At 67.7% G+C, this 55,617-nt stretch carries 54 protein-coding genes (1 of these 54 cut by a window edge); 23 read left to right on the top strand and 31 right to left on the bottom strand.

The features are described from left to right. Positions 1-1,581: the 5' portion of an ATP-binding protein gene (locus C1924_RS02485; protein WP_254051203.1), read on the bottom strand. The gene continues 405 nt to the left of window position 1, outside the view; the window shows 1,581 of its 1,986 coding nt (coding positions 1-1,581); its start codon is at positions 1,579-1,581; its stop codon lies off the left edge, out of view. 248 nt (positions 1,582-1,829) lie between these two features. Here C1924_RS02485 and C1924_RS02480 point away from each other — a divergent pair, with 248 nt between their 5' ends. Then, entirely contained in the window at positions 1,830-2,396 is a 567-nt protein-coding gene (locus C1924_RS02480; protein ID WP_108763930.1) for a DUF3016 domain-containing protein, read from the top strand. A 156-nt stretch (positions 2,397-2,552) separates the two neighbouring features. Here the strand turns inward: C1924_RS02480 and alr are convergent, their stop codons facing one another. After that, positions 2,553-3,623 (bottom strand): alanine racemase, encoded by a 1,071-nt coding sequence (gene alr, locus C1924_RS02475; protein WP_108763929.1) that lies wholly within the window; start codon positions 3,621-3,623, stop codon positions 2,553-2,555. Further along, positions 3,602-4,906: a D-amino acid dehydrogenase gene (locus C1924_RS02470; protein ID WP_108763928.1), complete on the bottom strand. Its 1,305-nt coding sequence runs from the start codon at positions 4,904-4,906 to the stop codon at positions 3,602-3,604. Before C1924_RS02470 ends, alr begins: the two co-directional genes overlap by 22 nt. A gap of 149 nt (positions 4,907-5,055) precedes the next feature. Between C1924_RS02470 and C1924_RS02465 the strand changes: the two genes are divergently transcribed. After that, the gene (locus C1924_RS02465) at positions 5,056-5,535 is read left to right on the top strand and encodes a winged helix-turn-helix transcriptional regulator (RefSeq protein WP_108766941.1); all 480 of its coding nucleotides are present in this window, start codon (positions 5,056-5,058) and stop codon (positions 5,533-5,535) included. A 142-nt stretch (positions 5,536-5,677) separates the two neighbouring features. On the opposite strand, the gene C1924_RS02460 is transcribed toward C1924_RS02465, so the two are convergent. Both C1924_RS02460 and C1924_RS02455 read right to left on the bottom strand, forming a co-directional pair. Beyond that, positions 5,678-5,869 (bottom strand): lana protein, encoded by a 192-nt coding sequence (locus tag C1924_RS02460; protein WP_108763927.1) that lies wholly within the window; start codon positions 5,867-5,869, stop codon positions 5,678-5,680. Between the two features lie 102 nt (positions 5,870-5,971). Next, a complete protein-coding gene (locus tag C1924_RS02455; protein ID WP_108763926.1) occupies positions 5,972-6,361 on the bottom strand; it encodes a classical arabinogalactan protein 4 in 390 nt (129 codons plus the stop codon). Between the two features lie 138 nt (positions 6,362-6,499). On the opposite strand from C1924_RS02455, the gene msrB reads away from it, so the two are divergent. The 5 genes from msrB to C1924_RS02430 all read left to right on the top strand — a co-directional run bounded on the left by msrB (position 6,500) and on the right by C1924_RS02430 (position 9,743). Beyond that, positions 6,500-6,967, top strand: coding sequence for a peptide-methionine (R)-S-oxide reductase MsrB (gene msrB / locus C1924_RS02450; protein WP_108763925.1), 468 nt, complete (start codon positions 6,500-6,502; stop codon positions 6,965-6,967). An 89-nt stretch (positions 6,968-7,056) separates the two neighbouring features. Further along, on the top strand, positions 7,057-7,911 hold the full coding sequence (motA, locus tag C1924_RS02445; protein WP_079220484.1) for a flagellar motor stator protein MotA: 855 nt from the start codon (positions 7,057-7,059) through the stop codon (positions 7,909-7,911). 3 nt (positions 7,912-7,914) lie between these two features. Then, entirely contained in the window at positions 7,915-8,889 is a 975-nt protein-coding gene (motB, locus tag C1924_RS02440; protein ID WP_108763924.1) for a flagellar motor protein MotB, read from the top strand. A gap of 67 nt (positions 8,890-8,956) precedes the next feature. Next, positions 8,957-9,457 (top strand): hypothetical protein, encoded by a 501-nt coding sequence (locus C1924_RS02435; protein WP_108763923.1) that lies wholly within the window; start codon positions 8,957-8,959, stop codon positions 9,455-9,457. 13 nt (positions 9,458-9,470) lie between these two features. Beyond that, positions 9,471-9,743, top strand: coding sequence for a DUF4031 domain-containing protein (locus C1924_RS02430; protein WP_108763922.1), 273 nt, complete (start codon positions 9,471-9,473; stop codon positions 9,741-9,743). A 42-nt stretch (positions 9,744-9,785) separates the two neighbouring features. Here C1924_RS02430 and C1924_RS02425 read toward each other — a convergent pair whose 3' ends face one another. Next, positions 9,786-10,328, bottom strand: a complete 543-nt coding sequence (locus tag C1924_RS02425) for a hypothetical protein (protein WP_108763921.1) — start codon at positions 10,326-10,328, stop codon at positions 9,786-9,788. Positions 10,329-10,417: 89 nt separating this feature from the next. On the opposite strand from C1924_RS02425, the gene C1924_RS02420 reads away from it, so the two are divergent. Next, positions 10,418-10,666: a DUF3297 family protein gene (locus C1924_RS02420; protein WP_108763920.1), complete on the top strand. Its 249-nt coding sequence runs from the start codon at positions 10,418-10,420 to the stop codon at positions 10,664-10,666. A gap of 75 nt (positions 10,667-10,741) precedes the next feature. Here C1924_RS02420 and C1924_RS02415 read toward each other — a convergent pair whose 3' ends face one another. From C1924_RS02415 to C1924_RS02400, 4 genes are all read right to left on the bottom strand, one after another. After that, a complete protein-coding gene (locus C1924_RS02415) occupies positions 10,742-12,391 on the bottom strand; it encodes a Na+/H+ antiporter (RefSeq protein WP_108763919.1) in 1,650 nt (549 codons plus the stop codon). A gap of 109 nt (positions 12,392-12,500) precedes the next feature. After that, positions 12,501-13,154 (bottom strand): phospholipase, encoded by a 654-nt coding sequence (locus C1924_RS02410; RefSeq protein WP_108763918.1) that lies wholly within the window; start codon positions 13,152-13,154, stop codon positions 12,501-12,503. Continuing rightward, entirely contained in the window at positions 13,151-13,957 is an 807-nt protein-coding gene (locus C1924_RS02405; RefSeq protein WP_108763917.1) for a class III extradiol ring-cleavage dioxygenase, read from the bottom strand. The genes C1924_RS02410 and C1924_RS02405 overlap by 4 nt, the downstream gene beginning before the upstream one ends. Before the next feature lie 30 nt (positions 13,958-13,987). Further along, positions 13,988-14,398 (bottom strand): DoxX family protein, encoded by a 411-nt coding sequence (locus tag C1924_RS02400; protein WP_108763916.1) that lies wholly within the window; start codon positions 14,396-14,398, stop codon positions 13,988-13,990. Positions 14,399-14,493: 95 nt separating this feature from the next. On the opposite strand from C1924_RS02400, the gene C1924_RS02395 reads away from it, so the two are divergent. Further along, a complete protein-coding gene (locus C1924_RS02395) occupies positions 14,494-15,375 on the top strand; it encodes a LysR family transcriptional regulator (protein ID WP_108763915.1) in 882 nt (293 codons plus the stop codon). Positions 15,376-15,505: 130 nt separating this feature from the next. On the opposite strand, the gene C1924_RS02390 is transcribed toward C1924_RS02395, so the two are convergent. Then, positions 15,506-18,457 (bottom strand): EAL domain-containing protein, encoded by a 2,952-nt coding sequence (locus C1924_RS02390; protein WP_254051202.1) that lies wholly within the window; start codon positions 18,455-18,457, stop codon positions 15,506-15,508. Positions 18,458-18,745: 288 nt separating this feature from the next. Between C1924_RS02390 and C1924_RS02385 the strand changes: the two genes are divergently transcribed. After that, the gene (locus tag C1924_RS02385) at positions 18,746-20,857 is read left to right on the top strand and encodes a M13 family metallopeptidase (RefSeq protein ID WP_108763913.1); all 2,112 of its coding nucleotides are present in this window, start codon (positions 18,746-18,748) and stop codon (positions 20,855-20,857) included. Between the two features lie 128 nt (positions 20,858-20,985). On the opposite strand, the gene C1924_RS02380 is transcribed toward C1924_RS02385, so the two are convergent. Continuing rightward, positions 20,986-21,915 carry an oxygenase MpaB family protein gene (locus C1924_RS02380; RefSeq protein ID WP_108763912.1) on the bottom strand — a complete coding sequence of 310 codons (930 nt, stop codon included), beginning with the start codon at positions 21,913-21,915 and terminating at the stop codon, positions 20,986-20,988. Between the two features lie 309 nt (positions 21,916-22,224). On the opposite strand from C1924_RS02380, the gene C1924_RS02375 reads away from it, so the two are divergent. Beyond that, positions 22,225-22,839, top strand: coding sequence for a hypothetical protein (locus C1924_RS02375; RefSeq protein WP_108763911.1), 615 nt, complete (start codon positions 22,225-22,227; stop codon positions 22,837-22,839). 74 nt (positions 22,840-22,913) lie between these two features. On the opposite strand, the gene C1924_RS02370 is transcribed toward C1924_RS02375, so the two are convergent. The 7 genes from C1924_RS02370 to C1924_RS02340 all read right to left on the bottom strand — a co-directional run bounded on the left by C1924_RS02370 (position 22,914) and on the right by C1924_RS02340 (position 29,524). Further along, a complete protein-coding gene (locus C1924_RS02370; RefSeq protein WP_108763910.1) occupies positions 22,914-23,684 on the bottom strand; it encodes a LytTR family DNA-binding domain-containing protein in 771 nt (256 codons plus the stop codon). Further along, the gene (locus C1924_RS02365; protein WP_108763909.1) at positions 23,674-24,933 is read right to left on the bottom strand and encodes a histidine kinase; all 1,260 of its coding nucleotides are present in this window, start codon (positions 24,931-24,933) and stop codon (positions 23,674-23,676) included. Before C1924_RS02365 ends, C1924_RS02370 begins: the two co-directional genes overlap by 11 nt. 161 nt (positions 24,934-25,094) lie before the next feature. Then, positions 25,095-26,744, bottom strand: coding sequence for a M28 family metallopeptidase (locus C1924_RS02360; protein ID WP_108763908.1), 1,650 nt, complete (start codon positions 26,742-26,744; stop codon positions 25,095-25,097). 75 nt (positions 26,745-26,819) lie between these two features. Further along, positions 26,820-28,106 carry a sigma-70 family RNA polymerase sigma factor gene (locus C1924_RS02355; protein ID WP_108763907.1) on the bottom strand — a complete coding sequence of 429 codons (1,287 nt, stop codon included), beginning with the start codon at positions 28,104-28,106 and terminating at the stop codon, positions 26,820-26,822. Between the two features lie 58 nt (positions 28,107-28,164). Continuing rightward, positions 28,165-28,575, bottom strand: coding sequence for a VOC family protein (locus C1924_RS02350; RefSeq protein WP_108763906.1), 411 nt, complete (start codon positions 28,573-28,575; stop codon positions 28,165-28,167). A 40-nt stretch (positions 28,576-28,615) separates the two neighbouring features. Beyond that, a complete protein-coding gene (locus tag C1924_RS02345; protein ID WP_108763905.1) occupies positions 28,616-29,038 on the bottom strand; it encodes a VOC family protein in 423 nt (140 codons plus the stop codon). 72 nt (positions 29,039-29,110) lie between these two features. Further along, positions 29,111-29,524, bottom strand: a complete 414-nt coding sequence (locus C1924_RS02340) for a YciI family protein (RefSeq protein WP_108763904.1) — start codon at positions 29,522-29,524, stop codon at positions 29,111-29,113. Between the two features lie 690 nt (positions 29,525-30,214). On the opposite strand from C1924_RS02340, the gene C1924_RS02335 reads away from it, so the two are divergent. Beyond that, positions 30,215-30,622, top strand: coding sequence for a YciI family protein (locus C1924_RS02335; protein WP_108763903.1), 408 nt, complete (start codon positions 30,215-30,217; stop codon positions 30,620-30,622). Here C1924_RS02335 and C1924_RS02330 read toward each other — a convergent pair. Then, positions 30,600-32,684, bottom strand: a complete 2,085-nt coding sequence (locus C1924_RS02330) for an NHL repeat-containing protein (RefSeq protein WP_108763902.1) — start codon at positions 32,682-32,684, stop codon at positions 30,600-30,602. The genes C1924_RS02335 and C1924_RS02330 overlap by 23 nt on opposite strands. A gap of 153 nt (positions 32,685-32,837) precedes the next feature. Between C1924_RS02330 and C1924_RS02325 the strand changes: the two genes are divergently transcribed. Further along, a complete protein-coding gene (locus C1924_RS02325; RefSeq protein WP_159094746.1) occupies positions 32,838-34,322 on the top strand; it encodes a hypothetical protein in 1,485 nt (494 codons plus the stop codon). 20 nt (positions 34,323-34,342) lie between these two features. After that, positions 34,343-35,854 carry a hypothetical protein gene (locus C1924_RS02320; protein ID WP_159094745.1) on the top strand — a complete coding sequence of 504 codons (1,512 nt, stop codon included), beginning with the start codon at positions 34,343-34,345 and terminating at the stop codon, positions 35,852-35,854. Positions 35,855-35,857: 3 nt separating this feature from the next. Here the strand turns inward: C1924_RS02320 and C1924_RS02315 are convergent, their stop codons facing one another. Then, positions 35,858-36,622, bottom strand: a complete 765-nt coding sequence (locus C1924_RS02315) for a lytic transglycosylase domain-containing protein (RefSeq protein WP_108763899.1) — start codon at positions 36,620-36,622, stop codon at positions 35,858-35,860. 228 nt (positions 36,623-36,850) lie between these two features. Then, complete coding sequence (gene cycA, locus C1924_RS02310) at positions 36,851-38,221, bottom strand: D-serine/D-alanine/glycine transporter (protein WP_108763898.1); 1,371 nt, start codon at positions 38,219-38,221, stop codon at positions 36,851-36,853. Positions 38,222-38,448: 227 nt separating this feature from the next. Between cycA and C1924_RS02305 the strand changes: the two genes are divergently transcribed. Further along, positions 38,449-40,068 (top strand): EAL domain-containing protein, encoded by a 1,620-nt coding sequence (locus C1924_RS02305; RefSeq protein WP_108763897.1) that lies wholly within the window; start codon positions 38,449-38,451, stop codon positions 40,066-40,068. A gap of 90 nt (positions 40,069-40,158) precedes the next feature. Here the strand turns inward: C1924_RS02305 and C1924_RS02300 are convergent, their stop codons facing one another. Next, a complete protein-coding gene (locus tag C1924_RS02300) occupies positions 40,159-41,343 on the bottom strand; it encodes an MFS transporter (RefSeq protein WP_108763896.1) in 1,185 nt (394 codons plus the stop codon). Then, positions 41,340-42,518 carry a serine hydrolase domain-containing protein gene (locus C1924_RS02295; RefSeq protein WP_108763895.1) on the bottom strand — a complete coding sequence of 393 codons (1,179 nt, stop codon included), beginning with the start codon at positions 42,516-42,518 and terminating at the stop codon, positions 41,340-41,342. Before C1924_RS02295 ends, C1924_RS02300 begins: the two co-directional genes overlap by 4 nt. A 223-nt stretch (positions 42,519-42,741) precedes the next feature. Here C1924_RS02295 and C1924_RS02290 point away from each other — a divergent pair, with 223 nt between their 5' ends. After that, the gene (locus tag C1924_RS02290; protein ID WP_108763894.1) at positions 42,742-43,641 is read left to right on the top strand and encodes a LysR family transcriptional regulator; all 900 of its coding nucleotides are present in this window, start codon (positions 42,742-42,744) and stop codon (positions 43,639-43,641) included. A 195-nt stretch (positions 43,642-43,836) separates the two neighbouring features. Continuing rightward, a complete protein-coding gene (locus C1924_RS02285) occupies positions 43,837-45,480 on the top strand; it encodes an ATP-binding cassette domain-containing protein (protein ID WP_108763893.1) in 1,644 nt (547 codons plus the stop codon). 489 nt (positions 45,481-45,969) lie between these two features. Here the strand turns inward: C1924_RS02285 and C1924_RS02280 are convergent, their stop codons facing one another. Together C1924_RS02280 and C1924_RS02275 are read right to left on the bottom strand one after the other, a co-directional pair. Beyond that, a complete protein-coding gene (locus tag C1924_RS02280; protein ID WP_108763892.1) occupies positions 45,970-47,295 on the bottom strand; it encodes a GTP-binding protein in 1,326 nt (441 codons plus the stop codon). A gap of 96 nt (positions 47,296-47,391) precedes the next feature. Further along, the gene (locus tag C1924_RS02275; RefSeq protein WP_108763891.1) at positions 47,392-47,676 is read right to left on the bottom strand and encodes a metal-sensing transcriptional repressor; all 285 of its coding nucleotides are present in this window, start codon (positions 47,674-47,676) and stop codon (positions 47,392-47,394) included. A 50-nt stretch (positions 47,677-47,726) separates the two neighbouring features. Between C1924_RS02275 and dmeF the strand changes: the two genes are divergently transcribed. After that, positions 47,727-48,692 carry a CDF family Co(II)/Ni(II) efflux transporter DmeF gene (dmeF, locus tag C1924_RS02270; protein ID WP_108763890.1) on the top strand — a complete coding sequence of 322 codons (966 nt, stop codon included), beginning with the start codon at positions 47,727-47,729 and terminating at the stop codon, positions 48,690-48,692. Between the two features lie 92 nt (positions 48,693-48,784). On the opposite strand, the gene C1924_RS02265 is transcribed toward dmeF, so the two are convergent. After that, on the bottom strand, positions 48,785-49,060 hold the full coding sequence (locus C1924_RS02265; protein ID WP_108763889.1) for a hypothetical protein: 276 nt from the start codon (positions 49,058-49,060) through the stop codon (positions 48,785-48,787). 88 nt (positions 49,061-49,148) lie between these two features. On the opposite strand from C1924_RS02265, the gene C1924_RS02260 reads away from it, so the two are divergent. From C1924_RS02260 to C1924_RS02250, 3 genes are all read left to right on the top strand, one after another. Further along, the gene (locus tag C1924_RS02260) at positions 49,149-49,562 is read left to right on the top strand and encodes a hypothetical protein (protein ID WP_108763888.1); all 414 of its coding nucleotides are present in this window, start codon (positions 49,149-49,151) and stop codon (positions 49,560-49,562) included. Between the two features lie 66 nt (positions 49,563-49,628). After that, on the top strand, positions 49,629-49,952 hold the full coding sequence (locus tag C1924_RS02255) for a hypothetical protein (protein ID WP_108763887.1): 324 nt from the start codon (positions 49,629-49,631) through the stop codon (positions 49,950-49,952). 43 nt (positions 49,953-49,995) lie between these two features. After that, positions 49,996-50,871, top strand: a complete 876-nt coding sequence (locus C1924_RS02250) for an MnmC family methyltransferase (RefSeq protein WP_174208930.1) — start codon at positions 49,996-49,998, stop codon at positions 50,869-50,871. A gap of 16 nt (positions 50,872-50,887) precedes the next feature. On the opposite strand, the gene C1924_RS02245 is transcribed toward C1924_RS02250, so the two are convergent. Then, positions 50,888-51,856 carry a polysaccharide deacetylase family protein gene (locus C1924_RS02245; protein ID WP_108763885.1) on the bottom strand — a complete coding sequence of 323 codons (969 nt, stop codon included), beginning with the start codon at positions 51,854-51,856 and terminating at the stop codon, positions 50,888-50,890. A gap of 95 nt (positions 51,857-51,951) precedes the next feature. Continuing rightward, positions 51,952-52,560, bottom strand: coding sequence for a hypothetical protein (locus tag C1924_RS02240; RefSeq protein WP_159094744.1), 609 nt, complete (start codon positions 52,558-52,560; stop codon positions 51,952-51,954). A 169-nt stretch (positions 52,561-52,729) separates the two neighbouring features. On the opposite strand from C1924_RS02240, the gene C1924_RS02235 reads away from it, so the two are divergent. Next, the gene (locus tag C1924_RS02235; protein ID WP_159094743.1) at positions 52,730-53,449 is read left to right on the top strand and encodes a hypothetical protein; all 720 of its coding nucleotides are present in this window, start codon (positions 52,730-52,732) and stop codon (positions 53,447-53,449) included. Here C1924_RS02235 and C1924_RS20410 read toward each other — a convergent pair. Both C1924_RS20410 and C1924_RS02230 read right to left on the bottom strand, forming a co-directional pair. Further along, positions 53,446-53,616 carry a hypothetical protein gene (locus tag C1924_RS20410; protein WP_174208929.1) on the bottom strand — a complete coding sequence of 57 codons (171 nt, stop codon included), beginning with the start codon at positions 53,614-53,616 and terminating at the stop codon, positions 53,446-53,448. The two genes, C1924_RS02235 and C1924_RS20410, sit on opposite strands and share 4 nt — an antisense overlap. Before the next feature lie 23 nt (positions 53,617-53,639). Continuing rightward, a complete protein-coding gene (locus C1924_RS02230) occupies positions 53,640-54,452 on the bottom strand; it encodes an alpha/beta hydrolase (protein WP_108763882.1) in 813 nt (270 codons plus the stop codon). A 282-nt stretch (positions 54,453-54,734) separates the two neighbouring features. On the opposite strand from C1924_RS02230, the gene C1924_RS20505 reads away from it, so the two are divergent. Then, the coding region (locus tag C1924_RS20505) for a type VI secretion system Vgr family protein (protein WP_254051201.1) at positions 54,735-55,617 on the top strand (883 nt) is incomplete at its 3' end.

Here is a 55,617-nt window from a genome sequence, read left to right as displayed (position 1 = left end):
CAGCGGATAGGGTTCGACCACCATCGGTTCCAGGATCGGTCCACTGAACACTTCGCGCAGCGGGCGGCGGTCGGCGTCGGGCAGGTACTGCGGCAGGCGCACGGTGAACGTCGAGCCATGGCCATGGCCTTCGCTGGCCGCGCTGACCGTGCCGCCATGCAGCTCGACCAGCTGCTGCACGATGGCCAGGCCCAGGCCCAACCCCCCATGGCGACGCGTGGTGGTGCCATCGGCCTGGCGGAAGCGGCTGAACAGGTGGTGCAGGAATTCGGGCGCGATGCCATCGCCGGTATCGTGCAGGGTGATGGCCCAGTAGGCGCCATCTGCGCGCAGCTCCGCCTCGATGCGGCCTTCGGCCGGGGTGAACTTGATGGCGTTGGACAGCAGGTTCCACAGCACCTGCTGCAGGCGGGTGGCATCGCCCAGCACCAGGCAGGGCTGTTCGGGCAGCTGCAGGCTGACGTCCAGCGCCTTGCCCTCGGCCACCGGTTCCTGTGCGCCGAGGGCTTCGCCCAGCTGCAGGCGCAGGTCCAGCACTTCCACTTCCAGCTGCACCTTGCCCAGCAGCATGCTGCTCAGGTCCAGCATGTCCGAGATCAGCCGCTTCTGCGCCGTCGCACTGCTGGCAATCACGTTCAGGCCCTTGAACAGCGGGCTAGTGTTGTCCACGCGCTGCAGCAGCAGTTCGCTCCAGCCCAGGATGGTGGTCAGCGGAGTCCGCAGTTCATGCGACAGCGTGGCCAGAAACTCATCCTTCAGCCGCGCCATGTTTTCCGCAGCACTGCGCGCCGCCCGCTCGGACTGCAGCAGTTCTTCGCGGGCCAGTTCGATTTCGCGGCGCTCGGTCACGTCCGGGCTGCTGCCGGCCAGGCCGATGAAGCGGCCCATGCGCGAGAAACGCGGCCGCGCGTTCATTTCCAGCCAGCGCCATTGCCCGTCGGCCCGCCGTGCACGCACCAGCGCATGCATCGAACGTTGCGCCTTCAAGGCTTCCTGCAGTTCGTACTCGAACACCGACGCATCGTCCGGATGCACCAGGCCGCGCCACACGTCTTCCGGCACGCGGGTTTCGTCGCCGCCGAAGAATTCGCTGAAGGCGCTGTTGACGAAACGGGCGTGGCCGCGCTCGTCCAGCACCCAGACCGGCATCGGCAGGCCGTCGGCCAGCGCACTGAAGCGCGCCTCGCTTTCGCCCAGTTCCACTTCGATCTGCTTGCGTGCGGTCACATCGAAGAACAGGATGCCCACCATGTTCTCGCCCGGCTCACCCACGCGCACGGCATCCACCGCGAACGAGCGCCCCAGTGCACGCGCATCCATCTCGAACTGCGCCGGCTGGCCGGTGCGCGCCACGTCACCGTAGATGCGGAACCACTCGCTTTCGTGCTGCGGTTCCAGCGCGGTCATGCGCTTGCCCTGCGCCCCCTTCAACCCGGTGTGGCGCTCGAAGGCCTCGTTGACCTCCAGGAAACGGTAGTCCACCGCCTGATCGCCGTCGAACAGCACCTGGATCACGCAGAAGCCAGCATTGATGCGCTCAAGCACGCCGTGGTGCAGGTCGGGTTCGGGCGCCGCCGCCATCAAGGGCGGGCGCTCCGCGAGGGGCGGCAGTGTGGACAAGGGCGTGGGGGAACCGACCGGGTGGAGGTACAGCATCTTCCAGAGCGCGTATTCACAGCGTCAAGCGTCGTCAGTCACACTTGACGACGATGAATTGGCGACAACTGGTGTCGCATATGACGCAATTGGCCATTGCTGGCGCCCGGCAGCAGGATCACACTCGCCCTGTACCCCTCAACCGTCCCGCCCCTGGGACGCAGGAGACCGTCATGAACCGTTCGCTCTGCGCCGCCCTGCTCATGGCCGGCGCCCTGGCTGTGGGCAGCGCCGCCGCCGCGCCGCGCACCGTTACCGATCCGCAGGCACCGCGGGCACTGCAGGCCGATGGCCCGGTGAGCGTGAAGTGGGACGATCCGGCCAACTTCACCGAAATCCGCCAGAGCACCAACCGCTTCGAGGCGCAGCGTGGCGACTGGGTGAAGCAGCTGGCGCGCCACGTGCAGACGGCGGCGGCCAAGCCGTTGCAGCCCGGGCAGACTCTGGACGTGACCCTGGTGGACATCAAGCGTGCCGGCGATTACGAGCCGTGGCACGGCCCGCGTGCCGACAACATCCGGATCATGCGCGACATCTACCCGCCGCGAATCACCCTGCAGTACACGCTGAAGGACGCCAGCGGCCGCATCGTCGACGAAGGCGAGGCCAAGCTGAGCGACAGCGGCTACCTGCACAACATCGGGCTGCGCAGCGACAGCGACCCGCTGCGCTTCGAGAAGCGCCTGATCGATGACTGGGTGAAGCGCCAGCTGACCACGCAGGCGACTGCCGCACGCTGATCGTTGGCCGGCATCGTCTCGATGCCGATGGACCAAGTCCAGGCGCGGCCTGCCGTGGTAGCTGCCAACCTTGGTTGGTGCCTTTCCGGCACCGCGCGAAAAACCTGCCGATACCAGAGCGCTGCACGGTAGTGCCGGCCGCTGGCCGGCATCACCTCACCCCTGGTAGACCCGGGCCACGCGCTTGACCGCGCACGGCAGCTGGTACGCACTGACGCCGCAGCGCGGGGCCAGTTCGGCCAGGGTCGGTGCGCTGCCCCACAGTTCCACCACGCTGCCGATGCCGGCCTGCGCATGGGGGGGCAGGTCCACGGTCAGCATGTCCATCGACACCCGGCCGATCAGCCCACCGGGCTGCCCATCGATCAGCACCGGGGTGCCGTTCGGCGCGAACTGCGGGTAACCGTCCGCATACCCCAGCGCGACCACGCCCACGCGGGTACGCGCCTTGGCCACGAAGCGGGCGCCATATCCCACCGGCTCGCCGGCTTCGATCCAGCGTTCGGCGATCACCTTCGACTGCATGGTCATCACCGGGCGCAGGCGCGCGGTCAGCGTGGTGTCGTCCGGCAGCGGGTTGGCCCCGTACAGCATCAGGCCCGGCCGCACCCAGTCGCTGCGCACGTCCGGCCAGCCCAGCAGGGCCGGCGAGTTGCACACGCTGGTCTCGCCCTGCAGGCCGTCGATGGCCGCCTTGAAGGTGGCGGCCTGTTCGTGGGTGCGCTCGCTGTCCAGCTCATCGGCACGCGCCAGGTGGGTCATCATCACGATGCGCTCCACCTGCGGCAGCGCCGACAGGCGCGCGTGCGCGGCGCGGAAGCCGGCCACGTCCAGGCCCAGCCGGTGCATGCCGCTGTCCAGCTTCAGCCACACCGTCAGCGGGCGCGGGCTGTCGAAGGCGGCCAGCGCCTCCAGCTGCCACGCCGAGCCCACCGAGAACCACAGGTCATGCTCGGCCACCTGGGGCAGCTCGCTGGCCTCGAAGATGCCTTCCAGCAGCAGGATCGGCGCGCGGATGCCGGCCTGGCGCAGTTCCAGCGCTTCTTCAATCGTGGCCACCGCAAAGCCATCGGCCTCACCTTCCAGCGCCTGGGCACAGCGCACCGCGCCGTGGCCATAGGCATCGGCCTTGACCACCGCCAGCGCCTTGCCGCCGCCCAGTTCGCGGGCCAGCCGGTAGTTGCTGCGCAGCGCGCCCAGGTCGATCAGCGCGCGGGCAGGACGCATGCGCGGCTCTCCTGCTGCGGCGCGTGGCCGTACTGGCCATAGCGGAAGATATCCAGGCCCTCGGTGCTGATCTGCGGCTGGCGCGCGCTCATCAGGTCGGCCAGGTAGCGGCCCGAGCCGCAGGCCATGGTCCAGCCCAGAGTGCCGTGGCCGGTGTTGAGGTACAGATTGCGGAACGGGGTGGCGCCGATGACCGGCGTGCCGTCCGGGGTGGCCGGGCGCAGGCCGGTCCAGAAATCGGCCTTGGCCAGGTCGCCGCCCTTCGGGTACAGGTCACGCACCACCAGTTCCAGGGTTTCGCGGCGGCGCTGCGACAGCGACAGATCGAAACCGGCCACCTCGGCCATGCCGCCCACGCGGATGCGGTTGTCGAAGCGGGTGACGGCCACCTTGTAGCTTTCGTCCAGGATGGTCGAGGTGGGGGCCATCGCCGGATCGGTGATCGGCAGGGTCAGCGAATAGCCCTTCAGGGGGTAGACCGGCAGGCGCATGCCCAGCGGCGCCACCATCTGCGGCGAATAGCTGCCCAGCGCCACCACCACCCGGTCGGCGGTTTCCACGCGGTTGCCGATGCGCACGCCGCTCACCTGATCGCCCTCGACTTGCAGGCCGGTGATGTCCTGGTCATAGCGGAATTCCACGCCGGCATCGGCCGCCATCTGCGCCAGGCGGCGGGTGAACAGCTGGCAGTCACCGGTCTGGTCACGCGGCAGGCGCAGCGCACCCACCAGGCCGTCCACATGGGCCAGGGCCGGTTCGGCCTGGATGATGCCGGCACGGTCCAGCACTTCATAGGGCACGCCGTACTGGGCCAGGATCTCGATGTCCTGCGCCGAAGCGTCCAGCTGCTGCTGGGTGCGGAACAGCTGGGTGGTACCCAGGTCGCGGCCTTCGAACTCGATGCCGATCTGCGCGCGCAGCTCGTTCAGGCAGTCGCGGCTGTATTCGGACATGCGCACCATGCGCGCCTTGTTGATGGCATAGCGTTCGTGCGTGCAGTTGCGCAGCATCTGCCACAGCCAGCGGTACTGGGCCAGGTCCATGCCCGGCTTGATGGCCAGCGGCGCATGCTTCTCGAACAGCCAGCCGATGGCCTTCTTCGGCACGCCGGGGGCGGCCCACGGCGAGGTGTAGCCAAAGGACAGCTGGCCCGCATTGGCGAAGCTGGTTTCCAGCGCAGGGCCGGGCTGGCGGTCGATGACCGTGACTTCAAAGCCGGCCTGCCGCAGGTACCAGGCACTGGTGGTGCCGATCACGCCGCTGCCGAGAACGAGGACTCGCATGGGAACTCTCCAACCCGATGATTCCCTGCGTTTGAGCACGCCGGGAGCATAATCGGGGAAGTATATTCCTCCGTTACTGGTTGATTTGCCTGATTTGCAGGCAACAGGCAGGATGTTTCCCTTCGATTCATCCCCAGAGGTTGACGGCCATGGCCACACGTCCCCGCGAGCTGGACAAGATCGACCGCAAGATCCTGCGCATCCTGCAGGCCGAGGGCCGCATCTCCTTCACCGAACTGGGTGAACGGGTCGGCCTGTCGACCACCCCCTGTACCGAGCGCGTGCGCCGGCTGGAACGCGAAGGGGTGATCACCGGTTACCACGCCCACCTGGATCCGGCCGCGCTGAAGGCCAGCCTGCTGGTGTTCGTGGAGATCAGCCTGGCGTACAAATCCGGGGACATCTTCGAGGAGTTCCGCCGCGCGGCGCTGAAGCTGCCCAACGTGCTGGAATGCCACCTGGTCTCGGGCGACTTCGATTACCTGCTGAAGGCACGCATCAGCGAAATGGCCAGCTACCGCAAGCTGCTGGGCAGCACCCTGCTGACCCTTCCGCATGTGCGGGAATCCAAGAGCTACATCGTGATGGAAGAAGTGAAGGAAACCTGGGCCCTGCCGATCGCCGATTGAGCGCCTGGGCCGCTGTGGGGTCAGAGCCCGCCATGCGGGATCCGACCCCGGGAAGGTGGTGGGTCAGAGCCCGCCATGCGGGATCCGACCCCGGTCTTGTGGAGGTCAGATCCCGTGCAACGGGCTCTGACCCCAGCGGCAGTCAGCGCTGCTGCGGGTGCTTCTGCGACCCCTGCTGACGCTGCTCCTGCGCCTTGCCGCCCTTCCGCGGCGGCTGCGCATCCATCTGTTGCTGCTGCTGTTGCTGCGGGCTGCGGCTCTGGCCCTGCTGCTCCTTGCCGGGATGACGGTTCTGCTGGTTTTTCATGATCGCGATCCAGTGGACGAAGGACATGCATCGGCGGCTGCCGGTGCAGGGCCAAGGTGGTCCCGGCGCGGTTAATCGCAGGCGAAAAAACGGTGATCGGCCCAGCATTGTTTTCGTGGGTTCAGGCGATCACGGCTTGATCTGCTGGCCGTCACCGGCCGGCACGCTGTCGTAGTAGCGGCCGGTGCGCGAATCGAACACGCGGTTGGGACCGACCGGCTTCACTCCGGGCACGATGCGGCCGTTGCGGTCATACACCTTGTCCGGCGCGCGTGTGGCCGGCGTCGATACGGGTGCCGCCTGTGCCGGGCCGGTCGAACGGATCGGCTGCGCCTGCTGCCGCGGCACCTGCACCGGTAGCGCCGGGTTCGCCGGTTGCGGCGGCGGCTGCGGCGCGACCGGGGGCGGGTTCACGCTGTTCGTGCTGCGGGTCGCGGTGGGGCTGGAGGACGTCGGCATCTGCGCCTGGGCAACCAGCGGCAGCAGCGCGGACAGCAGAAGGACGAGACGCGGTTTCATGGCACGCTCCATCGTGTGAGACCCCCACCATGCACCGCGCGCCGTGTGCCGGCCATGAATGGCCGTCACACTTGCAACGGCCTGCCCCTACCCCCACGTTTGCCTGCATCCCAGGCCACAACCCCACGGAGAGCCGGCATGAGCGCTTTCGATCTGACGCCCCCCACCGCCACCCAGACCGATGCCCTGGTCGCCGGCCTGAGCGCCGAGGAGCGCCGCGTGCTGCTGCAGCACGGTACCGAAGCACCGTTCTGCGGCATGTTCCTGGACAACAAGCGCGAGGGCGTCTACTGCTGCCGCCTGTGTGGCCTGCCGCTGTTCCGTTCCAGCACCAAGTTCGATTCGGGCACCGGCTGGCCCAGCTTCTTTGCGCCCTACGACCCGGCGCACGTGGCCGAGATCCGCGATACCAGCCACGGCATGGTCCGCACCGAGATCACCTGCGCCCGCTGCGGCAGCCACCTCGGGCACGTGTTCCCGGACGGTCCGCCGCCCACCTTCGAGCGCCACTGCCTGAACTCGGTCTCACTTTCCTTCACCGGCAATGGCGAGCCGTGGCCCAATCCGCTGCAGCGCGAAGGCGCCGAGGCCGGAACGGCGGGCTGACACCCCGCTGACAGACTTCACAGAATTCCCTCTTCAGAAACACCGGTGTCAGGCCGACAAGGAGATATCCCCCCTCCTTGCGTCGCGCCATGCTCATCATCGTTGGATTCCTGGTCGTCATCATCAGCGTGCTGGGCGGCTATCTGGGCGCCCACGGCCGCCTGGGTGCCCTCTGGCAGCCTTACGAACTGGTCATCATCGGCGGCGCCGCGCTCGGCGCCTTCCTGGTGGGCACCCCGGCCAAGACCGTCAAGCAGACCCTGCAGGCCATGGTGGGTGTGTTCAAGGGCCCGCGCTACAAGCAGCAGGATTACATCGACGTCCTCAGCCTGCTGTATGAACTGCTGAACAAGGCCCGCCGCGAAGGCTTCATGGCGCTGGAAGACCACGTCGAACGCCCGGCCGAGAGCGCGCTGTTCGCCAACTACCCCAAGGTGCAGGCCGACCACCACCTGATCGACTTCATCACCGACTGCCTGCGCCTGATGATCGGCAGCAACATCGAGCCGCATGAGCTGGAACCGCTGCTGGAGCTGGAGCTGGAAAAGCACCACGCCGAAGCCATGGCGCCCTCGCAGGTGATGAACAAGGTGGCCGACGGCCTGCCCGGTTTCGGCATCGTGGCGGCCGTGCTGGGCATCGTCATCACCATGGGCTCGATCGGCGGCGACATCGTCGAAGTCGGTGGCCACGTGGCCGGTGCGCTGGTCGGCACCTTCCTCGGCATCCTGATGGGCTACGGCTTCGTCGGCCCGATGGCCTCGGCGATGGAAGCCCGTGCCGAGCAGGACAGCCGCATCTACGAATCGGTCAAGACCGCCCTGCTGGCCTGCCTGCGCGGCTACAACCCGAAGATCGCCCTGGAATTCGCCCGCAAGACCCTGCCGTCGAACGTGCGCCCGGCGTTCTCCGATTTCGAGCAGCACCTGAAAACGGTCAAGTAAGCCATGGCCGAGAACAAGCCCACCGTCATCGTACGCCGGGTGAAAAAAGGTGGTCACGCCGCCCATCACGGCGGCTCGTGGAAAGTGGCCTACGCCGACTTCGTGACCGCGATGATGGCCTTCTTCCTGGTGCTGTGGCTGATGGCCAGCACCAGCAAGCCCGAGCGCGCGGCGATTTCCGAGTACTTCCGCAACCCCAGCCCGCTGGCCGGGCAGAGCCCCACGCCCGCACCCGGCATGGCCGGCCCCGGCGGCGCCAGCACCTCGATGATCAAGCTGGGCGGCGCCACCGACGTGTCCCGCGGCAACAGCAATGATCCCTTCCAGAACCAGAAGGAAGCCGTGCCGCAGCCGGTGGACCAGCAGCAGCGTGACAAGCAGCAGCTGGAAGCACTGATGAAGGAGCTGCAGGAAGCGATCAGCAAGAGCCAGGCGCTGGAGCCGTTCAAGGACCAGCTGCTGCTGGACCTGACCCCGGAAGGCCTGCGCATCCAGATCGTGGACAAGCAGAACCGGCCGATGTTCGACCTCGGCAGCGCCACGCTGAAGCCCTACACCCAGCAGATCCTGCACGAGCTGGCCGAGTACCTGAACCACGTGCCGAACCGGATCAGCCTGACCGGCCATACCGACATCACCGCCTATTCGGCCGCACGCGGCTATGGCAACTGGGAACTGAGCGCCGACCGCGCCAATGCCGCACGCCGCGCGCTGGTGGATGGCGGCATGGACGACAGCAAGATCACCCGCGTGGTCGGGCTGTCTTCGTCGGTGCTGTTCGACAAGGCCGACCCGCAGAACCCGATCAACCGCCGCATCAGCATCGTGGTGATGACCAAGGCCGCTGAAGAAGCCGCCCTGGCCGGTGCCGGCCCGCAGGTGGGGCTGTCGGCACCCGTGGCCGACCCGGACGTGCAGGCCGCGCAGGGTGAGGCGGTCCCCGGGGTCGGATCCCTTTCCCCCGGGAAAGGGCTCTGACCCCTGACCCACCGCCGGCCATGCCCCTTACAATGGCGGTCTTTCCCTTTCCAGGTGACCCCACCTCATGTCCCAGAACTCCAAGGCCAAGCGCGACAAGCGCAAGAAGCAGCAGGGCAAGCGTCCGTTCCTGCGCCTGAACGCCCAGCAGCAGGTGCAGAACCACGCCGTGCTGACCAACGAAGACGGCCAGGCCGTCGCGGCCATCGGCCTGCAGGGCCGTGAGTGGCTGCTGGCCATCGGTGGCCAGACCATGGGCAACGCCGACAATCCGGTGCCGATGCTGGCCATGCTCAAGCACCTGTCCAACGTGCAGAAAGCCGATGGCCGCACGGTCAACCTGGAGTATTCCGAGCTGATGCAGAAGCTGCTGGACACCCTGGCCGCCGAAGCCGGGCAGACCGCAGACGAGTACCTGGACAAGCTGGTGGCCGAATTTGCCAGCGAGCAGGCTGAAGAAGGCGAAGAAGCGGCTGAAACCGCTGAAGGCGACGTGGTTGAAGCCGCTGCCGACGCCGAGGCCGCCCCGGCCGACGCCGCCGACACCGACGGCAAGCCGCAGGCCTGAACCGGCCGCGACGGTGGCGGTCTACGTCGATGACGCGGTGCATCCCTGGCGCGGACAGCGCTGGGCGCACCTGATGGCCGACACCCTGGCCGAGCTGCACGCGATGGCGGCGCAGCTCGGCATTCCACCGCGGGCCTTCCAGAACAAGGCCAGCGGTGCGCATTACGATGTCACGGCGGAGCTGCGCGCGCAGGCGATCGCCCTCGGCGCACGCGCCATTTCCCGGCATACCGACCGCGCCCTGGTCAAAGCGGTGATCGCCAACGCACGGGCGCAGTACCGGTAGAGTCGACCGTTGGTCGACTGCCGGGCCGGGCCCGGCCATCGCTCAGAACGGATCGCTGCCCAGCCGCACTTCCACGTTCAGCAGCGAACACAGTGCCAGCAGTGCATCGTCGTCGCGGGTCAGGGCCATCCAGCCGGTGAACCCATCACTGCCCGCATCCACGCTCCATAGCGTGTAATTGTGCTCGCGCAGGCGGTCGAAGGCGGTGGACATCAGCTGCACGCCGTCCAGGTCCGCAGCGAAATCCTCGTCATCCAGATCGCCGCCCCAGTCCAGCTGAAGGTTGAAGCGGGCCGACAGCTCGTTCACCGCCGACTGCAGCGATTCCAGGTCATCACGCTCGACCTCGAAGCCGGATTGCCAGGCGATGGCGGTGAACAGCGCGGGTACCCAGTCGCTGTCCGCTTCCAGCGGTTGCCCATCCTCGGCCAGATGCTCGCGCCAGCGGTTGAACTGCTGCAGTGCCAGTTCCTCGTCACCGGGGTTGATGAGCACCAGCAGGTTCCAGACCCGCGCCTCGAAGTCGTCCTCGTCGAAATCGTGGGCGTCTTCTTCAAAGTCGAAATAATCGCTGTTGTCAGGCATGGCGGGCACTCCTTGGGGCAGGCCGGCATTCTACGGTTTATCCTGTGCCGCTGAAGCCGGCCTTGGTGGCCGTCACTGTGAATGAAGCGATGAGCGATACCCCTCCCGACCACCTGGCGATCAACCCGGCCAGCCCCTTCCATGATGCCCAGGCGCTGGAGCGCGGCGTGGGCGTGCGTTTCAACGACATCGAGCGCGACAACGTCGAGGAATACTCGATCAGCGAAGGCTGGATCCGCGTGCAGGCCGGCAAGGCCCGCGACCGCCGCGGCAACCCGATGACCATGAAGGTCAAGGGCAAGGTCGAGGCCTATTTCCTGGACCAGAAGCCGGAATAACCGGCACACGGGTCCTGGGGTCAGATCCATTTCCGCAGGAAAGGGATCTGACCCCGATCCGTCCACCGCCCGGTATCAATCGCGCTTGCGCGACTCCAGCAGGTCCAGATTGCGGATCAGGCGCCGCGAGATCTCATCGGAGATCACCCCGCGCCGGGTCAGGCGGAACAGCTCCTCGCGCTCGGCGTTCAGGCCGGCGCTGCGCAGCTGGCGGTACCCCTGCTCCATCCGGTTCACCTTCTCCGGGTCGACGTCGGGGCCGTCGCTGTCCTTTTCCAGATGGCGCTGGTACAGCAGGCTGACCCGCGAGGCGGCATCGTTGTACAGCTGCACGTTCTCGGTATTCTGGTTCATCACCAGCTGCTGGCGCATGCGCTCCACCCCGGCCAGCGCGGCCTTGGAGGACAGCTTGCGGGCCAGGTCCTCTTCCTTGCGTTCGCCCGAATCCGCCGGCAGCTGCAGGCCCTTCAGCAGCTGCGGCAGCGCCACGCTGGCACCGACCAGAGAGAACAGGATGACCGCCGCTGCCAGGAAGATGACCAGGTCACGGGCCGGGAAGGCGCTGCCATCCGGCAGGAACAGCGGCAGGGTCAACACACCGGCCAGGGTGATGGCACCGCGTACGCCCGCCACGGACGTGGCCACCACGATGCGCCAGTTCGGTGCTTCGCCCCGCTCCAGGCCACGACGGCGCGCGCGCAGCAGGTTCCAGCGCAGCGACAGCCACACCCACAGCAGGCGCAGCGCGATCAGCGTGGCGTTGATGACCAGCACGTACACCAGCAACCACCAGGCACTCTGGTGGCCGGTCTCGTTCATGGTGGTAGTGGCGCGCTCGACGATGCCCGGCAGCTGCTCGCCCAGCAGCACGAACATGATGCCGTTGAAACTGAACTGCAGCATGTTCCAGACGCCCGCGCGCTGCACGCGCATGCTGCCCGACACGCGACCGGTCAGCTCGACATAGCTCATCGCGATGCCGGCGGCGACCGCAGCCAGGATGCCCGACGCATGGATCTCTTCAGCCAGCAGGTACGCCGCGAACGGGATGAGCAGGTTGACCAGCATCGCCGCGCCCGGCTCTTCGCCGAAGCGGCGCCACAGCCAGCGCTGGAACGTGGACACGCCCAGCGTGACCGCCACGCCCACCGCCAGGCCGGCCACGGCCACCCACAGGAAGGTCAGCGAGGCGGTGGCCAGCGAGAAGCTGCCGGTCATCACCGCCGCCACGGCAAAGCGGAAGCACACCAGGCCCGATGCATCGTTGAGCAGCGATTCGCCTTCCAGGATGTGCATCAGGCGCTTGGGAATGGGCGCCTTGGCCGCGATCGCACCCACCGCCACCGGGTCGGTCGGCGAAACAATGGCCGCCAGCGCGAAACACACCGCCAGCGGCATCACCGGAATCATCCAGTGGATGAGGAAACCGGCACCGATGACCGTGAACACCACCAGGCCGAACGCCAGTTCGAGAATCGCGCCCTTATCGCGGAACAGACCCTGCTTGGGAATGCGCCAGCCATCGAGGAACAGCAGCGGCGGCAGGAACAGCAGGAAGAACACTTCCGGCTCCAGCGCGTGGCCACGGTTGAACACACCGGCAATGACCGCGCCCAGCGCGATCTGCACCAGCGGCAAAGGCAAGGAGAATGGCAGGACGCGAACCAGGTAACCGCTGGCGACAACGGCTACCAGCATCGCCAGAACGACTTCGATGGTATGCATGCTTCTTCCAGGAAGCGGCGCGGGGGGCCGGGAAAACCGGTGTGCGCCGGAGACTGGAAAAAAACTTAACACAGCAGCCCCCCGCTGCGGCCTGCTGTGTGAATGCGCGTCAGTGCGGCGACAGCAAACGCTGTTCCATCCAGCCGTTGATGTCCCGCTGCATGTCCGCCGACAGCGTGTGGCCCACCGGGTAGCCACGCAGCTGGTGGGCCACGCCGAGCGCCTGCAGGCGCTGCGCAGCCGCTTCGGCCAGCGCATAGGGAAGCTTGTCATCGGCATGGCCGTGCACCAGCAGACCGTCCAGCCCGGCATCGGCGATATCGGCCGGCACCTGCGGGGCGATCTCCGGCAGGATGCGCCCGCACAGCACACCGAAGGACTTCACCCGCTGTGGTTGAGTGAGGGCAACGCTGGCACTCATGATGCCGCCCTGGCTGAAGCCGGCCAGTACGGTCTGCCGTGCTTCCACGCCCAACCGCTGCTGCTGCCCCGCCAGCCACTCCCCCAGCAGCAGGCGCGACTGTTCGGCCTGGGCCGGGTCGATCACCGGCCCCTGCGCGCCGAAGCGCACAGTGAACCAGCCAAACGCCTGCGGGCCGAACACCAGCGGTGCGCGCGGCAGCAGCACGTGCAGGCGCGGGTCCAGCGCCTGCGCCAGGCCGGCCAGCGACTGCTCGTTGCTGCCCACGCCATGCAGCAGCGCGACCAGTCCCTGGGCCCGGCCCTGCGCAGGCCGTTCCAGCATCGGCAGCACCGCGCTCATGCGGCCACCGCCGCAGCGCTGCCATCGAAGCGGTAGATATCCATCGCCAGCATGCCGGCGTCGATGCCCGCATCGATGCGCTGCGCACCGAACCCGCCCTCGCCGGCTGCGCCCATCGCGAAGTACAGCGGCAGCAGGTGCTCATCGGTGGGATGCGCGCGCTCGGCGAATGGCGCCTGGCGGCGGTAGTCGAACAACGCATCGCGGTCGTCGGCAGACAGGCGCTGTTCCACCCATTCAATGAAGGGGCGCACGTACGGCGCTTCCTTGCCATCCTGGTAATCGCGCCAGTCGTGCAGGTTGTGGGTGATGCTGCCCGAACCGATCAGCAGCACGCCCTGTTCGCGCAGCGGCGCCAGCGCACGGCCCAGCGCGTACTGGTGCTGTGGGCCCAGCATCGGCTGGATGGAGACCGGCACCACCGGGATGTCGGCCTGCGGGCGCAGCAGGCGCAGCGGCACCCACGCGCCGTGGTCGAGGCCACGCTGCGTATCGATGGCCACCGGCAGCCCGGCAGCGGCGATGCGGCCGGCCACGTCTTCGGCCAGCGCCGGGTCGCCCGGGGCCGGGTACTGCAGCTCGAACAGTTCGCGCGGGAAACCGCCGAAATCGTGGATGGTGGGCGGCTGCGGATGGCCGCCAACCAGCGGCTGGCGCGCCAGCCAATGCGCCGAAGCGATGACGATCGCCCGCGGCGTCGGCAGGTCGCGGGCCAGCTCGGCCAGGCGCACGCCGACCTGGCCCGGATGCAGGGCCGTCATCGGCGAACCGTGGGAGATGTACAGCGAAGGCAGGCGGGACATGGAACCTCCAGGAATTCTTTCGGGGGACGATCAGCGCGAACGCAGGCTCCAGCGGCCATCGCCCAGCAGGAACAGCACCACCAGGGCCAGCGCCCAGAAAGCCGGGTATTCCCAGCCGCCGCCGGTATTGGCGAAGCTGAAACCATTGGCGCCGTGCACGGTGACGATGGTGCCCAGCAGCAGCGGCACGCCCAGCAGCCCGATCCAGCGCGCGTACACGCCCAGCAGCAGGGCGGTGGCGATGCCAAGCTCGGCCACGAGGGTGAAGTAGCCCAACGCACCGGGCAGACCCAGCGACCGGAAATACGCCGCAGTGCCGGCCGGGGTGAACACCAGCAGCTTGGTCAGGCCGTGGGCCAGGAACAGGCCGCCCAGTGCCAGCCGCAACAGCGTGGCGGCATAGGGAGCGAGCGGTGACAGCGAGCGGGAGGGGGTGGACATGGCAGGCACCTCGGAAGGAGTGGGCACAGCTTATTGCGCTCGTCGGGGCCGATAAATACGATGATCTGACCGTATTTGTTGCAGAAGGCGAAACAATGGACACCCTGGATGCAATGCGCGTGTTCGTCACGGTGGTCGAACGCAATGGCTTCAGTGCCGCCGCCCAGGTACTGGACATGTCCACGGCCGGGGTGACCCGGCAGGTGGCCGCACTGGAAAAGCGCCTCTCCACCCGCCTGCTCCACCGCACCACACGGCGTGTCAGCCCGACCAGTGCGGGCGCGGCCTACTACGCACAGTGCGTGCGCCTGCTGGCTGAGTTCGACGCGCTGGAAGCGAGCATCGGCGCACAAGCGCTGGAACCATCGGGCACGCTGCGCATCAATGCACCGGTCAGCTGGGGCATCGCCCGCCTGGGCCCGCTGCTGGCCGGCTATCGCCAGCGCTACCCGCAGGTGGAACTGGACATTGCGCTGTCCGACCGTCTGGTGGACATGGTGGAGGAAGGCTACGACGTGGCCATCCGCATCACCCGCGAGCCGAGCCCGGCGCTGATCGCGCGGCGGCTGGGCCAGGCCCGCATCAGCCTGTGCGCCGCACCGTCGTACCTGGCCGCGCGCGGTACACCGCACACCCCGCAGGAACTGGAACAGCACGACTGCCTGGGCTACAGCTACTGGGCCTCGGGCAACCAGTGGCCGCTGCAGGGGCCCGGTGGCGAAACGCGGGTGACGGTGAACAGCATCCTGCAGGCCAACAACGGCGATGTGCTGCGCGAAGCGGCCATCGCGGGCATGGGGGTGGTCCTGCAGCCGGATTTCCTGCTGGAAGATGCCCTCGCCGATGGCCGCCTGGTGCGCGTACTGCCGGAATGGGACGTGCCCATGATCGGCATCTTCGCTGTCTACACCAGCCGCAGCCACCTCGCCCCGAAGGTGCGCAGCTTCATCGATTACCTGATGGATGCGGGGGTGTGACGCCCCGCAGGGGCTGTCACGGTAGAGTCGACTGTCAGTCGACTTCCGCGCGCAGCGCGGATGTTGTGGATTCATGCGAAGAGCAGTCGACTGGCAGTCGACTCTACCGCCTTCATCTGAACGCGTCTTTCTAGGCCACCACCTCATCCAACGAATCGATGATCTGCTCCAGCGGCGCCGGGCGCCCCAGCAGATAGCCCTGCACCTGGTCGCACCCATGCGCGGCCAGCCAGTTCAGCTGGCCCGGGGTTTCCACGCCCTCGGCGATGATCGTCAGCCCCATGCTGTGGCCCAGCGACAGCAGCGCGCGGCAGATCGAGGCATTGCGGGGGTTGGTTTCCACATCGGCCACGAAGCTGCGGTCGATCTTCAGGATGTCCAGCGGCAGGTGCTGCAGGTAGGACATGCTGGAATAGCCGGTACCGAAATCATCCAGCGACACGCTGATGCCCTGCTCGTGCAGGCGCTGCATGGTCTGCATCGCCTGCGCCGGCTTGCGCATCAGGCTGCTTTCGGTCAGTTCCACGTGCAGTGCGCCCCGGGCCAGGCCGAACTCTTTCTGCGCGCGGGTGAATTCGGCCACCAGATCGCTGTTGAAGAACTGCACCGCCGACACGTTCACCGCAATCGACAGTTCGCCCCAGCCCGCGTCCACCAGGCGCCGTTGCGCCTGCGCCGCCGCGCGGATCACCCAGCGCCCCAGCGCCAGGATCAGCCCGGTGTCCTCGCACAGCTGGATGAACTCACTGGGCGGGATGAAGCTGCCATCGGCCTGCGGCCAGCGCAGCAGCGCCTCCAGCGCCGCCGGGCTGCCATCGCTGGCATGGCGGATCGGCTGGAAATACAGCTGGAACTCGTTGTCGATGGCAGCGTGGATGCGCGCGGCCAGGCGCAGGCGATCGGCCAGGCGGGTGGTCACGGCGGTATCGAACCAGGCAATCACGTTGCCTTCGGCGCGCGCGGCATGCGCGGCCTGCGCCGCCATGCCGATCACCTGTTCGGCAGTGTGGCCATCGCCCACCGCATGCACCGCCACGCCGATACGCGGCTCGAACTGGTGCAGCGAATCCTTGCCGCGCATCGGTGCCGACACGATCTGCAGCAGGTCGTCCAAGGCCCGCTGTGCGGTGTGTTCGCCACCAATGGCCAGCACGAAATCTTCCGCCGGCTGGAAGGCCAGCGTGCCGAAGCGCGCTCCCAGCCCGCCCAGGCGCAGCGCCATCGACTGCAGCACGGCATCGCCGATCTCGCGGCCCAGCGTATCGGCCACCAGCTGCAGGCCGCGCAACTGCACGTAGGCGATGGTGTACGCGCTCTCCTGCGCGTCCAGCTGCTCGGTCAGCGCGCGCACGGTCAGCAGGCCGGTATCCGGGTTGTGCCGCGCCCGGTAGGCCAGGTCGCGTTCATAGGCCAGCCGCTCACTGACATCCTCGGCCAGCACCAGGCACGCCGGCTGGCCATCGAAGTCCAACCGGGACAGGTGCGTACGCACTTCAAACACGCTGCCATCCCGGCGCCGGTGCATGCGCACCGTGGCGTCCTGCATCTCGCCCACGCGGGCCCGTGCGATCGCCCCCTTCACCTCGTCCCAGCCTTCGCGCGGGCGGATGTCGAGGATGCTCATCGCCAGGAATTCCTCGCGGCTGTAGCCGTACTGCACCACTGCCGCGTGGTTGACCTCGAGGAAACGCAGGGTGTCCGGGTCGAATACCCAGAACGGTGCCGGGTTGCGGTCGAACAGCAGGCGGAAGCGGCGCTCTGCCTGGCTCATCTGTTCGCGCGCCCGGTAGCGCTCGGTCTGGTCGGTCAACGCGCCGATCATGCGGCGCTGGCGGTCGGCCACTTCCACCCGCTGACCGCGCGCGGCCACCCAGCGCACCTGGCCACCGGGCAGCACCAGGCGGAATTCCTCGTCCAGCACTTCATCACCGGCAAACGCCTGGTTGAACGCACGTTGCAGGCGCTCGCTGTCCTCGTGGTGCACGCGGTGGAAGAACTCGGCCACCGGCATGGCATCGGTCTGCAGGCCGAAGATCTCGCGGGCCAGGGGCGACCAGTGCAGCAGTGCCGCATCCTCGTCCACGTGCCAGGTGCAGACCCGGCCGGCCTGGTGGGCCAGGCCCAGTTCCGCGTGGCCGGTGCGCAGCTCTTCGGCCATCGACTGCTGGCTGCGGGTACTGCGGCGCACCGCGTACAGCAGCACCAGCAGCACGCCGGTGTAGGCCAGCATGATGGCCACCGCCGCGTGCAGGTAAGGCCACCACGGCGCCAGCACGTCCTGGTCGGCCAATCCCACCTGCACCGCCAACGGGCTGCGCTGCAGCGTGCTGATGGTGGAAATGCGCGGCACGCCATCCACCGCACCGGGGATGCTGCCCAGCTCGACCACAGCCGCGCGGCCCAGCAGATCGCGCCCCGGCAGCGTGTAGCGGCGGCCAACCGTGCCCTGCGGGTCGGGGACGCGGGCCAGCATGGCGCCATCCCGGTCGCTGATCGACACCAGCCCATGGCTGCCGACGTCCAGCCCACCCACGATGCGCTGCAGTTCATCGCAGCGCAGCCGCGCCAGCAACCAGCGGTCGCCTTCCATCGGCAGCGCCAGCGGCATCACCCAGCGGCCGTCGATGGCCTGCTGCGGTGGGCCCAGGTACAGCGCACTGCCCTGCCCTCGCCGCTGCGGGTCGCTCCACAGCGGCAACTGCAGATCGCCCTTGCCAGCGGTGAGCGCACGACCATAGGCATCCAGCACGACGATGCTTTCCAGTTCCGCGTGGCGGCCCAGAACGCCGCTGATCGCAGCATCCAGCAGCGCCGGCGCCTGTGCCGGCACGCGCCGGAACAGCTCAGCGGCATCGGCGGCAATGCCACCCATCGCCCGCTCCAGGTTGCGCAGTTCCATTGCCAGCAGCCGCTCGGTGCCCACAGCCATGGCACGGCTCTGCCGCTGCGCAGCTTCCAGCCGCCGCTGGTAGTCGTTGGTCAGCATCACCGCCAGCACCACCGCCAGCAGCACACCCACGGCAACGCCGCCCCAGGTGATGGCGCGCAAGGGCCGGGCCAGAGCGTGCTTCAACGCTGGCATCGGTCGGTGTTCCCTGTGCAGACGACTGGCTTCATGCGCGAACGATTCCTCCACATCCCCGACCAGAGCGGCCGCAGATCGGCATTCTTGACGCCTGGGTCTGTGCGGTGCGCCATCTTCCCCATGGCCGCACCGCTCTCTGGGATGCAGCATGCACCACGTCGGTGACGGCGTGAAGATCGCCGGCCCGTGTTCAGCCAGATCGCGCACAGCGCGGCCCCCTTGGCGGCGCGGTCAGCACACGCGCAGGGGATTAGACTTGGGGTTTTCCCGCCGCAAGAGAAGTTCATGTCCAAGCTGCGTCGTCCCACCCTGGCGCTGGCCATCGTCGCCAGCCTGTCCCTGGCCGCCTGCGATCGCCCCGCCGAACCGGCCGCCGGCACCGCCGCACCGGCCGATGCCACCCCTGCCCCGGCCAAGCCGATGCTGGGCAGCTTCGGCTTCGATGCCAGCGGCATGGACCGCAGCATCGCCGCCGGCGACGACTTCTTCGGCTTCGCCAACGGCACCTGGGTGAAGAACACCGAGATTCCGGCCGACCGCTCGCGCTTTGGCAGCTTCAATGTCATCGCCGAAAAGACCCAGGCCGACACCCGCGCGATCCTGGAAGGCGCGGCCGGCAATGCGCAGGCCAGCGGCGATGACAAGCTCATCGGCGATTACTACGCCGCGTTCATGGACGAGGCCGGCATCGAGAAGCGCGGCCTGGCGCCCGTGCAGCCGCAGCTGGCTGCCATCGGCGGCATCGCCGACAAGGCCGGCCTGGCACGTGCGCTGGGCGGCGACATGCGCGCCGACGTCGATCTGCTCAACGCCACCAATTTCTACACCGACCACCTGTTCGGCCTGTGGGTGTCGGTGGACATGCTGCAGCCGGACCGTACCGCGCCGTACCTGGTGCAGGGCGGGCTGGGCATGCCCGACCGCGATTTCTACCTCGGCGATGGCCGCATGGCCGAACTGCGCAAGCAGTACCAGGCGTACATCGCGCAGGTGCTGCAGCTGGCCGGCGTGGCCGATCCGGCCGGCAAGGCGCAGCGCATCCTCGCGCTGGAAACGAAGATCGCCCAGGCCCACGCCAGCCAGGAAGAAACCAACAACGTGACCCTGGGCGCCAACCCGTGGACGCAGGCGGACTTCAACGCGAAGGCACCGGGCATGGACTGGGCCGCGTTCCTGGACGCAGCCAAGCTGGGCCAGCAGCAGGACTTCATCGTGTGGCAGCCCAAGGCCGTGGCCGGGCTGTCCAGGCTGGTGGCCACCGAACCGCTGGACGTGTGGAAGGATTACCTGGCCTTCCACGCACTCGACCGCGCCGCCGCCTACCTGCCGAAGAAGTTCGCCGACGCCCGCTTCGCCTTCCACGGCACCGCGCTGAGCGGCACCCCGCAGCAGAGCGAGCGCTGGAAGCGTGCGGTGGACGATGCCAACCACGCCGTCGGTGAAGCCATCGGCAAGCGCTATGTGGAAAAGCACTTCGACGCGAAAACCAAGGAACGTGCTGACGAAATGGCGAAGAACATCATCGCCGCCTTCGCCAAGCGCATCGACGCCCTGGCCTGGATGTCGCCGCAGACCAAGGCACACGCCAAGGCCAAGGTGGCCGGCCTGACCGTGGGCATGGGCTACCCGGAAAAGTGGCGCGACTACACCGGCCTGGAGATCCGCCGTGATGATCCGCTGGGCAACGCGCAGCGCGCCGAACGGTTCGAGTACGAGCGCAACATCGCCAAGCTGGGCAAGCCGGTGGACCACAGCGAGTGGGCCATGCTGCCGCAGACCATCAACGCGATGAACGTGCCGCTGGAGAACCGCCTGGTGTTCCCCGCCGCGATCCTGCAGCCGCCGTTCTTCGACGGCGCCGCCGACGACGCGGTGAACTACGGTGCCATCGGTGCGGTGATCGGCCACGAGATCAGCCACGGCTTCGACAATGCCGGCGCGCTGTTCGATGAAACCGGCAAGCTGCACAACTGGTGGACGGCTGAAGACCTCAAGCAGTTCAACGCTGCCGGCGACGCACTGGCCGCGCAGTTCAGCAGCTACGAGCCGTTCCCCGGCGTGCACGTCAACGGCAAGCTGACCCTGGGCGAGAACATCGCCGACGTGGCCGGCCTGGGCACCGCCTACGATGCCTACCAGCTGTCGCTGCAGGGCAAGCCGGGCCAGACCCTGGAAGGCTTCACCCCCGACCAGCGTTTCTTCCTCGGCTTCGCACAGGCGTGGCGCAGCAAGAGCCGCGAGCAGGCACTGCGCAATGGCCTGCTGACCGACGTGCATGCACCGGGCCAGTACCGTGCACTGACCGTGCGCAACATCGATGCCTGGTACCCGGCGTTTGAAGTGAAGGAAGGCCAGAAGCTGTACCTGGCCCCGGACAAGCGGGTCAAGGTGTGGTGATGTGATGGAAACGGGCGCCGCGAGGCGCCCGTTTTGGTGGATGCCACGGCGTAGCCTGCTCCGGTAGAGGCCAACCTTGGTTGGCGCTTTTACGGCACCGTGAAATGCGTGCCAACCAAGGTTGGCACCTACCGGAGCATTTCGGGCCACTCGCGCAACACGTCCACCGGAACCCCCACGCGTGCGCAGGCGCGCGTGGCCAGGCCATCGGGCAGCGCGCGGCGGAACAACGGTGCCATGCCCTGCATCAACCGCGCCGACGCTGCCGCCTGCGTGCGCTGGCCCGCGGTACGTTCCAGCATCGCCTCGGCCCAGTCGGGCAGCAGTGCGGCACCCGCGCCCAGGAACACCGCGCGCGACAGCCCAGGAATGGGCACCGGCAGGTTGACCGCCGAAAGCACCTCCAGCACTTCGCGCGACCGCGCATCGGCCAGCAGCTCCGGTTGCCGTGCGCAGAAGTAGGCGGCCACCTCCGCCTCGCTGCGCGGCACATCCACCGCGCCCAGAGCCTCGGCCACGCAGCGGTACTCGTCGTAGTAGCGGTCGGCAATCGCTTCCGGCACCTCGCGGCCATAGCGGCGGTACCCCTGCAGGAAACCGAAGGCCTCGGTCACATGCACCCACGTCAGCAGCTGGGGATCATCAGCGGCATAGGCTTCGCCTTGCGCGGTACGACCGCGGATCTGCGCATGGATGCGGCGCACCTTGCTCACCAGTTTTTCCACTTCCGCAGCGGGCGCATAGCTGGTGCCGGCCACGAACGCGGTGGTCCGGCGCAGGCGCCCGACCAGGTCCTGGCGGAAGTTGGAGTGGTCGTACACCCCGGCCAGCGCGCGCGGGTGCAGGGTCTGCAGCATCAGCGCGCACAGGCCTCCAGCCAGCATCGAGGGAAGCTCGGCGTGCATGCGCCAGGTCACGCTGTCCGGTCCGAACCAGCCTGGGTCGCCCAGCGGATGGTCATAATCGATGCCGCTCTGGCCGCGCGGGAAGGCGTCGAGCACCCAGCGCCGGATGGGCGCGGTGACGGGGCGGGAAAGACGGTGCAGCAGCAGCGACATCTCAGGTCCAATCGGTGGCGGAAACGGCCGCGATCTGCGCGGTCCACCTCGATTCTGGGCGATCCCGCCCGGCACGGCGAGCCTGGAGGCTCAGCCAGGGTTTCATGTGCAGCCGCAGCACATTTCACCCTGCGACATCTTGTCGCAGGCCTTGGGCGCGATGCTGCAACGCACCAAACTTCACCTGTTCATACAAAACCCTTGCCGCCGTAGGCATTGCGCCCATTGCACCGCCCGCTGGAAGTGCTAGAACTGAACCCGCCACACCGTCCAATGCTGATCGACGCACGTTCCACAAGGGAGCCAGCCATGATTGCTTTGTTCAAGGGTTTGGGACTACTGCTTCGCGACAACGAGCTCTACCACAGCCCGTTCGACAAACAGGTCGCGCACTGGCGCAACCTCAGCGAGCAGCAGATCCGCGATGAAGTGGCGGTGCTGGCCCAAGCCAAGTGCCAATGGCTGATCGCCTCGATCATCGGCTGGCAGGCAGCCTCACTGCTCATTCTTGGCCTGATCGCCAACTACCTCTGGCGCGACGATTACCACATCACCTTCACCCGCGTGGTCGTGGTGTTCGGCTCGTGGGTGTCGATCCTCTTCGTAATCTGGTTCATGGCCAACATGTTCGACCAGCAGGCCGGTTTCGAGCGCTGGATGAAAGCGTTCAACAGCCGCGCCCGCATCACCTCCAAGGCCGACAGCGTTGAATGCGTGGCCGAGGCGCTGGATCTGGCCGAGCACTACCCGGAGGTGCTGGACTACAAGCAGGCCGTTACCTCCAAGCGCGAACTGCGCCACGAGGACATCCGCATCATGACCGAGATCGGCCGCATGCGGCAGCACTCGGAACTGGTCGGGCGCCTCAACCATGTCGGCGAAACCGAACACCACCACGATCTGACCTTGCAGCCCGCCTACTGATGCGGGCCCGCTGATCCAGGGAAGTGGGGGGATCCACAATGCCACCGTGCACGGTCACGGTGGCATTGTTCTTTCTACATGCCGCGGAACAGGCTCATGAAGGGCTGGCTGACCACCAGTGTCTCCGGCCGCTGGCGCAGGCGCAGCACGCCGCGGCCGGTGTCGTCACGGCTGACCGCCGCCACCGCCTTCATGTTGACGATGGTCGAACGATGCACCTGGCGGAAGTGCTGCGGGTCGAGCACTTCCAGCAGCTCGCGCAGCGGCGTGCGCAGCAGGCTCTCGCCCGCACCGGTGACCACGGTGGTGTACTTGTTGTCGGCGCGGAAGTAGACCACGTCCTCAAGCATGATCAACTGCGTATCGCGACCATTGCTGGCGGTGATCCAGGCCAGCGGCGGGCGCTCGGCGGCGCCCGATGAGGGCCCCAGGCGCTGCAGCAGGCGTTCCAGCACCGCATCATCCTGGCGCGCAGTGGGCAGCCGCGAAAGAAGGCGCTCGCGCGTGGCCAGCAGGCGCTCATCGCTGACCGGCTTCAACAGGTAATCCATCGCCCCCTGCTCGAACGCATCGATGGCGTACTGGTCATAGGCGGTGACGAACACCACCTGCGTGCGAGGGCTCAGCTCGGACAGCGCGCGCGCCACCTCGATACCGCTGATGCCGGGCATGCGGATATCCAGGAAGGCGATGTCCGGCTGCTTCTCGGCCAGCTGTTCCAGTGCGCTGGCACCATCCTCGCACTCGGCCACCAGCTTCAGTTCCGGCCACAACCGGCCCAGCTGTTCCACCAGCGACTGCCGCAGCAGTTCCTCGTCTTCGGCAATCAGGGCTTCAAGCGGCATGGCTGCGCTCCTTGGCGGGCTGCGGCAGGGTCATGGTGGCGGCCACGCCGCTGGGGAAATTGGCGACGATGGCCACGCCGGCCTGCTCGCCGCAGGTCAGGCGCAGACGCTCGCGCAGGTTCTTCAGGCCGATGCCGGTACCGCTGGTGCCCTGGCCGAAGCCCAGGCCGTCGTCGGCCACGGTCACCGTCACGTGGTCATCGAAACCACGCGCTAGGATCCAGATCGTGCCGCCGCCGGGCTTGGGTTCCAGGCCGTGCTTGATCGCGTTTTCAACCAGCGTCTGCAATGCCATCGCCGGCAGGTGCACGCCGTGCAGTTCGTTGGGCACCTGCACCTCCACCGCCAGCCGCGCGCCCATGCGGATACGCAGGATTTCCAGGTAGGCGCGGGTGCGCTCCAGTTCCACGCCCAGCGTGGATACCGATTCATCCACCTGCGGCAGCGAACTGCGCAGGTACTGGATCAGGTGGCCGAGCATCTGTTCGGCACGGCCCGGATCGGTGCGGGTAAGCACCTGCGCGTTGGCCAAGGTGTTGTAGAGGAAGTGCGGTTCCACCTGCGCATGCAGCAGGTTGAGGCGGGCCACCGACAGTTCCTTTTCCACCTGGGTCTGTTCGGCGGCGGCCTGCTCGTCGCGGCGCTGGTCGGCCACGCGCCGGGTGATCGCGCGGGTGACCGCCTCGGCATTCTCGAAGTTGCTGCCCTCGTCCAGCGCCAGCAGATCGGCCCACCAGCCGGCGTCAGGCTCGAACAACAGGGTGACGGTACTGGTGCCCTGTCCCGGGGTGACCGTGGCCTGCACGCTGTTGCGCTTGATGGCCAGCCGTGCCGGCAGGTTCCAGCGCGACGGCTGGCGGCCATTCCAGGGGTCGACGCGGCGCACATAGGCGCGCACCTGCAGGCTGCCAGCGGCGCTCTCCACGTCTTCCACGCGCGGCAGTTCGGCCACGGCGGCCTCTACCAGCGCGAAGGCCGGGCCGGCATCCAGCGGCACCTCGATCTGGCGCCGCTGGTGCCCGGACAGGGTACTGCCGTCCAGGCGTCCGGCAATCAGCCACACCCGGCGCACGTGGGTGATGGCACTGCCCAGCGCGCTGATCATCAGGAACATCGCCAGCAGGCCGAAGATCCAGCCGGGGCCGTCATTCATGCCGCTGAAGATGCCGCTCCAGACCATGCCGGCCACCAGCAGTGCCACGGCCCAGGCCAACAGGTGACGGAAGATGAGAGTGAGACTGGCGATCACGACGGCGCCTTGGAGGAAGGGGGTGAGCCGAGCATAGGCCGGCCCACCAGGCTGACAAGCGCCCTGCGACGAAGCGCCGGAAAGCGGGGATGGAAGCCGATCTGATCGTATCGGCTGGTCCCGGTAGTGCCGGCCGCTGGCCGGCACCACACCGGTTCCTCTTACCTGCGCTGGTCGGCGCTGCTGTCACGCACGGCGCGGAACGACTCGTCGGTGCTCCAGTTCGGCCAGCGGCGCGAATTGGCCAGCTGGCTGCCCAGCGTGTAGAGCACTTCCAGGTCGCGGGCGGCACCGGCAAACACCCAGTCCGGCTGCCATTCGTCACCCTGCTGGTGGTAGCGCTTGGCGGTGTAATCGGCCGAAGCCTTCTTGCCAGCGGCAACCCCACCGTCCACCCAGTCCTCACCGGCCGACCAGGACAGCGCCGGCACGCCGCGCTTGGCGAACGAGAAGTGATCGGAACGGAAGAACAGGCCGGCTTCCGGCTTCGGGTCCGGGGTGTAGCGGATGTCCCAGCCCTTGGCCACGTCCTTCAGCTGGTCCAGCAGCTCGAAGCGCGCCGTGCCGTAGATGCCGAAGTCGCGCGAGGGCCCGAACGGCGCCATGCCGTCCATGTTGATCGCGGCTACCGTGGTTTCCAGCGGGTACAGCGGATGGGTGGCGTAGTACTCCGAACCCAGCAGGCCCTTCTCCTCCGCGGTGACCGCCAGGAACAGCAGCGAGCGCTGCGGGCGCGGCCCCTTGGCAAAGCCGCGCGCCAGTTCGATCAGCGAAGCGGTGCCACTGGCGTTGTCCAGCGCGCCGTTGAAGATGCGGTCACCACGTGCATCCGGCTCGCCCACGCCGATGTGGTCCCAGTGCGCGCTGTAGATGATGGTCTCGTTCGGGTGGCTGCTGCCTTCCAGGCGCGCGGCCACGTTGTGCGAGGTGATCACTTCGGTCTTCACCGCGTACTTCGCATCCAGGCTGGCACCGGTCAGCGGTACCGGGGTGAAGTCGCGCTGCTGCGCCTTCTTCTTCAGCGCCTCGAAGTCCTGCCCGGCCGAGCGGAACAGCTCCACGGCCAGGTCGCGCTGGATCCAGCCTTCCAGCAACGGATGGGTTTCGCCCGGGTTGTCACGCACCACGTCGAACATGGTGTTGGTGTTGGAACCGGCCACGGTGGCCCAGCCGTAGGACGCCGGTGCGGTCTCGTGCACGATCAGCACACCCAGCGCGCCCTGGCGTGCGCCTTCCTCGTACTTGTACGGCCAGCGCCCGTACCAGGTCATGCCCTTGCCATCGAAATCGCCCTTGCCGGTTTCAAAATCGGGGTCGTTGATCAGCACCACCGCGATCTTGCCCTTCAGGTCCACGCCCTTGAAGTCGTCCCAGTTGCGCTCCGGCGCCTTCACGCCGTAGCCGAGGAAGACCAGCGGCGCCTTGCTGATATCGACCTCGGTAGCGCCGTTCATCGCCGCGCGTACGGCGATCTGCTTGCCCTGGTCGAGGGTAAGGGTCTTGCCGCCCTGATGCAGGGCCAGCTGCGGCGTGCCGACGATGTCGCCCTTGCGCAGCGGAACGGCCTGGGTCCACAGGCGCTTGCCGTCCTTCAGGTCACCGCCCGGCTGCAGGCCGGCGGCGGCAAACTGCTTGCTGAGGTAGGCAATGGTCTTTTCTTCACCCGCGGTGGCCGGCGAACGGCCCTCGTAGGCGTCAGAGGCCAGCTCCTTGACGTCGGCGGAGATCCGCGCGCCATCGAATTTCGGCGTGGCCGCCATCAGTGCGCTCGACACCGACAGGGCCAGCATGCCCAGTACCGCTCGTTTCATTGCTCTCTCCAGCAGGAAAATCCTTCCGGAGTGTAATGGGAATCGACAGGCCCGCGCCCTGTCCTGGGACCGGGGTCAGAGCCCTTTCCCGTCGGGAAAGGGCTCTGACCCCGTTCGATGGGCGCGCGACAGCAGCAACGCCCGCTCCCGTGCATTGCCGGTCAATGCCGCCGCCGCGGCAAACGCATCCCGCGCATCACGTTCCCGCCCCAACTGCAGCAGCAGCTCGCCGCGCACCACCTGCAAAGGCGCATAGCCCTGCAGGCGCGCATCCACCAGCAGTGGCTGCAACAACGCCCAGGCGGCGAACGCGCCGTCGCTGCGTGACACCGCGACCACCCGGTTGAGGGCCACCACCGGCGATGGCATCACCTGCAGCAGCCGCGCATAGAGCGCGGCAATGCGTGCCCAGTCAGTGTCTTCCGCGCGGCGCGCCGCCGCATGGCAGGCCGCGATGCGTGCCTGCAGTACATAGGCATCATCACCGCCACCGGCCTGCAGCGCGCGTTCCAGCACTTGCTGGCCACGTTCAATCTGCAACCAGTCCCAGCGCGCACGGTTCTGCACGTCCAGCAGCACCGGCTCGCCCTGAGCATCCACGCGCGCCGCCGCACGCGACGCCTGCAGTTCCATCAACGCCAGCAGGCCCAGCACCGGCGGCGCGGGCAGGCGGTGGGCGAGAATGCGCGCCAGGCGCAGGGCCTCCTCGCACAGTGCCGGCCGCATCCAGTCATCGCCGGCACTGGCCGCATACCCTTCGTTGAACACCAGATAGATCGCTTCCAGCACCGACGCCAGCCGCTCGGGCAGCGCCTCGGTGCGCGGCACTTCGTAGGGAACCTGCTTCTGCACCAGGGTGCGTTTGGCCCGCACGATGCGCTGGGCGATGGTCGGCTCCGGCTGCAGGAAGGCGCGGGCGATCTCGCTGGTGGTCAGCCCGCCCAGCAGGCGCAGGGTCAGCGCCACCCGTGCATCGGCCGGCAGTACCGGGTGGCAGGCCACGAACATCAGCCGCAGCAGGTCATCGCCCAGGTCATCTTCCAGTGCCTGGCTTTCATCCGGCGCAGGCAGTGCCGCCGGGTGCAGCTCCTCACCCCATTGCGCATGCTGCTGCGCCACGCGCTGGTGCTGGCGCAGCACATCAATGGCGCGGTTGCGCGCAGTGGTCATCAGCCAGGCTCCGGGGTTGTCCGGGAAGCCCTGCGCCGGCCAGCGCTCCAGCGCGGCCAGCCAGGTGTCCTGTGCCAGCTCCTCGGCACGGCCGACATCACCGCCGAGCAGCCGCGCCAGGCGCGCGATCAACACCGGCGATTCCATCCGCCAGAGGGTTTCCAGGCGCTGGCTCAGGGCAGGTTCGGTCATGCCCCGATCACAGCACGCAGGCCGTACCCGTACAAGCGCCCCCGCACGGCATCGGCCATCAGCCCGGCTCGCCGTCCATGTGTGCGATTTCCCACAGGTGGCCATCCAGGTCCTGGAAGCTGCGCTGGTACATGAAGCCATAGTCACGCGCAGGCTGCGGTTCACTGCCCCCAGCGGCCACCGCCTTGTCCACCAGCACGTCCACCGCCCTGCGGCTGTCCGCCGACAGGCAGGTGATCACCTCGGTCTGCGCATGCGCATCGGCGATGGCCTTGTTGGTGAACTGCTGGAAGAACGGCTTCACCAGCAACATCACGAAGATGCTTTCGCTGATGATCATGCAGGCGGCATCCTCGTTGGTGTACGCCGGGTTGAAGCTGTAGCCCAGCGCACTGAAGAAGGCCTTGGACTGCTGCAGGTCGAGCACGGGCAGGTTGACGAAGATCATCTGCGGTTGCGGTGCACTCATCGTTGCGTTTCCTCTGCGGGTAACGGGAAAGGGGACGGGATCAGGGCTGCTTCATGCAGTTGACCATCCACGGCTTGCCGTAGCGGTCGATCAGCATGCCCCAGCGATGGGCCCAGAAGGTTTCGGCAATCGGCATCTGCACCTGGCCGCCCTCGGCCAGTGCAGCAAACACGCGCTCGGCCTCTTCGATACTGTCCACATCCACGTTGATGGTGGTCGAACCGCCCTCGCCACCGCCGGGGCCATCGGCTGCCATCAGGATGGCGCCACCGATTTCCAGTTGGCTGTGAGCCACATGATCGAGGGTTTCGGCCGGCATTTCATTGCAGCCCGGCGAGCCATCGGACGGGGGCATGTCGCGGTACTTCATTTCCGAGGTGACCTGGCCACCAAGGGCCTTGGCGTAGAAGGCCATCGCATCATGGGCCTGGCCGCTGAAGCCAAGGAAGGGAATGAGTTTCATGGCGGTACTCCGTTGGGTGGTTGCGCCGGGTCATGCCGGCGGATCATTCGGGGGGTCGCGGTGTGGGTCCGGTCAGTTTTCGAGCTGGTCCCGCAGACGCTGTTCCTGCTGCTGTAATTCGGGAGTGAAGGCCTCGCCGAAATCTTCGGCGGTGATCAGCGGGCGCAGCTCAAGGGTGCCGCCGGCGCCGAACGGGGCGCGGCTGGCCCACTCGATGGCCTCGTCCAGCGAGCGCACGTTCCACAGCCAGAAGCCGGCGATCTGCTGGTCAGGCGGGCCGAACGGACCGGCCTGCACCTGCGGGGCGGCTGCACCAAAATGAATGCGGCGGCCACGTGCGGTGGCGTGCAGGCCTTCACCGGCGAGCATGATTCCGGCGGCGACGAGCTGTTCGTTGTAGGCGCCCATTTCAGCCAGTCCCTGTTCGCTGGGCATGCGGCCGGCTTCGGAATCGGCGTTGGCTTTGACGATCACCATCACTTTCATGTCGGTCTCCGGTGGGCAGCGTTCTGCGTGCCCTTCATCTGGTACGACGAACCGGGAGGGCGGGAATCGACAGGTTCCGTGAGAATTATTTCCTGCGCGGAAAGCGCGCCTGCGGCGGGGGATCGGCGAACGGCGGAGCCCCTCCGTGGTGAGCTGCTGAAATCCTGGGACTGGCGTTTGGCCGGGAGGGTGGGTTGGCTGGGGGACGCCGTGAATACGTCCATGTAGGCTCGGTCGCCGCATCCATGCGGCTCACGCCCCCAGCCAACCCACCCTCCCGGCCACGGACACATTCCCGCGCGCCCACCCCGGAAGATCAAGAGAAAAAACAAAAGCCAAAGCCAAAGCAATGCGCTGGCGGCCTCGGCTTTGCGAGCGAAGCGACCCGCTCTTGCCTTTGTTTTTGATTTCCCGTGGTGGGTCAGCCGCGTGAACCTGTCCGGGGCCGGGCGGGGTGGGGGCGCGGGACCGCAGGCGCCATGGATGGCGCCTACGAGCCCCCATGGATGGGTTAACGGCGTGTCCCGCGCCACCACCCCGACCGGCCCAACCCGGAAGCCCCTGCGAATGAACCACCACGGAGGGGCTCCGCCGTTCGCTGGTCGCCCGCCGCAGGCGGCCTTTCGCGCTGCAGCATGCCCGCAGGCAAACCTGCGCCATCATGGGCACCCGCCCCGCCAGGACCGTGCCATGCAGCAGTACCTGCTCCTCATCTACATCGAACCCGCCCTGCTGCAGGCCCTGCCCAGCGAAGAATTCAATGCACTCATGCGCGACTGCCTCACCCACGCCGACCAGCTGCAGGCCGAAGGCACCCTGATCGCCGCGCAGAAGCTGCAGCCGGTCGACACCGCCCAGACCCTGCGCGTGCGTGATGGCAACAGCCGCGTGCTCGATGGCCCCTTCGCCGAAACCCGCGAACTCCTCGCCGGATTCAACCTCATCCGCGCACGCAATCGCGACGACGCCATGCGCATCGCCCGCCAGTTCCCCTGGGCACGCTTTGGCAGCATCGAAGTGCGGCCGCTGGAAGACATGGACGCCGAACGCGAACGCTGCGGTGCGCCGCCCGCCGCTATGGCAGCAGCCGCACCCTGACATCGCGCTTGCCGATGCCTTCGTTGCCGCTGTAATCGCGCGCACTGCCACGGATGATGTACTCGCCCGGCGGCAGCGCCGCCGGCTGCCAGCGCCCGGTTTCCATCAGCCCGTCGCGCACGGTGTTGGTCGCCAGATAGCGGAAGCGGGTCACCGCGCTGCCATGCACGGTGATGCCACTGTCAGGCGCATAGGCCACCTTCACTGCCTGCTTCTGCGGTGGCATGCGGTTGAACACGATGTTCCAGCGCGGCTGTTCATAGCCCTGCAGCGGTTGTCCGCCCGCATCCAGGATCTGGTAGCCCACCTGGTACGGCCCCAGGCGGCGACGCGGCAGGTTGTTGTCGACCTGGTCCCACGCCTCCACCACGATCTGCACGCCGCGCCCCTGCCGCGCCAGCATCACCACGCCATCGCTGCCGGCGGCCAGTGGCTGGTCGTTGTCATCCAGCAGGCTGACCTCGGTGATGCGCGGTGCGAAGTGGTCCGCATAGCCGGTGAAACCCAACGCCACCGCATTGGTCTCGAACCCGCTCGTACCCACCTGCAGGTGCACGTGGGCTTGGCTGTTGATGCTGCCCAGCCGGTCACCCACATGGATGCGCGTACCACGCCGCACGCGGATGCGTTCCAGCTTGCCAGCGTCGTCATACAGGGGCTGCCAACGTGCGTCGAATGGCTCACCCTTCGGCGTGCGGCCCACCCGCATGTGGATGTAGTTCAGGCGCCCCACCGCCAGCCCCTCGGCCTGGCCGCCCAGGCTCCAGGCCGCGATCGGGCTGCTGATCCTGCCCTCGGCAATGGCCAGCACGGTCTGCCCCACATCGCCTCGCACATCGAAGCCCCCATGCAGGTGATGGCGGCTCTCGCCCGTGAAGGTGCCGCGCACCTCTCCCAGCGTGCCGACCACTTCGTGCCAGCCCTGCTGCGGGGCCAGCGGCCAGCGCCCGCCCGTCTCCGGCAGTGCGGCATCGGCCGCCGGGCCCACCAGTGCAGGTGCCGGCAGCGCGCCCACCGCCAGTGGACGCACGCGGTGCACGCGATAGCCCGCAGCGTCGGCCACCAGCAGGCTGCCATCGTCCTCCACGGCCAAGCCGCTGGGCCGCGCCAGGCGTGGCAACCGGTCGTTGCCCAGCAGTGCGATCTGGTGGCCCTGCGGCGTCACCTGCACGATGCGTCCGCCAAAATCACCCACGTACAGCACGCCGTCGTGGGTCGTGGCCAGCGAAAGCGGCCCATTGATGACACCGCCGTTGCCGACCACGGTGCTGACCGTGCCATCGGCACCGACGCGTCGCACCGCATTGTTGAAGAAGTCGGCCACCAGCAGCGCCCCGTGCGCATCGAAGGCCAACGCCACGGGTGTATCGAAGCGGGCCTCGGCGCCCACCGAATCGGCGAAGCCTGGCCGATCACCGCCAGCCAGCGTGCGCACCGTGCCATCGGTGCCGATCACCCGGATGCGGTCGTTCCAGGTATCGGCCACGAACACCTGCCCCTGTGCATCCACCGCGATGCCCATCGGGCCGTCGAAGCGCGCCTGGGCCGCCGGGCCATCGGCAAAGCCCTGCGTGCCACCGGCCACGGTCGTCACCTGGCCATCAGTGCCGATGCGGCGGATCGCGTGGTTGCCGGTGTCGGCCACATACAGATTGCCGTGCGCGTCGGCCGCAATGCCCGAGGGCGTGTTGAAGCGCGCCTGCGGGCCCGGCCCGTCGGCCAGCCCCTCGCCCTGCCCGGCCACCGTCTCCATGCGACCATCAGGCAGCTGGCGGCGGATCCGGTTGTTGTCGCCGGCATCGGTGAAGTAGACGCTGCCATCGGCGGCGCGCAGCAGCGCATAGGGTTCGGCGAAGCGCGCCTGCGCAGAAGGACCGTCGCGGTCACCGGGGTGGCCGTCACCGGCCAGCGGTTCGATCTGCGCGGTCCAGGCCAGCGGCGTGGGCGGCGGGCCAGCGGGTGCAGCCGGTACCTGCGCGGGGCGTTCCCACCAGGTGGCCGCCAGCGCAGCGGCCGTTGCCACCACCACAACACCCACTGCCATCCACTGCCGCCGTGCCATCGCTCGCATTCGCCCTGCCCAGGAAGAGGCCACGACCATAGACGCTGGCTGCAACGGCGTCGAGCGCGACACTTGTAACGCCCTCGCAATCGGGCTTCAATCGGCGCACTCCATGGAAGGTGTCGACGCATGTCTGGACCTACGCTCACCCTGTTGCTCGCTGCCGTTCTGCTCGCCCCCACCGCGTCCCTGTCGGCAGGGGAGAGCGTGGCGCCACGCTCCGCCGAGGACACTGACACGTCGATCGAGGCGCAGATCGCACAGGCAACGCAGCTGATGAACGCGGGCCGCATCCAGGAGGCGGCACTCGCCGCCGATATGATGGTCGCCGATCCGCGCATGGCCTCGGCACCCGTGGACGTGCGGGTGCGGGCCTTGAGCATCGCTGCGATGACGGCCGCGACCCTGCGCCGGTATCCACAGGCCACCGAGCACGCGCAGCTGGCCATCGCATTGGCGCCTGACGCCGTGCTGCCCCTCTTCACCCTGAGCTCCATCGAAGCAGCACAGGGCAGCCTCAAGCCCGCCGCCACGCTGTTGGTAAAAGCCATCGGCAAAGCTGGCGGGTCCATGCCGATCACGCGGGAACGCATCGAACAGATGCAGCGCGGCCTCATCAACGCTCCCACCGAGCGTCGCGAACTGCTGCAGGCACTGTTCGACCACCAGTGGCTGAGCGATGGCGAGGAACCATCCGACCTGTGGCTCATCCTGGCGGGCCTGCAGCACGACGCCGGCGACAGTGAGGCGGTGCGCGCCACGGTAGCGCGCATCGACGGCCCGATGGAGATCATCCAGCTTCGCAGCGACAAACGCTTTGACGCCTACATCGATCGCGCCGATCCGCGCTTTGATCCGCGCCAGGCCGCGCAGCGCCAGATGGATGCGCAGCGCGTGCGCGCTTCGCTCAACGGCGACCGCGACGCGAGCCTTGCCCGCCTCAGCGCGGCCGCCCTCATGGTGGGCGACAACGCACAGGTGTTAGCCATCACCGATGACGCAGCCACGACCGTGGCAAAGGCCCGCTCCGGCGGCCCACAGCTTGAAGGGGTGCCGCCACTGCTGACCCTGCGTGCCCGTGCGCAGCGCAACCTGGGCCAACCCGAGGCCGCCGTGGATACCCTGCACACGGTCGTACAGATGACGGACGGAACGCCCCGTGCGCCGCAGGACCAGCTGGATCTCGGCCTGTTGCTCCTCGCCCTTGGCCGATACGAAGAGGCAGACGCCGCCGTGGCCTCCGCCGGCACGCTGTCCGGTTACGGCATCGCCCAACGCAACTACATCCGCTTCGTGGCTGCACAGCATCGTGGCGACAAAGCCGAAGCGGCCGCCGCCGCGCGCGGCGTGGTCGAACAGGGACCTGCCGCGGCCAGTCTGCTCTACGAGCTGCCGTTGGCAGCGGGGCGGATGAATGAAGCGACGGCCATGCTGATCGTGCAGCTCGAGTCGTTGAAGCTGCGCAGCAGCGCACTGCTGGCGCTGCAGGAGATGCGCCGCGCACCCACGCTGCCCGCCGAGGCCACCATGCAGGCACGTTGGCGCGAACTGGTGGCCCGGCCCGACGTCCAGGCCGCCCTGGCCAAGGTGGGCCGCGTCGAGCGCTACGACCTGTTTGGCAACGACACATCCCGCTGACTCGATTCCGGAACCCGGACATGCCCACGACGTTCACCCGCACGCTCCTGCTCACACTTGCACTGTCTGCCGCACCCTGGGCCGGGGCAGCAAATCTTCCAGCGCAGAAACTGGCCAGCGCGATGTCCGAGGCCACACCCTCCCAGCAGCTGCGCATGAGCTGGTCGGCCGCCGAACAGGGCGACTATCCGCGTGCCCGCGCCTTGCTGGAGCGCCTGCGGCATGACCCGGGGTTTGCCCGCAGCAACAATGCCCTGCGGGCCGGCGCCTATGAACTCGAGGCATGGCTGGCCGTCGAAGGCAAACACTTCGACGAGGCACTGGGCCTGCTGCAGAAGGCACAGGCGCTCACCCCCGAGCGGAGCTATCCGCAGGATCTTCGTGCAGTGTTCTTCGCGCGTGCCGATCGGCCCGTGGACGCCGCACGCGCCCTGTGCGAGGCACTGGCCAGGGACAGCAGCGATGCCAGCGATCGCTTCCGGCCGGCACTGGTCAACTACCTGACGCAGGCGTTGCGCCATGACAACGCCGCGCTGCAGCCCCTGCTGCAGGCGCTGTTCGATGCGCAGTGGACAGATGCGGGCCAGGCCCCGCAGTACCGGTGGCAGCGCTTGGCCGAGCTGCAGGCTGATACCGGCCAGGCCGAGGCACTGCAGCGCACGGTCGAACGCATCGACGAGCCGATGCCGCTGCTGTACCTGAGCATCGACCACCGCTTCGATGCAGCGATGGCCGGCCGCGCTGCACCGCTCTCGCCCGAAGCGGCGCTCGCCCCCTACGTCGCGCGCCTGCGCCGCGATGTGCAGGCAGATCCCCTCCAGCTGCCCCGCGTCACTGCACTGCTGAACGGCCTGCTGCAGGCCGGTGACAACGTCGGCCTGATCGAGGCCAGCGCGGCGTTTGCCGATGTCACACCGGCCTTCCATGCGCACGATGACGACGCGCTGATGGATATGGCGTGGCTGCTCAACCTGCGCGCCGAGGCACAGCGCCGGCTGGGCCAGACCGAGGCGGCGATCACCACCCTGCGCTACGCCATGACGTTCGGCACCAATGGGCATCCCGCTGTCAGCCAGCAGTTGAATCTGGCGCTGTGGCTGGCCGATGATCGGCAGCCCGCGCAGGCCCTCGCCCTTGTGAGTGAGCTGCACGCTGTCAGCGACTACGGCAGAAGCGTTGCCGATCTGGTGCGGGTGGTGGCGTATCAGCAGCAGGGTGATGCGCCAGGCGTGGCACGCGCCACCGCCGCCATCGCCGCGCGCAAGGGCAGCGATCGTGAGCCGTACCTGGTGGCCTTGCTCGCCCAGGATCGACTGGATGACGCCGCTGCCGAGCTCATCAGGCGCCTGCGCGATCCGGAATCCCGCCAGGCTGCGCTGCAGTGGGTACAGGATTACGGCGACATCCCCAAATGGCCGCTGGACACCGAACGCATTGCGCGCAAGCAACAGGTCCTGCAGCGCGCCGATGTCCGCGACGCGATCGCCGCTGTCGGTACGCGCGGGCAGCATGCCCTCTACCCGTTCGAGTAGCCGTTACCTGGCCGGCACCTCGGTGCGGATGCCCATCGCTTCGCGATAACGCGCGTACAACGCCATCACCTTGTCCACGTAGGCGAGGGTTTCGGCATACGGGGGCACGCCGCGGTAGCGGCTGACCGCACCGATGCCCGCGTTGTAGGCGGCCGCGGCCAAGGGGCGGTCGCCGTTGTAGCGGCGCAGCAGGGCGCGCATGTAGCGGGCACCGCCGTCGATGGACTGCTGTGGCGAGAACGGATCACGCACCCCGTACTCCAGCGCGGTCTCGGGCATCAGCTGCATCACTCCCTGCGCGCCCTTGCTGGATACGGCCAGCGCATCGAAATTGCTTTCGGCATGGGCAATCGCGCGCAGCCAGGCGTCATCAACACCGGTGGCCTTGGCCGCCGCCTTGAACTGCCTGGCATGCGGAGCCAGCTGCGGCTTGCCGACCCTGCCCAGGCCCTCGTGGGCCGGTTCACCGGGCGGGGTGGCAACGGTGAACTTCAGGAACACCCGTGAACCGGGCAGGTTGCGGGTGGAATAGACGAGCTTTCCGTCCTGCTCACGTTCGTACAGCACGCCGCTGAACACCCCCATGTTGCCCCACAGGTTGGGGGTCTGGATGGCGTTGTCGTCGATATCCTTGGGCGTACAGCGGGAGCCCGGCTCCGGCGCTGTAGCCAGGCTGACCGTATTGCCCTGCACGCAGCGGTACACCGTGCGGGCACTGGCCAGGCCCGGCAGCAGCAACAGCGCAACGAGGGCGGGATGGAGAAACATGGCGGCCGGATGATCCGGCCGCACCTGCGAAATCCGGGTGAATGGCGCGGTAGGCGCCCCGGTAGAGTCGACCGTTGGTCGACTGCTCTCCAATCAGTTCGCCAAAACCCCGCGCCGTGCCACCGGTTCATGCCCGGCCGACGGGGTAGAGTCGACCGTTGGTCGACTGCTCTCCAATCAGTTCGCCAAAACCCCGCGCCACGCGCGACAGTCGACCAACGGTCGACGCTACCGGCGTCGGCTCCGCAGCCAGTACCCCGCGCCCAGCAGCACGAACCACACCGGGCTGGCGACAAGCGCCTGGCGGGTGTCGGCCTGCAGGCTCAGCAGCACCAGCACGCCCACGAAGAACACCAGGCACGCCCAGCACATCGCAACGCCGCCGGGCATCTTGAAGATCGAGGCCGCGTGGCGTTCCGGGTAGCGGCGACGGTAGACCATGTAGGCCACCAGAATCAGCGACCAGACGAAGATGAAGAGCACCGTGGCCAGCGTAGTCACCAGCGTGAAGGCCGTCACCAGATTGGGGATAAGATAGATCAGCAGGGTGCCGCCCAGCAGGCACAGGCACGAGAACAGCAGACCACGGGCCGGCACCGCCGCGCGCGACAGCCGCGACAGGCCCCGCGGCGCGTGGCCCTCTTCGGCCAGGCCGTACAGCATGCGGCTGGTGGAGAAGATCCCGCTGTTGGCCGACGAGGTGGCCGAGGTAAGCACCACGAAGTTGATCAGGCTGGCGGCGGCAGGAATGCCGGCCAGCACGAACAGCTGCACGAACGGACTCTTGTCCGGCACGACCTGCCGCCAGGGCGTCACCGCCATGATCGCCACCAGGGCCAGCACGTAGAAAATGATGATGCGCACCGGGATCGAGTTGATCGCCTTGGGCAGGTTGCGCTCCGGGTTGGCGGTTTCAGCGGCGGTGGTGCCCACCAGCTCGATGCCGACGAAGGCGAACACCGCAATCTGGAACCCGGCGAAGAAACCCACCAGGCCCATCGGGAACATCCCGCCATCGTTCCACAGGTTGGACAGCGAGGCCGTGTGCCCGCTGGGCGAAGTGAAGCCCCAGGCCACCAGGCCGGCACCGGTGATGATCAGGGCGCAGATGGCCACGATCTTGATCAACGCAAACCAGAATTCCATTTCGCCGAACAGCTTGACGGTCACCAGGTTCAGGCCCAGCAGCAGCATCACGCACAGCAGTGCGGGTATCCACGCCTGCAGCTCGGGAAACCAGAACTGCGCATAGGCCGCGATGGCGATGACATCGGCGATGGCGGTGACGATCCAGCAGAACCAGTACGTCCAGCCGCAGAAGAACCCGGCCCAGGGGCCCAGCAGATCGGTGGAGAAGTCGATGAAGGACTTGTACTGCAGGTTGGACAGCAGCAGTTCGCCCATCGCGCGCATCACGAAGAACAGCATCGCGCCGATGATGAGGTAGACGAAGAGGATGGACGGACCGGCCAGACTGATGGTCTTGCCCGACCCCATGAACAGGCCGGTACCGATGGCACCGCCGATGGCGATCAGTTGCAGGTGACGGTTGGACAGGCTGCGGCGCAGGTGCTCGGGGGGCGTGGCGGGCTCGGTCATGGGTCCGGGAAGGGGGCGGGTCAAGCCCTCGACGGTAGTCCTCTGCCGCGCCGGGCGCCAGCGCCACCGGGCAAAAGCGTCAATTCCTCACGCTTTCACCCCATGCTCCGCCCCCTCGGCACGGCTGCCCATTTCCCCGCGCGGCCCAACATGCTCAGATAGGGCATCCGATCAAGGACCGGCCCCGCCATGACCAGCGCCCTGCCCCGCCCTCTGGAAGCTGGCCCGTGAGCCGGCTGGGCGTCATCATCGCCGCGACGCTGCTGGCCATCCTGGCCGCCCTCGTACCGATCGCGGTGATGGTCTATGCCACCTGGGACCGCGCCGTCAGCGTGGAGCAGAGCCGCCTGCGGGAAATTGCCGAACGCGCCCTGCGCCGCGCCGATGTGTCCTACGAACAGTCGCTGACGGTGCTCAGATCCGCAGAAGCATCGCGCCTGCCCCCCTGCAGCGCCGAACATATCCGGCGCATGCAGAGCCTGGTGATGACCACACCGTCGGTCGACCAGATGGGCTACTTCGAGGGCGGCAAACTACGCTGCACCTCATGGGGCATGTTCAACGGCGACGCCGACCAGCCTGCACCGGACCACGTCACCAGCGACGGTGCCGGCATCAGCCTGGATGTGCGCCCGCAGACCACCGACGGCAGCAAGGTCATCGCTGTCACCTATGGCGCCTATGACACCTTGGTCGATCCCCGGCGCTTCATCGATGTCATTGCCGACCCGCAGGTGCGGCTGGCCCTGGCCAGCCCCGATGGGCGCCTGCTGTCCGGCCAGAGCGGCATGGACAACGCCCTGCTGCAGCAGCAGCTGCGCGACCCCGGCGAAGGGCTGGACAAGGACACCCTGTACGCCACCGCCCGCAATGGCGAATGGCTGGCCATCGCCACCGCACCGCGCACCGCCCTGGCCGCGACCTTCCGCCAGCAGGCCTGGCTGTTCGTGCCCTTGGGCCTGCTGCTGGCCGCCGCCGGAGCCGGGCTGGTGATCTGGTTGTCGCGCCGCCGCCTGTCGCTGCGTGGCGAGCTGGCCGTGGCCATCCGCCGCCGTGAGCTCTACCTGCACTACCAGCCCATCATCGAACTGGAAACCGGCATCTGCGTGGGTGCCGAGGCGCTGGTGCGCTGGCAGCGTCCCGATGGCTCCCAGGTGCGGCCGGACATCTTCGTACCGCTGGCAGAAGAGCATGGCCTGATCACCGCATTGACCGATCTGGTGATCGAGAACGTCGTGGACGACATGCGTGATCTGCTGGTGCAGGACCGCAGCGCCCACATCGCGATCAACCTCGATGCCGGCGACATCATCAGCGGCCGCGCCCTGAGGTCGATCACCGAGCGCATGGCCGGCAGTGGGATCCTGCCGCAGCAGATCTGGCTGGAAGCCACCGAGCGCGGCTTCCTCGATGCCGACCGCGCGCGCACCATGCTGGCCGCCGCGCGGCGTGCCGGCCACAGCGTCGCCATCGATGATTTCGGCGTTGGCTATTCCAGCCTGCAGTACCTGCAGCAGCTGCCATTGGACGCGCTGAAGATCGACAAATCGTTCGTCGATGCCATCGGCACCGAAAGCGCCACCAGCCCGGTCACCCCGCACATCATCGACATGGCCAAGGAGCTGGGCCTGTGGGTGGTGGCCGAAGGCGTGGAGACCGAGCCGCAACTGGCCTACCTGCACAGCCAGCAGGTGCAGTTCGGGCAAGGCTGGCTGTTCTCACGGCCGCTGCCGCGTGATGCGTTCATCGCCTTCCACCAGCAGCGCAAGCAACGTTACGGCGCCGCGCGGGAAGACATGCAGAATCCACGCACGGTGCCGATCGAACAGGCTGCACCGGAAGAATGACCGCCAACCCGGGTCGCCGCACCCGGTAGATCCACGCCACGCGTGGATGGCATGACCGGGGGCCGTCCGCTGGCCCCACTCCACTACGGATTACGCCCAGGCCTTCGGCCGCGCCCACAGCCACGCCGCACACACCGCCAGCAACAGCAGCGGCAGCCACGCCAGCTGACCCGCACCGACCGATTGCAGCACCACGCCACCGGCCACTCCGCCAGCAGCAATCGCCAGGTTCCAACCGGTCACCAGCATCGACTGCGCCAGATCAGCCGCGGCGCCGGCACGCCGGGCCACTGCGGTCTGGAACAGCGTCGGCACAGCGCCAAACGCTACGCCCCAGATCACGCTGGCCAGCAGCAGAACCTGCGGCACGCCTGGCCACAGCAGCAGCGCCACGACCGCCACGACGAAGCCAGCCACCGCCGCCCACACCAGCGCGCGCAGGTGCCGGTCCACGCCCCAGCCTGCAATGCCGATGCCGACCACCGCCGCCACGCCAAACGCCAGAAGCACGCGGTCCAGCCATGGCTGTGCATCGGCCAGGATCGCCAACGGCTCGATGTAGGTGTAGAGCACGTTGTGCGCCAGCACGTACAGCGCCATCACCAGCAGGGTGCTGCGTACACCGGGCAGGCGCCACACGCTGCCCAGCGGCATCCTCTGGCCGCCGCCCGCCGCCGGCAGCGCAGGCACCGCCCAGCGCACCCAGCCCAGCAGCAGCACCGCCAGCAGTGCCATCAGGCCGAACGCCCAGCGCCAACCGATCTGCTGGCCCAGCAGCGTGCCCGCCGGCACACCCAGCGACAGCGCCAGCGGTGAGCCCACCATCGCTACCGCGATCGCCCTTCCCTGCAGCGAAGGCACCACCATGCGCGCGGCGTAGCCCGCCACCAGCGACCACAGCAGGCCCGCACCCACGCCGGCCAGGAAACGCACCACCAGCAGCAGCGTGTAGTTGCTGGTCAGCGCCGTCAGCGCGTTGACCACAACGAAGCCGGCAATGGCCGCCAGCAGCAGCGGCCGGCGTGGCAACCGCTGGGTCAACGCGGTCATCGGCAGCGCGGCCAGCACCGAACCCAGCGCATACACGCTCACCAGCTGGCCCACCGCCGCGTCGCTCACGCCGAGGCTCTGCCCCATCGGCCGCAGTACCCCCGCCGGCAGGGTTTCAGTGAGCAGGGTGATGAAGCTGCCACCGGCAAGGGCCAGCAGACCATTCCACGGCAGCCGCGTCGCCTCGCCGGCTGGCGATGACACGTCGATGGCGTGCCCGCTCATCGCGCAGCTCCCAGGTCGCGGTACACCGCATCGCGCAGGGCATCGACGAACGCCCCATGCATGCCTTCGTACAGTGTGTTGGTCAGGGCCACAACGCTGAGGCCACGCGTCGGGTCCACGAACCAGCTGTGGCCGTAGGCACCGCCCCAGCGCCAGGTGCCCACGCCCTGCGGCGTGCCGGACGCCGCCGGATCGTGCAGCACCGCAAAGCCCAGCCCGAAGCCCCAACCTGGCGGATCGGCCGGCCCCTGTTCGCCGGCCTGCAGGCGTCCCATCTCCGCCACCAGCGGCGGCGGCAGCAGTGCGGACGCCCGCACATCCCGCAGCGCTTCCAGCACGCTCATGACGTCGTCGGCACTGCCGATCAGCCCTGCCCCTGCCGAGGCGTAACGGCTGGCATCGGTGGCACGCGCCAGGCTGTACTCGATCCCCACCGTGCCATCGAACGGCGCGACGATCTCGCCTTCCTGCAAACGGTGCGGCTGCGGCGCATCACTGACATAGGGCGTCGCCAGGCGCGCCGCATGCATCGTGCTGAAGCCGGTGTCGCGCAGATTCAACGGCTGCGCCAGCAGGGCATCAAACAGGTGCTGCAGGGTCTGCCCACTGGCGGACTCGGCCACCGCACCGGCCACATCCACGCCCAGCGAATACAGCCACTGGCTGCCGGGCGGGAACAGCAGCGGCGAGCGGCCGATGCGCTGCACGTTCTCCTGCAGGCTCAACGGGTTCGCATCCATGCCATCACTCACACCCGCACGCGCGTAGGGGCCTTCCGCATCCGCCTCCAGGAAGCGGTAACCCAGGCCACTGGTATGGCTCAGCAGCTGCCGCAGGCTGATCGGCGGCACGCTGCCATCGGCCAGTGCGGGGCGAAAATCCGGCAGCCAGCGCTGCACCGGCTCATCCAGGTCGAGCACGCCATCGGCCACCAGTCGCAGGATCACCGCCGTCAGCAGCGGCTTGCTCACCGACGCCAGACGGAACAGTTGATCGCGCTGCATCGGCGTGCCCGCTTCGCGGTCGGCCAGGCCACTGGCGCTGGCATGGCGCAGCACACCGTGTTCGCGCACCAGCACCACCGCACCCACCAGTTGCTGGGGGTGGGCCTGCTGCAGCACGCCTGCCACGGCAGGCAAGGTAGGGGCGGAGGTATCAACGGGAAGCGCGTTCATGGGGCAATCCTTGGGGGAGGGTCGCCACGTTAGGCAGCCCACGCCACCGCAAAAAGCGGGGCAGCGCTCCGTGCTTCGAGGACCGCCAGGTCCGCAATCGCCGGCAAGCGCGGACAGCACAGGAAGGCTGCCGGGTCATCGGTGTTGAACCGCAGTGTTGCAACGGGCCCCTAGCCGCACGCCGCCACTGCGCCTACCCTGCGTTTTTACGGCCGCGCTGCCCATGTCCGTCCTCGACAATCTCGCCAATCTGCAGACCTTCGTGCATGCGGCCGATACCCGCAGCTTCGTCGAAACCGGCCGCCTGCTGGGCATCTCTGCCTCGGCCGCGGGCAAGAGCGTGGCACGGCTGGAGCACGCGCTGGGCGTACGCCTGTTCCACCGCAGCACGCGCAGCATCACCCTCACCGCCGAAGGCCAGCTGTTCCTGGCGCGTTGCCGCCGCATCCTCGCCGAACGCGATGCCGCACGCACCGAACTGGCCCAGCCGCACGCCGTACCCAGCGGCACGTTGCGCATCAGCCTGCCGCTGGTGGGTGATCTCACCCTGCCGTTGCTGGCCGATTTCATGGCCGCTTACCCAGACATCCGCCTCGACCTGGATTTCAGCGACCGCCTGGTCGATGTCATCGAAGAAGGTTTCGATGCCGTGCTGCGCGTCGGCGAACCCAGCGACTCACGCATGAACGCCCGGCGCCTGGGCGTGTTCCCACGGCGCATCGTTGCCTCGCCGGCCTACCTGCAGCGGCGCGGCGTGCCCAGGGTGCCGGCCGATCTGTTGCAGCACACCCTGCTGCACTACCGGTTCCCCAGCAGCGGCAAGCTCGAGCCCTGGCCCATCCAGTGGCCCGAGCCGCAGGCCGCGCAGGAACTGCCGGTGCACATGGTCGCCAACACCATCGAAGCCCGGGTGGCACTGGCCCTGCGCGATATCGGCCTGGCCTTCGTTCCCTTGCACTCGGTGCGTGATGCCATCGCCGACGGCCGCCTGGTCACCGTGCTGGATGAGCACGTGCATTCGTGCGGTACGTTCCACCTGCTGTGGCCCTCCGGCCGCCATGTACTGCCGAAGCTGCGGGTGTTCATCGATTTCATCAGCGCCCGCCTGGACACCGTCCCCTGACCCGTAGATCCACGCCATGCGTGGATGGCGCGATCCCGCCAACGCGGCCATTCATCCACGAGCGCTATAATCCCCCTTCATTCCTCCAAGAGGCCCGCGACCAATGCGCCAGTGATGCCGCCGTCTTTCCACTAGACGGCCCGACTCTTCCCGCCCCTGTGCGCAGGGGAGAACCAGGCATCCCATGGAGGTCGCATGACCACGCATTCCCTCGCGCTCGATCGCGTGTCCTATCGGTTGGCCGATGGCCGATCGCTGTTTTCCGAACTTTCGTTTTCCTTTGAACCGCTGGCCACCGGCCTGGTCGGTGCCAATGGCACCGGCAAGAGCGTGCTCGCGCGCCTGCTGGCCGGGAAGCTGAAACCCGACAGCGGCCAGGTGCGCAGCAGCGGCCGCGTCTTCCTGCTGCCCACACCGGGTTACCCGCCGCGCGGCACGGTGGGCGAGCTGGCCGGGGTCGGTGATGAGCTGGCAGCGCTGGCACGCATCGAAGCCGGCAGCGTCGACGAAGCGGATTTCGCCTGCATCGGTGACCGCTGGGACCTGCGCGAACGTCTGCAACAACAGTGGCAGACATTGGGCCTGCCCGATGATCTGCAGCCCGTGCAGCCGGCCGCACGCCTCAGCGGTGGCCAGGCCATGCGCGTGGCCCTGTCCGGCGCGTGGGCCAGCGGCGCCGACTGGCTCATCCTCGACGAGCCCAGCAACCACCTCGACGCACGCAACCGCCAGCAGCTGTACCAGCAGTTGCAGCAATGGCCGCGCGGGCTGCTGGTCATCAGCCACGACCGCGATCTGCTGGCCCACCTGCAGCAGATCGTGGAGCTGGACGCGCGCGGGCTGCACCGCTACGGCGGTCCGTGGCGGCACTATGCCGATGCGCGTGCCGCCGAACAGCAGGCCGCCTTCGCCCAGCTCGATCATGCCCGCGCGCAGCACCGCCAGCAGCAGCGCAGCGCGCGCGAACAGCACGAGCGCCAGCAGCAGCGGCAGTCGCGCGGCAACCGCAATGCCAAGCAGGCCAACCAGGCCCCGATCCTGCTGGGTGGCCAGAAACAGCGTGCCGAAGCCAGCCACGGCCGTGCGCAACAGATCCAGGCCGACCGCCTGCAGGCCACGGCACAGCACCTGCGCACAGCGGCTGCGGCGGTGCAGGTGGCGCCTGAACTCGCCCTGTTCGCCACTGCCGGCGAACGCGGCAGTGCACGCCTGCTGCAGACCCACGATCTGGTTTTGCCACATGGCTGCAGTGCACCGCTGCAGCTGGACATCCGTCGCGGCCAGCGCATTGCCGTGGTCGGCGACAACGGAAGCGGCAAGTCCACCCTGCTGCGCGTGCTGGCGGGCCAGCTGCCGCCGCGCTCGGGGGAGGTGCAGCGCCTTGCACCCCTGGCACTGCTGGACCAGCAGCTGCTGGCGTTGGCGGGCGACAGCAGCATTCTGGCTACGGTGCAGGCCGCCAACCCCACCGCCGACCCGGCCGAGCTGCGTACACGGCTGGCCCTGCTCGGGCTGGACGCACAGCGCATCCAGCGCCCCGCCAGCAGCCTCAGTGACGGCGAACGGGTAAAGGGCGCGCTGGCCAGCGTGCTCTACGCCCAACCGGCACCGCAGCTGCTGCTGCTGGACGAGCCCGGCAATGCCCTGGACCTGACCGCAGTGCAGGCGCTGGAATCGCTGCTGGGTGCGTGGGAAGGTGGATTGGTGATGGTCAGCCATGACACCCACCTGCTGCGCGCCCTGCAGCCGACGCAGGTGTTGCAGGTGAACGCCGACGGCTGGCATTGGCGCGATGCACACCCGGGGTCAGATCCCTTTTGCACCGCAAAAGGGCTCTGACCCCAGCGGAGATCCCGCCATCCACGCATGGCGTGGATCTACTACACCCACGGGGTCGGATCCCTTTTGCAACGCAAAAGGGCTCTGACCCCAGCGGAGATCCCGCCATCCACGCATGGCGTGGATCTACTGCACCCACGGGGTCGGATCCCTTTTGCAACGCAAAAGGGCTCTGACCCCAGCGGAGCTCCCGCCATCCACGCATGGCGTGGATCTACTACGCCCGGGGTCGGATCCCTTTTGCAACGCAAAAGGGCTCTGACCCCAGCGGAGATCCCGCCATCCACGCATGGCGTGGATCTACTACGCCCGGGGTCGGATCCCTTTTGCAACGCAAAAGGGCTCTGACCCCAGCGGAGATCCCGCCATCCACGCATGGCGTGGATCTACTGCACCCACGGGGTCAGATCCCTTTTGCAACGCAAAAGGGCTCTGACCCCAGCGGATTTCCGCCATCCACGCATGGCGTGGATCTACTGCACCCAGTGCTCACCGCTTCCACACCGGGAACGCCTGCGGCAACTGCTGCCACAACAACGGCCCCGCCCGCAGCTCACTGTCGTTGAGCAGGCACGCATCCAACGTTGCGCGCACCGCGCGCTCATCCATGTGCACGCCGATCACCACCAGTTCCTGCCGGCGGTCACCCCACAGCGGGTGCCACAGGCGCGCCATCGCCGCGTGCGCTTCCATATCCGGGAAGGCCTCGCGTCCCGGCAGCGGGGCGCTCCAGCATTCGGCCTGCTGCCGGGCCCAGCCCAGATCGCTGTACGGCACCGGGGTCGGCGGCAGCAACGGCGTGGTGTCCTCTTCACCGGCACGCACGCGCTCGCGTGCGGCGTACCAGAAGCCGGCCGCCTGCGTGCGCGTCGCGGCGCCCACGCTGCTCAGCTCGCCCACCCAGTCCATCCGGTTGGCCAGCCAGAACCAGCCCTTGCTGCGTATCACACCGGGCATGCCCTCCTGCAGCGCGCGCGCAAAGCGGCCCGGGTGGAAGGGGCGGCGCGACCGATAGACGAAACTACCGATGCCGTACTCCTCGGTTTCGGGCGTGTGCTCGCCACGCAGTTCCTTCACCCAGCCGGGTGATTGCTGTGCGCGCTCGAAGTCGAAGCGGCCGGTATCCAGCAGTTCGCGCAGCGGCACATCACCGAACGACGACAGCAGCAGCTTCGCATCGCGGTTGAGCCCACGCAGAACCGCCAGCGTGTCCTGCAGCACGTCCTCATCGGTCTGGTCGGTCTTGCTCACCACGATCACATCGGCAAATTCCACCTGCTCGCACAGCAGATCGACCACACTGCGGTCATCATCCGGGCCCGCCTGCTGGCCACGCTCGGCCAGGCGCAGGGTCGAACCGAAATCGGCCAGGAAAGCACTGCCATCCACCACGGTCACCATCGTGTCCAGCCGCGCGATATCACTCAGGCTGAAGCCCTGCTCATCGCGCACGGCAAAGGTGGCCGCCACCGGCATCGGCTCACCAATGCCGGTCGACTCGATCAGCAGGTAGTCGTAGCGGCCGGCGTCGGCCAGACGGCGAACCTCCTGCAGCAGGTCGTCGCGCAGGGTGCAGCAGATGCAGCCGTTGCTGAACTCCACCAGCGTTTCTTCGGTACGGCGCAGCTCGGCACCGCCATCGCGCAGCAACTGCGCATCGATGTTGACCTCGCTCATGTCATTGACGATGACCGCCACGCGCAAGCCCTCGCGGTTGCGCAGGATCTGGTTGAGCAGCGTGGTCTTGCCGGCACCGAGGAAGCCGGACAGCACGGTGACCGGCAGGCGGCGGTCGGCGCGGGAAACAGGGTTCATGCGGGGCGAAGGGCTGCGGATGGAAATGTTACTATATAACATTAAACAGGCACACTGCATTGGCGATGCTGCCGGCCAGCGGCCGGCACTATCGGGTCATTTGGCGTATCGGCGCAGCAGTTCCACCAGCACTTCAGCTTCGGCTGCCCGCTGCTGCGGGTCCTCGGCCCCCACCACGTGTTCCTGCAGATGCTCGTGCAGCAGCTCCATCAACAGGCTGTGGGCGGCGCCGCGCACCGCGGCCACCTGCACCAGCACGTCCGCGCAGTCGCCCGCCGCGCCCTCGGGGCGGTCCAGTGCCTGTTCCAGTGCCGCCACCTGGCCGCCGATGCGGCGCACCCGGGTCAGCAGTTGTTTCCGGTTCTTGTGTACATGTGCCATGGGCCTATCGTATACCCCGTGGGGGTATCCTTCCACTCATGAACACTCCCATGCACCTGGACGCCCTCGCCGCCTCCCGCCGCCACGACCACCGGTTCGACGACGGCAATCCCCTCGCCGAACGCAATACCCGCCGCGCCCTCTGGCTCACCGTCAGCATGATGTTCATCGAGATCTTCGGTGGCTGGTGGTTCAACTCGATGGCCGTGCTGGCCGATGGCTGGCACATGAGCTCCCATGCACTTGCACTGGGCCTTTCGGTATTCGCCTACCGCTGCGCACGGCGCTATGCACACGACCCGCGCTTTGCCTTCGGCACATGGAAGATCGAGATCCTGGCCGGTTACACCAGCGCCATCGCCCTGCTGGGTGTCGCCGCGCTGATGGCCGCTCAGTCGCTGCAGCGCCTGTGGGTGCCTGCGCCCATCCATTACGACCAGGCCATCCTCATCGCCGTGGTCGGCCTGGGCGTGAACCTGCTGTGTGCCTGGTGGCTGCACGACAGCCCCGGCCACGCCCACCACCACGGTCATGGGCATGACCATGGCCATACCCATGACCACCACAACCACGATCATTCCCATGGCCACGACCTCAACCTGCGGTCGGCCTACATGCACGTGCTGGCCGACGCTGCGACCTCGGTGCTGGCCATCATCGCGCTGCTGGGTGGAAAACTCTGGGGTGCTTCCTGGCTGGACCCGGTGATGGGCCTGGTCGGCGCCGTGCTGGTGACGGTCTGGGCAGTCGGCCTGCTGCGCGACAGTGGCCGCGTGCTGCTGGACGCGCAGATGGATGCGCCGGTAGTGGCCGAGGTACGCGAAGTGATCGAGCAAGGCCCGTGGGCGGCCCGCCTGGCCGATCTGCATGTGTGGCAGGTCGGCCGCGGCAAATACGCAGTGGCTGCCAGCGTGGTCACCGACGATGCCACGCTCGATGCCGACCAGCTGCGCCACGCGCTGTCCGTGCACGAGGAACTGGTGCACGTGACGCTGGAAATCCACCGCCCGGCGTGATGCCGCGGTCCTTTCCTGTAGAGCCGAGCCCATGCTCGGCTGGTTCTGCCCAGAGCAGCCGAGCATGGGCTCGGCTCTACCAAAGCCGGCTCCTACAGCTTCAACAGCATCCCGAACAGATACACCTTCAACGGCAGCGCACTTACCACCGCGCCGCCAATGCCCAGCCAGGCGTAACGTTCCTCCCGGGCCCGCGCTGCCACCGCCAGCCCCAACCCCACCACCGCCGATGCCAGCACCCCCACGCTCACCCCGGCGGCCGGTGCACTGCCACCAAACGCCAGCGCCGCCAGCCCGCCCGCACCCCACCCGGCCAGCAAACCCAGCCAGCTGGCCAACCCGCACCACGGTGCCTTGCCCTGTGCCATCGCCGTTTCCTGGTTCTTGCCGATTATCGGTACGGGCTGCCACCACCCGCGCCCTACACTAGCCGCACCTGCTCCGTCGGGACATCCCATGCACGCGTTCCGCCTGCTGTTGCCCGGTGCCCTCCTGCTGGCCGCCTGCTCCGGCGGTACCCAGCTGCCCTTCTCCTCCGACCCCCTGCAGGGCTGCTTCACCACCAGCACGCGCAAGCCGGCCGAGTTCCGCATCGACAAGGAAGGCGGCCAGTACTTCGTGTCCTTCGAGCGCAATGGCCAGTGGCATCGCGAACCCAACGCACTGGACCAGGCCACCCGCAGCGATGTCGCTCGCTACTTCCCCGATGATGCCCAGCAGATCGACAGCGCGCTCCTCCGCCGCTCGGGCGGCTTCGGCCTGTTCCACACCAGGCGCGGCGCCTCAATGAAAGCCAAAGCGGGTGACAGCGACTACATGGCCCTGCTGCTGATCGGCGCCGGACCGGTGTACGCGGTGAAGTGCGAATAATCTGCAACTTTCCTCATGGCATTTCGCAACTGACGGGATGAGGCTGGCCCATTTGAGGGCCATGCCATGCTGCTTTCCCTGCTGCTCACCGTGGTCCCGGTCACCACCACCGGCGCCCATGACGAGGTACGGCAGACCGACGATGGCCGCACGCTGGTGCTGCGCACCCTCGATTGGGAAACGGACGATGGGCAGCGCACACGGGTGACCGTGCACTGGCAGCTGCTGGACGATGGCAGCATGCTCTACGAGTACTCGCGGCAGCCGCCCGCGACCCAGGCCGTGCATCGCCGGGCCTGCGCACTGCAAGGCGGCGAGCCCTCCAGTGGCGTCAGCTTCCTGGCCGGCGAGGGCACCACCCACGGCTTTGCCTGCAGCAGCACCCCGTAGCCCGGACCAGCCCCCCTGCTGGGCTCACGGCAGGTCGGGTACCATGCCCTCCCCCCACCCAGCCCCGGTACCCGCCGTGCCCCATTACACCGGCCCCCTGCTCACCCGCGACAGCGCCGAAGCCCTGCGCCGCGCGCATGACAAGGGCACGAACGACTGGCAGGGCTCGCTCGACCTGGGCCGCAGCGAGGAAACGGTTGGGCTGCAGGCGGAAGGCTTCCGTTTCCGCGGCCAGCACTACCCGTGGCCGGGCAAGCTGAAAGACCGCACGCTGTACTACTGGGACGGCGAGGATTTCGCGCCCATCTCGCGCTACAGCGGCTCGCTCATCAAGCTGGTACCCACCGAATGGGGCGCGCCCACCTTCGAGATCGACGGCATCAAGATGCTGCCAACCTCCAAGCTCTCGCCCTTCGAGGATGCACGCCGCAAGGTGGAACTGGTCGCACCGGCCGGCAAGTCCATCCTCGATACCTGCGGTGGCCTGGGGTACTTCGCCGCCTGCGCACTGGAAGCCGGCGTCGGCCAGATCCGATCCTTCGAGAAGAATGCCGACGTCATGTGGCTGCGCACGCTCAATCCATGGTCACCCGACCCGGATTCCGCAGCGGCCGGTGGTCGCCTGCACTTCGGCCAGGGCGATGTCTCGCAGCAGATCGAACAGGTGGCCAGCAGCAGCGTGGACGCCATCCTGCATGACCCGCCGCGCTTCGGCATTGCGGGCGAACTGTATTCGCAGGCGTTCTACGACCACCTCGCCCGCGTCATCCGCAAGGGCGGCCGCCTGTTCCACTACACGGGTGCGCCCAACAAGCTGACCAGCGGCCGCGATGTGCCGCGTGAAGTGGCCAAGCGCCTGGAAAAGGCCGGCTTCAAGGCCGAACTGGCGCTGGACGGCGTACTGGCCGTCAAGCGCTGATTGCGGCCCCGCCGCCTTACTCGTAATCCACCTTCGCCAGCTGCATCACCCACTTCGGCACCACCGGCTCACCGGCATAGAAGTCCTTGGGCTTCTTCTCGGCCATCGCCCAGCGGTGCAGCCAGCTCGGGCCGTAGCGGCCGTCGTAACCCTGGGTGCCACGCGCATACGCTGGGTCGCGCAGGGCCTCTTCCAGCGAAACGAAGCGGTAGCCGCGCCGCCGGGTGGCGGCCACCAGCTCGGCAAACGTGGCGGCATTGAGCTCGTTGGCGTGCATCAACCACACCTGCGGCAGGGCATACCCCAACAGGGCCTGCGACTGCTGTTCGTAGTAATCCACCTTGTTCAGCATGTACGGCACATAGCCCTTGCGCAGGCGCGCCAGCGTCGCCTCGCGCCCGGGTGAATCCGGCTGCTCGTTCATCACGTTGGCATAGGCGAACGCCCACACCCACTCGCCGTTGTCCACCGTCACCGGCGCAATGCGGTACCCATGCTCGGCAAAGAACGTGTCCATCTGCGCACGCTCCTGCGGCGTGCGGCCCGCGCGCAGGTAAGGGTGGCGCATCCACTGCGGCACCTGCCCGCGCTCAGCCAGCAACGGCTTCAGCACCTCCTCGCCGCGCAGGAAATCCTGCTGGAACGCCTCCACGCCCTTGGCATTCAGATCCATGTGCGACCAGGTGTGGTTGCCCAGCGTGTAGCCGGCATCACGCCAGTCGCGCAGCATCTGCACCCGCGCCGGCTGCACCACGCCGTCCACTTCCAGCTTGTTGCCGTTGACGAAGCCGACCACCGGCACACCGGCCTGCCGCAGCTGCGCCAGCAGCGCCTCATGGCGGGCCTGCAGGTCGGCGGGCGCGATCTCGTCCAGGCGTGCCCATGGCAGGTCATCAATGGTCACCGCAATCCGGCGGTCCACCTCGGCCGCCTGCGCCACCAACGAAAGCAACAACAACGGCACGGCACGCAGCAACGAACGCATCAGTACATCCCGGTTCCGGCGGAAACCGACACTCTACCTGCGCTCGCCGCGCAACAGCCACACCCCACCCACCACACCGCCGGCAGAGCCCGGCCTCAGTCCGCTGCGGTCACCGGTAACGTCCGCCATAGCCACACGCCCACTGCCATGGCTGCCAGCAACACCGCGCACAGCACGAAGGCGAGCGTATCCGGCGCCTGCGGCACCAGCAGACCGGCGCGGGACAGCATCTGCGGCAACGTACGCTGCGGCGGTACAGGCAAGCCGCCCTCCATCGCCAGCGATTCGGTCATGCACAGCGTGGGCAGTCCCGTCACCACCCCATGCCACACGTGTTCGTACATGCGCAGTACGGCACCGGCCAGCACCAGCGCCAGCACATGCAGACCCAGCAGCCCCGTGATGCTGCGGTGATGGATACCCCGCGCGCGGCGCAGCCAATGCACGCTTACGCCCAGCGCGCCCAGCAGCGAAAACAACAGCGCACTCACCACCAGCCAGCACAGCGGGCGCCAGTCATCCAACGCACCTGCGCGGGCCAGCAGCACCTCAGCCACCCGCATGCGTGCCACCGGGTCACTACCGCCACAGGCCAGCAACAGCGGCAGCGCGACCGGCTCCAGCAGCAGCTGCAGGCGTTGGTGGAAGTGACCCACAGCCAATGCCACCGATGACAGCGCCAGGCCATGCAGCAGAAACAGCATCAAGCCAGGGCCCATGAGGCGCCTGAGAGGGGCAGCCGGAGACGTCATTCACTCGATCGGAAGGGCGGTCAGACATCGTAGCCAGCTAACGGAAGGCTGTCGGGTGGCAGAAACGACACTGGCTTCAATCTCGGCCATCATGTACGCCCTGCTGCCGCACGCACACGCAATGAGTGACACCCAGATCCATGTGCTGTACCTGCTCGCCTGCCTGGTCACCTGCGGCGGGGCGGTCGCGCTTGTCATGTACGGCTATGTCAACGTGATCAATGCGCGCCTGGCCACGCTGCCACGCAGGGAACAGGTGTCCGCGCTCGGCCCACACAGCCCCACCCGCCGCCAGCGCCGCGCCTACAAGCGCGCCATGCGCAGGAATCCGAAGTCACTGACCTTCAGGCTGCCCGCGCGCGCACCGCGCTGGTGGACATTCGTGGGCGTCTTCCTGCTGTTTGCCACTGTGGGCACGTGGGCGTGGCTGATGCCCAACCCCGCGCGCTTCAACGTGATGGTGCGCAACACGTTCGGCTATACCGCCACCGTGGCGGAAGTACGCATCGTGCAGCGGCAGCACGAAGAACTGCTGCTGCGCTGGGCGCCGGTGATCGTCCGCACCGGGCACTACATCGCCATACCGCGCTATTCGCGCGGGCCCATGGCCTACATCACCGGCTACGATGCCGACGTCCTGCCCGCGCAGGTGCGCCAGCAGGGCGACGTGCTGCAGGTCGCGATGCCCAGTGCGGCCGATCCCGCCGTGCTGCGCCAGCAGCTGGCCCAGGCCAGTGGCCTGCCCGAGCAGGCCATCCAGATGCAGCAACGCACCGTGGCGCCCTGGCGGGAAGATGGCTGGGAACCCTGGCCCGTGGAAGACGACGCTGCCGCGCACTAACCCCGCGGCAGCTTGGCGGCCCACATGTTGTCCACCAGGTTCGGGTAACGCCGGCCATTCTCTTCCGCCCGTTGCCGCGCCGCCGCCTTCTGCGCATCCGACAGCGGTTGCTTCTTCTGCCCCTTCGGGTTGGGCTTCTTCCAGGGGGGCGTGCGTGCGGTGGGCATGGCTGAAGTATGCGCGTGCAGATCTACTTCTTCAGGAAATTCAGCAACGCCAGATTGAAATCATCGGCATGGCTGGTATTGCAGCCATGCGGCGCATCCTTCAGCAGCACCAGCTCGCTGCCCGGCAATGCCGCATGCGTGCGCTCGCCTGACCCCTCGAACGGCACGGTCGCATCGCTGTCGCCGTGCAGCACCAGGGCGGGCACGGTTACGCGCTTCAGGTCGGCCCGGAAATCGGTGGTCGCGAAGGCCTTCATACAGCCCAGCGCCGCCGTCTGGTCGGACTGATGGCATAGCGCTATCGCCGCCTGCCGTTCCTCTTCCGTCACCTTCAGCTTTCCATTGGCGCTGAAGAAATCGCGGGTGAAGCCGTCGAAGAATGCCTCGCGGTCTTTTTCCAGACCTTGGCGCATTTCATCGGCTTTTGCCCGCGGCAACGGGCCATCTGGATTGTCATCCGTCTTCAGCAGGTACGGCGGCACTGCCGACGCGAACACCACGCTGTGCAGGCGGTCTTCACCGTGGTTGCCGATATAGCGCGCCACTTCGCCGCCGCCCATCGAGAAACCGACCAGGCTTACCTTTTTCAGGTCGCGTTCTTCGATAAGCGCCGCGAGGTCGGCAGCCAACGTGTCGTAGTCATAGCCCTCAGCCGGCTTCTCCGAACGGCCGAAACCGCGCCGGTCGTAGCTGATTACGCGATAGCCGGCATCACGCAGGATCGGCACCTGTGCTTTCCAGGCCTCGGCCGAAAGCGGCCAGCCATGGATGAGGATGACCGGGCGGCCGGTGCCGCCGGTGTCTTCAACGTGCAGGCGGACAGAGGAAGCAGTCATGGAAGCTCCTGGGGGAAGGGAGATCCCACCCTAGTCACGCCAAGCGTCAGATGCCGTGAGCAATCCCGCGCCGTTGCTGACGCGGCCTGCACGCCGGGGCACATCCCAGAACCGAGTTGACGCAATTTCCCCGAATCTGCCCCGCCGCCGGCCGATCAAGTGTCGTTCTCAACCCTCTCTGAACACACGATCCAGCAGCCACCCACACTTTGAACGGTTTCAGGATGGCGCCAACGCCTGCCTGCCCGACAGTGCGCGCCAGCCCATCGCTCACTCTTCCCCATGGCAAAGGACGCCATTGCCGCCCTGGCGCGGACCATCACACTCAGCAGCCAACACCCACGCCAACTGACACTGCGTGGTCCACGTGAGGACTGGGTGGTCGAACGCTTCGAGGGCACCGAATCGGTCTGCGGCGACAACCGCCTGCAGATCGACTGCCTGGCCACCGATGCCGTCCTCGATCTGGCCCCTTGGCTGGAACAGCCGCTCACCCTGCAGCTGCGCCAGGCCGACGGCGCGCTGCGGCAGTGGCATGGCCTGTGCACCGAGGCCGCACAGCTGGGCAGCGATGGCGGCCTGGCCCGCTACCGCCTGATCCTTGAACCCTGGACCGCGCTGCTGCGCCTGCGCCGCAATGCGGTGATCTTCCAGGACCAGGACACCCGCGCCATCTGCGAGCAGATCTTCGGCGACTACCCGCAGGCGGAGTTCCGCTTCGACGTGCAGGCCGAACTGCCCGCCCGTGCCATCACCACCCAGTACCGCGAAACCGACTGGGCCTTTGTCACCCGGCTGCTGGCCGAGGCCGGCCTGGCCTGGCGCATCGAGCAGGCGCAGGGCGAGGAAGCCGCGCACACGCTGGTGGTGTTCGAGCCGGGTGCGGAATTGCCCGACACCGGCACGCTGCGCTTCCATCGCGCCGACATGGCCGAGGCCAGCGACGGCATCACCGCCTTCGCCGAGCGCCAGCAGCTGGTGCCCAATGCCAGCACCGTGGCCAGCTGGCACAGCGAACAGGTCAATGCCGTGGCCGCGCAGTCCAGTGCCGATGCCGGCAGCCTGCCCGCGCTGGAGGTCTACGTGCAGCCGCGCGCCGGCCGCTTCGCCCAGCCCGGCTGGGCCGATGCCGAAGCGCAGGCGCGGCTGGATGCGCTGCGCGTGG

The organism is Stenotrophomonas sp. ESTM1D_MKCIP4_1, from assembly GCF_003086895.1.
Taxonomy (GTDB): domain Bacteria; phylum Pseudomonadota; class Gammaproteobacteria; order Xanthomonadales; family Xanthomonadaceae; genus Stenotrophomonas.
The sequence above is the reverse complement of the archived record's forward strand: the minus strand, read 5'-3'. Positions and strand labels throughout refer to the sequence as shown.

What these genes read in the sequence shown, in the direction of transcription:
- C1924_RS02370 (WP_108763910.1), bottom strand. Translation starts at nt 23,684, where the DNA reads ATGCCGCTTGAAGCCCTGATTGCCGAAGACGAGGAACTGCTGCGGCAG.
- C1924_RS02390 (WP_254051202.1), bottom strand. Translation starts at nt 18,457, where the DNA reads ATGCCAGCGTTGAAGCACGCTCTGGCCCGGCCCTTGCGCGCCATCACC.
- C1924_RS02415 (WP_108763919.1), bottom strand. Translation starts at nt 12,391, where the DNA reads ATGCATACCATCGAAGTCGTTCTGGCGATGCTGGTAGCCGTTGTCGCC.
- C1924_RS02245 (WP_108763885.1), bottom strand. Translation starts at nt 51,856, where the DNA reads ATGCGTTCGTTGCTGCGTGCCGTGCCGTTGTTGTTGCTTTCGTTGGTG.
- C1924_RS02340 (WP_108763904.1), bottom strand. Translation starts at nt 29,524, where the DNA reads ATGAAAGTGATGGTGATCGTCAAAGCCAACGCCGATTCCGAAGCCGGC.
- C1924_RS02250 (WP_174208930.1), top strand. Translation starts at nt 49,996, where the DNA reads ATGCCCTCCCCCCACCCAGCCCCGGTACCCGCCGTGCCCCATTACACC.
- motB (WP_108763924.1), top strand. Translation starts at nt 7,915, where the DNA reads ATGGCCGAGAACAAGCCCACCGTCATCGTACGCCGGGTGAAAAAAGGT.
- C1924_RS02345 (WP_108763905.1), bottom strand. Translation starts at nt 29,038, where the DNA reads ATGAAACTCATTCCCTTCCTTGGCTTCAGCGGCCAGGCCCATGATGCG.
- motA (WP_079220484.1), top strand. Translation starts at nt 7,057, where the DNA reads ATGCTCATCATCGTTGGATTCCTGGTCGTCATCATCAGCGTGCTGGGC.
- C1924_RS02395 (WP_108763915.1), top strand. Translation starts at nt 14,494, where the DNA reads ATGGACACCCTGGATGCAATGCGCGTGTTCGTCACGGTGGTCGAACGC.
- alr (WP_108763929.1), bottom strand. Translation starts at nt 3,623, where the DNA reads ATGCGTCCTGCCCGCGCGCTGATCGACCTGGGCGCGCTGCGCAGCAAC.
- C1924_RS02425 (WP_108763921.1), bottom strand. Translation starts at nt 10,328, where the DNA reads ATGCCTGACAACAGCGATTATTTCGACTTTGAAGAAGACGCCCACGAT.
- C1924_RS02460 (WP_108763927.1), bottom strand. Translation starts at nt 5,869, where the DNA reads ATGTCCTTCGTCCACTGGATCGCGATCATGAAAAACCAGCAGAACCGT.
- C1924_RS02385 (WP_108763913.1), top strand. Translation starts at nt 18,746, where the DNA reads ATGTCCAAGCTGCGTCGTCCCACCCTGGCGCTGGCCATCGTCGCCAGC.
- C1924_RS02375 (WP_108763911.1), top strand. Translation starts at nt 22,225, where the DNA reads ATGATTGCTTTGTTCAAGGGTTTGGGACTACTGCTTCGCGACAACGAG.
- C1924_RS02230 (WP_108763882.1), bottom strand. Translation starts at nt 54,452, where the DNA reads ATGACTGCTTCCTCTGTCCGCCTGCACGTTGAAGACACCGGCGGCACC.
- C1924_RS02280 (WP_108763892.1), bottom strand. Translation starts at nt 47,295, where the DNA reads ATGAACCCTGTTTCCCGCGCCGACCGCCGCCTGCCGGTCACCGTGCTG.
- C1924_RS02335 (WP_108763903.1), top strand. Translation starts at nt 30,215, where the DNA reads ATGCAGCAGTACCTGCTCCTCATCTACATCGAACCCGCCCTGCTGCAG.
- C1924_RS02420 (WP_108763920.1), top strand. Translation starts at nt 10,418, where the DNA reads ATGAGCGATACCCCTCCCGACCACCTGGCGATCAACCCGGCCAGCCCC.
- C1924_RS02275 (WP_108763891.1), bottom strand. Translation starts at nt 47,676, where the DNA reads ATGGCACATGTACACAAGAACCGGAAACAACTGCTGACCCGGGTGCGC.
- C1924_RS02300 (WP_108763896.1), bottom strand. Translation starts at nt 41,343, where the DNA reads ATGAGCGGGCACGCCATCGACGTGTCATCGCCAGCCGGCGAGGCGACG.
- C1924_RS02265 (WP_108763889.1), bottom strand. Translation starts at nt 49,060, where the DNA reads ATGGCACAGGGCAAGGCACCGTGGTGCGGGTTGGCCAGCTGGCTGGGT.
- C1924_RS02260 (WP_108763888.1), top strand. Translation starts at nt 49,149, where the DNA reads ATGCACGCGTTCCGCCTGCTGTTGCCCGGTGCCCTCCTGCTGGCCGCC.
- cycA (WP_108763898.1), bottom strand. Translation starts at nt 38,221, where the DNA reads ATGACCGAGCCCGCCACGCCCCCCGAGCACCTGCGCCGCAGCCTGTCC.
- C1924_RS02285 (WP_108763893.1), top strand. Translation starts at nt 43,837, where the DNA reads ATGACCACGCATTCCCTCGCGCTCGATCGCGTGTCCTATCGGTTGGCC.
- C1924_RS02290 (WP_108763894.1), top strand. Translation starts at nt 42,742, where the DNA reads ATGTCCGTCCTCGACAATCTCGCCAATCTGCAGACCTTCGTGCATGCG.
- C1924_RS02350 (WP_108763906.1), bottom strand. Translation starts at nt 28,575, where the DNA reads ATGAGTGCACCGCAACCGCAGATGATCTTCGTCAACCTGCCCGTGCTC.
- C1924_RS02315 (WP_108763899.1), bottom strand. Translation starts at nt 36,622, where the DNA reads ATGTTTCTCCATCCCGCCCTCGTTGCGCTGTTGCTGCTGCCGGGCCTG.
- C1924_RS02465 (WP_108766941.1), top strand. Translation starts at nt 5,056, where the DNA reads ATGGCCACACGTCCCCGCGAGCTGGACAAGATCGACCGCAAGATCCTG.
- C1924_RS02360 (WP_108763908.1), bottom strand. Translation starts at nt 26,744, where the DNA reads ATGAAACGAGCGGTACTGGGCATGCTGGCCCTGTCGGTGTCGAGCGCA.
- C1924_RS02255 (WP_108763887.1), top strand. Translation starts at nt 49,629, where the DNA reads ATGCTGCTTTCCCTGCTGCTCACCGTGGTCCCGGTCACCACCACCGGC.
- dmeF (WP_108763890.1), top strand. Translation starts at nt 47,727, where the DNA reads ATGCACCTGGACGCCCTCGCCGCCTCCCGCCGCCACGACCACCGGTTC.
- C1924_RS02480 (WP_108763930.1), top strand. Translation starts at nt 1,830, where the DNA reads ATGAACCGTTCGCTCTGCGCCGCCCTGCTCATGGCCGGCGCCCTGGCT.
- msrB (WP_108763925.1), top strand. Translation starts at nt 6,500, where the DNA reads ATGAGCGCTTTCGATCTGACGCCCCCCACCGCCACCCAGACCGATGCC.
- C1924_RS02235 (WP_159094743.1), top strand. Translation starts at nt 52,730, where the DNA reads ATGAGTGACACCCAGATCCATGTGCTGTACCTGCTCGCCTGCCTGGTC.
- C1924_RS02405 (WP_108763917.1), bottom strand. Translation starts at nt 13,957, where the DNA reads ATGTCCCGCCTGCCTTCGCTGTACATCTCCCACGGTTCGCCGATGACG.
- C1924_RS02240 (WP_159094744.1), bottom strand. Translation starts at nt 52,560, where the DNA reads ATGCTGTTTCTGCTGCATGGCCTGGCGCTGTCATCGGTGGCATTGGCT.
- C1924_RS02400 (WP_108763916.1), bottom strand. Translation starts at nt 14,398, where the DNA reads ATGTCCACCCCCTCCCGCTCGCTGTCACCGCTCGCTCCCTATGCCGCC.
- C1924_RS02380 (WP_108763912.1), bottom strand. Translation starts at nt 21,915, where the DNA reads ATGTCGCTGCTGCTGCACCGTCTTTCCCGCCCCGTCACCGCGCCCATC.
- C1924_RS02470 (WP_108763928.1), bottom strand. Translation starts at nt 4,906, where the DNA reads ATGCGAGTCCTCGTTCTCGGCAGCGGCGTGATCGGCACCACCAGTGCC.
- C1924_RS20410 (WP_174208929.1), bottom strand. Translation starts at nt 53,616, where the DNA reads ATGCCCACCGCACGCACGCCCCCCTGGAAGAAGCCCAACCCGAAGGGG.
- C1924_RS02410 (WP_108763918.1), bottom strand. Translation starts at nt 13,154, where the DNA reads ATGAGCGCGGTGCTGCCGATGCTGGAACGGCCTGCGCAGGGCCGGGCC.
- C1924_RS02455 (WP_108763926.1), bottom strand. Translation starts at nt 6,361, where the DNA reads ATGAAACCGCGTCTCGTCCTTCTGCTGTCCGCGCTGCTGCCGCTGGTT.
- C1924_RS02330 (WP_108763902.1), bottom strand. Translation starts at nt 32,684, where the DNA reads ATGGCACGGCGGCAGTGGATGGCAGTGGGTGTTGTGGTGGTGGCAACG.
- C1924_RS02320 (WP_159094745.1), top strand. Translation starts at nt 34,343, where the DNA reads ATGCCCACGACGTTCACCCGCACGCTCCTGCTCACACTTGCACTGTCT.
- C1924_RS02355 (WP_108763907.1), bottom strand. Translation starts at nt 28,106, where the DNA reads ATGACCGAACCTGCCCTGAGCCAGCGCCTGGAAACCCTCTGGCGGATG.
- C1924_RS02435 (WP_108763923.1), top strand. Translation starts at nt 8,957, where the DNA reads ATGTCCCAGAACTCCAAGGCCAAGCGCGACAAGCGCAAGAAGCAGCAG.
- C1924_RS02295 (WP_108763895.1), bottom strand. Translation starts at nt 42,518, where the DNA reads ATGAACGCGCTTCCCGTTGATACCTCCGCCCCTACCTTGCCTGCCGTG.